The sequence below is a fragment of the Pseudomonas sp. GW821-FHT05D12 genome (assembly GCF_059419825.1).
Map to the genome: position 1 here is coordinate 98633 of NZ_JBWKSN010000008.1, position 56512 is coordinate 155144.

The 56512-nt window shown below is 62.2% G+C and carries 48 protein-coding genes, 1 pseudogene and 2 riboswitches (1 of these 51 only partly in view); of the genes and pseudogenes, 29 read left to right on the top strand and 20 right to left on the bottom strand.

Translation table 11 applies throughout. The features are described from left to right. Positions 1 to 325 precede the first annotated feature (325 nt). Both AC07SI_RS16680 and gloB read right to left on the bottom strand, forming a co-directional pair. Positions 326 to 1738, bottom strand: a complete 1413-nt coding sequence (locus tag AC07SI_RS16680; protein ID WP_065906399.1) for a lytic transglycosylase domain-containing protein — start codon at positions 1736 to 1738, stop codon at positions 326 to 328. A 98-nt stretch (positions 1739 to 1836) separates the two neighbouring features. Next, the gene (gene gloB / locus AC07SI_RS16685) at positions 1837 to 2604 is read right to left on the bottom strand and encodes a hydroxyacylglutathione hydrolase (protein ID WP_065906401.1); all 768 of its coding nucleotides are present in this window, start codon (positions 2602 to 2604) and stop codon (positions 1837 to 1839) included. Between the two features lie 65 nt (positions 2605 to 2669). Between gloB and AC07SI_RS16690 the strand changes: the two genes are divergently transcribed. The 5 genes from AC07SI_RS16690 (at position 2670) to AC07SI_RS16710 (ending at position 7741) form a co-directional block, all read left to right on the top strand. Further along, the gene (locus tag AC07SI_RS16690) at positions 2670 to 3428 is read left to right on the top strand and encodes a class I SAM-dependent methyltransferase (protein ID WP_201144156.1); all 759 of its coding nucleotides are present in this window, start codon (positions 2670 to 2672) and stop codon (positions 3426 to 3428) included. Positions 3429 to 3457: 29 nt separating this feature from the next. Continuing rightward, on the top strand, positions 3458 to 3910 hold the full coding sequence (gene rnhA / locus AC07SI_RS16695; protein ID WP_003173571.1) for a ribonuclease HI: 453 nt from the start codon (positions 3458 to 3460) through the stop codon (positions 3908 to 3910). A 70-nt stretch (positions 3911 to 3980) separates the two neighbouring features. Further along, on the top strand, positions 3981 to 4721 hold the full coding sequence (gene dnaQ / locus AC07SI_RS16700; protein ID WP_162946153.1) for a DNA polymerase III subunit epsilon: 741 nt from the start codon (positions 3981 to 3983) through the stop codon (positions 4719 to 4721). Positions 4722 to 4910: 189 nt separating this feature from the next. After that, positions 4911 to 7166, top strand: coding sequence for an Orn/Lys/Arg family decarboxylase (locus AC07SI_RS16705; protein ID WP_315420272.1), 2256 nt, complete (start codon positions 4911 to 4913; stop codon positions 7164 to 7166). Positions 7167 to 7174: 8 nt separating this feature from the next. Beyond that, positions 7175 to 7741, top strand: coding sequence for a GNAT family N-acetyltransferase (locus AC07SI_RS16710; RefSeq protein ID WP_083221450.1), 567 nt, complete (start codon positions 7175 to 7177; stop codon positions 7739 to 7741). On the opposite strand, the gene AC07SI_RS16715 is transcribed toward AC07SI_RS16710, so the two are convergent. Beyond that, the gene (locus tag AC07SI_RS16715) at positions 7731 to 8651 is read right to left on the bottom strand and encodes a LysR substrate-binding domain-containing protein (RefSeq protein WP_120448362.1); all 921 of its coding nucleotides are present in this window, start codon (positions 8649 to 8651) and stop codon (positions 7731 to 7733) included. The two genes, AC07SI_RS16710 and AC07SI_RS16715, sit on opposite strands and share 11 nt — an antisense overlap. 155 nt (positions 8652 to 8806) lie before the next feature. Between AC07SI_RS16715 and gspG the strand changes: the two genes are divergently transcribed. Further along, entirely contained in the window at positions 8807 to 9253 is a 447-nt protein-coding gene (gene gspG, locus AC07SI_RS16720) for a type II secretion system major pseudopilin GspG (RefSeq protein WP_495006114.1), read from the top strand. Between the two features lie 102 nt (positions 9254 to 9355). Continuing rightward, positions 9356 to 9700, top strand: a complete 345-nt coding sequence (locus tag AC07SI_RS16725; RefSeq protein WP_106804185.1) for a hypothetical protein — start codon at positions 9356 to 9358, stop codon at positions 9698 to 9700. 63 nt (positions 9701 to 9763) lie between these two features. Here AC07SI_RS16725 and AC07SI_RS16730 read toward each other — a convergent pair whose 3' ends face one another. Further along, positions 9764 to 10000: a hypothetical protein gene (locus AC07SI_RS16730; RefSeq protein WP_027606489.1), complete on the bottom strand. Its 237-nt coding sequence runs from the start codon at positions 9998 to 10000 to the stop codon at positions 9764 to 9766. A gap of 227 nt (positions 10001 to 10227) precedes the next feature. On the opposite strand from AC07SI_RS16730, the gene AC07SI_RS16735 reads away from it, so the two are divergent. Then, complete coding sequence (locus AC07SI_RS16735; RefSeq protein WP_106804184.1) at positions 10228 to 10785, top strand: NADPH-dependent FMN reductase; 558 nt, start codon at positions 10228 to 10230, stop codon at positions 10783 to 10785. 57 nt (positions 10786 to 10842) lie between these two features. Here the strand turns inward: AC07SI_RS16735 and poxB are convergent, their stop codons facing one another. Together poxB and AC07SI_RS16745 are read right to left on the bottom strand one after the other, a co-directional pair. Next, positions 10843 to 12567, bottom strand: coding sequence for a ubiquinone-dependent pyruvate dehydrogenase (gene poxB, locus AC07SI_RS16740; RefSeq protein WP_495006115.1), 1725 nt, complete (start codon positions 12565 to 12567; stop codon positions 10843 to 10845). 77 nt (positions 12568 to 12644) lie between these two features. Next, positions 12645 to 13877: an NADH:flavin oxidoreductase/NADH oxidase family protein gene (locus AC07SI_RS16745; protein WP_495006116.1), complete on the bottom strand. Its 1233-nt coding sequence runs from the start codon at positions 13875 to 13877 to the stop codon at positions 12645 to 12647. 72 nt (positions 13878 to 13949) lie between these two features. On the opposite strand from AC07SI_RS16745, the gene AC07SI_RS16750 reads away from it, so the two are divergent. After that, entirely contained in the window at positions 13950 to 14354 is a 405-nt protein-coding gene (locus AC07SI_RS16750; RefSeq protein ID WP_065906419.1) for a MerR family transcriptional regulator, read from the top strand. A gap of 40 nt (positions 14355 to 14394) precedes the next feature. Here the strand turns inward: AC07SI_RS16750 and AC07SI_RS16755 are convergent, their stop codons facing one another. From AC07SI_RS16755 to metH, 4 genes are all read right to left on the bottom strand, one after another. Next, positions 14395 to 14889 carry a DUF934 domain-containing protein gene (locus AC07SI_RS16755; protein WP_065906424.1) on the bottom strand — a complete coding sequence of 165 codons (495 nt, stop codon included), beginning with the start codon at positions 14887 to 14889 and terminating at the stop codon, positions 14395 to 14397. After that, positions 14873 to 16531, bottom strand: coding sequence for a nitrite/sulfite reductase (locus tag AC07SI_RS16760; protein ID WP_106804181.1), 1659 nt, complete (start codon positions 16529 to 16531; stop codon positions 14873 to 14875). The genes AC07SI_RS16755 and AC07SI_RS16760 overlap by 17 nt, the downstream gene beginning before the upstream one ends. Positions 16532 to 16935: 404 nt before the next feature. Next, on the bottom strand, positions 16936 to 17154 hold the full coding sequence (locus AC07SI_RS16765) for a DUF2970 domain-containing protein (RefSeq protein WP_065906428.1): 219 nt from the start codon (positions 17152 to 17154) through the stop codon (positions 16936 to 16938). Between the two features lie 52 nt (positions 17155 to 17206). Then, the gene (gene metH / locus AC07SI_RS16770; protein ID WP_495006117.1) at positions 17207 to 20917 is read right to left on the bottom strand and encodes a methionine synthase; all 3711 of its coding nucleotides are present in this window, start codon (positions 20915 to 20917) and stop codon (positions 17207 to 17209) included. 167 nt (positions 20918 to 21084) lie between these two features. On the opposite strand from metH, the gene AC07SI_RS16775 reads away from it, so the two are divergent. From AC07SI_RS16775 to nfuA, 3 genes are all read left to right on the top strand, one after another. Further along, on the top strand, positions 21085 to 23376 hold the full coding sequence (locus tag AC07SI_RS16775) for a fatty acid cis/trans isomerase (protein WP_495006118.1): 2292 nt from the start codon (positions 21085 to 21087) through the stop codon (positions 23374 to 23376). Between the two features lie 64 nt (positions 23377 to 23440). Beyond that, on the top strand, positions 23441 to 24463 hold the full coding sequence (locus AC07SI_RS16780) for an acyltransferase family protein (protein ID WP_120448369.1): 1023 nt from the start codon (positions 23441 to 23443) through the stop codon (positions 24461 to 24463). Positions 24464 to 24522: 59 nt separating this feature from the next. After that, a complete protein-coding gene (gene nfuA / locus AC07SI_RS16785) occupies positions 24523 to 25107 on the top strand; it encodes a Fe-S biogenesis protein NfuA (RefSeq protein ID WP_003173594.1) in 585 nt (194 codons plus the stop codon). A 255-nt stretch (positions 25108 to 25362) separates the two neighbouring features. Here the strand turns inward: nfuA and cobM are convergent, their stop codons facing one another. The 4 genes from cobM to AC07SI_RS16805 all read right to left on the bottom strand — a co-directional run bounded on the left by cobM (position 25363) and on the right by AC07SI_RS16805 (position 27472). Further along, complete coding sequence (cobM, locus tag AC07SI_RS16790; RefSeq protein ID WP_495006119.1) at positions 25363 to 26109, bottom strand: precorrin-4 C(11)-methyltransferase; 747 nt, start codon at positions 26107 to 26109, stop codon at positions 25363 to 25365. A gap of 69 nt (positions 26110 to 26178) precedes the next feature. Continuing rightward, positions 26179 to 26571: a cobalamin biosynthesis protein gene (locus AC07SI_RS16795; RefSeq protein WP_106804176.1), complete on the bottom strand. Its 393-nt coding sequence runs from the start codon at positions 26569 to 26571 to the stop codon at positions 26179 to 26181. Next, positions 26568 to 27272 carry a CbtA family protein gene (locus tag AC07SI_RS16800; protein WP_495006120.1) on the bottom strand — a complete coding sequence of 235 codons (705 nt, stop codon included), beginning with the start codon at positions 27270 to 27272 and terminating at the stop codon, positions 26568 to 26570. Before AC07SI_RS16800 ends, AC07SI_RS16795 begins: the two co-directional genes overlap by 4 nt. Before the next feature lie 11 nt (positions 27273 to 27283). Continuing rightward, a complete protein-coding gene (locus tag AC07SI_RS16805) occupies positions 27284 to 27472 on the bottom strand; it encodes a CbtB domain-containing protein (RefSeq protein ID WP_027606475.1) in 189 nt (62 codons plus the stop codon). Positions 27473 to 27569: 97 nt separating this feature from the next. Beyond that, positions 27570 to 27775, bottom strand: a riboswitch (cobalamin riboswitch). 847 nt (positions 27776 to 28622) lie between these two features. Continuing rightward, positions 28623 to 28821: riboswitch (cobalamin riboswitch) on the top strand. Positions 28822 to 28914: 93 nt separating this feature from the next. Here AC07SI_RS16805 and cobW point away from each other — a divergent pair. The 4 genes from cobW to AC07SI_RS16825 all read left to right on the top strand — a co-directional run bounded on the left by cobW (position 28915) and on the right by AC07SI_RS16825 (position 36000). Then, entirely contained in the window at positions 28915 to 29976 is a 1062-nt protein-coding gene (gene cobW / locus AC07SI_RS16810) for a cobalamin biosynthesis protein CobW (protein WP_065906450.1), read from the top strand. Positions 29977 to 29979: 3 nt separating this feature from the next. Next, positions 29980 to 33741 (top strand): cobaltochelatase subunit CobN, encoded by a 3762-nt coding sequence (gene cobN / locus AC07SI_RS16815; protein WP_495006121.1) that lies wholly within the window; start codon positions 29980 to 29982, stop codon positions 33739 to 33741. Between the two features lie 604 nt (positions 33742 to 34345). Beyond that, positions 34346 to 35344 carry a magnesium chelatase ATPase subunit I gene (locus tag AC07SI_RS16820; RefSeq protein WP_495006122.1) on the top strand — a complete coding sequence of 333 codons (999 nt, stop codon included), beginning with the start codon at positions 34346 to 34348 and terminating at the stop codon, positions 35342 to 35344. A 53-nt stretch (positions 35345 to 35397) separates the two neighbouring features. After that, positions 35398 to 36000, top strand: coding sequence for a vWA domain-containing protein (locus tag AC07SI_RS16825; protein WP_106805683.1), 603 nt, complete (start codon positions 35398 to 35400; stop codon positions 35998 to 36000). A gap of 305 nt (positions 36001 to 36305) precedes the next feature. Here AC07SI_RS16825 and AC07SI_RS16830 read toward each other — a convergent pair whose 3' ends face one another. After that, entirely contained in the window at positions 36306 to 37253 is a 948-nt protein-coding gene (locus AC07SI_RS16830; RefSeq protein ID WP_282397426.1) for a DUF1853 family protein, read from the bottom strand. A gap of 147 nt (positions 37254 to 37400) precedes the next feature. On the opposite strand from AC07SI_RS16830, the gene AC07SI_RS16835 reads away from it, so the two are divergent. Genes AC07SI_RS16835 through pepN form a run of 6 tightly spaced genes read left to right on the top strand, consistent with a single transcriptional unit; the run spans position 37401 to position 43901 of the window. Then, positions 37401 to 38291, top strand: coding sequence for an NAD(+) kinase (locus AC07SI_RS16835; RefSeq protein WP_003217892.1), 891 nt, complete (start codon positions 37401 to 37403; stop codon positions 38289 to 38291). Then, on the top strand, positions 38288 to 39262 hold the full coding sequence (locus AC07SI_RS16840; protein WP_371920703.1) for a metallophosphoesterase: 975 nt from the start codon (positions 38288 to 38290) through the stop codon (positions 39260 to 39262). Before AC07SI_RS16835 ends, AC07SI_RS16840 begins: the two co-directional genes overlap by 4 nt. Next, entirely contained in the window at positions 39259 to 40128 is an 870-nt protein-coding gene (locus tag AC07SI_RS16845; protein WP_106804171.1) for a rhomboid family intramembrane serine protease, read from the top strand. Before AC07SI_RS16840 ends, AC07SI_RS16845 begins: the two co-directional genes overlap by 4 nt. A 14-nt stretch (positions 40129 to 40142) precedes the next feature. Then, complete coding sequence (locus AC07SI_RS16850; RefSeq protein WP_016972751.1) at positions 40143 to 40403, top strand: YeaC family protein; 261 nt, start codon at positions 40143 to 40145, stop codon at positions 40401 to 40403. After that, a complete protein-coding gene (locus AC07SI_RS16855) occupies positions 40400 to 41230 on the top strand; it encodes a DUF2797 domain-containing protein (RefSeq protein WP_065906465.1) in 831 nt (276 codons plus the stop codon). The genes AC07SI_RS16850 and AC07SI_RS16855 overlap by 4 nt, the downstream gene beginning before the upstream one ends. Before the next feature lie 13 nt (positions 41231 to 41243). Then, a complete protein-coding gene (pepN, locus tag AC07SI_RS16860) occupies positions 41244 to 43901 on the top strand; it encodes an aminopeptidase N (RefSeq protein ID WP_495006123.1) in 2658 nt (885 codons plus the stop codon). Positions 43902 to 43947: 46 nt separating this feature from the next. On the opposite strand, the gene AC07SI_RS16865 is transcribed toward pepN, so the two are convergent. Continuing rightward, on the bottom strand, positions 43948 to 44994 hold the full coding sequence (locus AC07SI_RS16865; protein WP_106804168.1) for an aldo/keto reductase: 1047 nt from the start codon (positions 44992 to 44994) through the stop codon (positions 43948 to 43950). Between the two features lie 159 nt (positions 44995 to 45153). On the opposite strand from AC07SI_RS16865, the gene AC07SI_RS16870 reads away from it, so the two are divergent. The 4 genes from AC07SI_RS16870 (at position 45154) to AC07SI_RS16885 (ending at position 48041) form a co-directional block, all read left to right on the top strand. Continuing rightward, on the top strand, positions 45154 to 45870 hold the full coding sequence (locus AC07SI_RS16870) for a helix-turn-helix transcriptional regulator (RefSeq protein ID WP_065906736.1): 717 nt from the start codon (positions 45154 to 45156) through the stop codon (positions 45868 to 45870). A 51-nt stretch (positions 45871 to 45921) separates the two neighbouring features. Continuing rightward, on the top strand, positions 45922 to 46257 hold the full coding sequence (locus AC07SI_RS16875) for a nuclear transport factor 2 family protein (RefSeq protein ID WP_065906474.1): 336 nt from the start codon (positions 45922 to 45924) through the stop codon (positions 46255 to 46257). A 15-nt stretch (positions 46258 to 46272) separates the two neighbouring features. Then, the gene (zapE, locus tag AC07SI_RS16880; protein ID WP_495006124.1) at positions 46273 to 47376 is read left to right on the top strand and encodes a cell division protein ZapE; all 1104 of its coding nucleotides are present in this window, start codon (positions 46273 to 46275) and stop codon (positions 47374 to 47376) included. 173 nt (positions 47377 to 47549) lie between these two features. Continuing rightward, on the top strand, positions 47550 to 48041 hold the full coding sequence (locus AC07SI_RS16885) for a GNAT family N-acetyltransferase (RefSeq protein ID WP_065906481.1): 492 nt from the start codon (positions 47550 to 47552) through the stop codon (positions 48039 to 48041). Positions 48042 to 48130: 89 nt separating this feature from the next. Here AC07SI_RS16885 and AC07SI_RS16890 read toward each other — a convergent pair whose 3' ends face one another. The 4 genes and pseudogenes from AC07SI_RS16890 to AC07SI_RS16905 form a co-directional block, all read right to left on the bottom strand. After that, positions 48131 to 48352 carry a hypothetical protein gene (locus AC07SI_RS16890; RefSeq protein WP_065906738.1) on the bottom strand — a complete coding sequence of 74 codons (222 nt, stop codon included), beginning with the start codon at positions 48350 to 48352 and terminating at the stop codon, positions 48131 to 48133. Between the two features lie 142 nt (positions 48353 to 48494). Beyond that, positions 48495 to 50729 (bottom strand): annotated as a pseudogene (locus AC07SI_RS16895) (TonB-dependent siderophore receptor). 114 nt (positions 50730 to 50843) lie between these two features. Further along, on the bottom strand, positions 50844 to 52601 hold the full coding sequence (locus AC07SI_RS16900) for a phosphoethanolamine transferase CptA (RefSeq protein ID WP_495006125.1): 1758 nt from the start codon (positions 52599 to 52601) through the stop codon (positions 50844 to 50846). Positions 52602 to 52761: 160 nt separating this feature from the next. Further along, a complete protein-coding gene (locus tag AC07SI_RS16905; protein WP_256595109.1) occupies positions 52762 to 52941 on the bottom strand; it encodes a DUF6026 family protein in 180 nt (59 codons plus the stop codon). A 270-nt stretch (positions 52942 to 53211) separates the two neighbouring features. On the opposite strand from AC07SI_RS16905, the gene gnd reads away from it, so the two are divergent. The 3 genes in view from gnd to AC07SI_RS16920 are tightly spaced (each overlapping or abutting the next) and all read left to right on the top strand, a layout consistent with a single transcriptional unit that may run on beyond the window. Further along, positions 53212 to 54195 (top strand): phosphogluconate dehydrogenase (NAD(+)-dependent, decarboxylating), encoded by a 984-nt coding sequence (gene gnd / locus AC07SI_RS16910; protein WP_065906492.1) that lies wholly within the window; start codon positions 53212 to 53214, stop codon positions 54193 to 54195. Then, positions 54192 to 55715, top strand: a complete 1524-nt coding sequence (gene zwf, locus AC07SI_RS16915; RefSeq protein ID WP_065906496.1) for a glucose-6-phosphate dehydrogenase — start codon at positions 54192 to 54194, stop codon at positions 55713 to 55715. The genes gnd and zwf overlap by 4 nt, the downstream gene beginning before the upstream one ends. Continuing rightward, positions 55712 to 56512: the 5' portion of a Cof-type HAD-IIB family hydrolase gene (locus AC07SI_RS16920; RefSeq protein ID WP_065906497.1), read on the top strand. Its footprint extends 24 nt past the window's final position; 801 of the gene's 825 nt are visible here — the first part of the coding sequence; the start codon lies at positions 55712 to 55714; its stop codon lies beyond the right edge, outside the window. The genes zwf and AC07SI_RS16920 overlap by 4 nt, the downstream gene beginning before the upstream one ends.

Here is a 56512-nt window from a genome sequence, read left to right on the forward strand (position 1 = left end):
AACGGCGACACCGCAATCCCCTGTGGGAGTTGTCGAGCTTCAGCGAGGCTGCGAAAGCGCTGTCTCAGGCGAAGAAAATTCCAGCAATGCCGCCGCCTTCGCAGTCTCGCCAGGGCAAGCCAGCTCCCACACTTGGGCTGCGTCGCTTCGGATATTGCGATCCCACAGGGGATTGAAATAACGGCGACACCGCAAACCCCTGTGGGAGTTGTCGAGCTTCAGCGAGGCTGCGAAAGCGGTATCTCAGGCGAAGAGGATGCCAGTAATGCCGCCGCCTTCGCAGCCTCGGCAAGCCAGCTCCCACCTGCGCCCGCTTGCGAGCCGGTTACCGGGGGCCGGAAACCACCAGCATCTGCCCCGGCTTCAACGCCTGGCCAGTGCGCGGGTTCCAGCGCTTGAGATGTTGCATCTCGACGTTGAAACGTTTGGCGACGATATACAGCGAATCGCCTTTCTTGACCTTGTATTGCACCGGCTTCTTGCTGTCAGCCTTGGCCACCAGCTTGCGCGTGTCCTGCATCACCAGGGTCTGGCCGACCTTGAGCGCCTGGCCGTTGAGCTTGTTCCAGCGCTGCAGGTCATGCACATCGACCTTGTTCGCCTTGGCGATCAGCGTGAGGTTGTCGCCACTGCGCACCTTGTAGCTGCGGGTACGCCCGGCCACCCGTGCCGTTTCAACTTCGTCGAACACCGGCTTCTTCGGACGCAACGCCAGCAATTCCTCGGGCTTCATCGCCGAAAGGCTGCTGGTGAGCAGTTGCGCCTTGGAACTTGGCACCAACAGATGCTGCGGGCCGTCCAGGGTGGTGCGCTGCTTGAGTGCCGGGTTGAGCTGGAACAGTTCGTCTTCGTCGATCTCGGCCAGCGCGGCGACCCGGGACAGGTCCATGCTCTGCTTGACTTCCACCACTTCGAAGTACGGCGTGTTGGCGATCGGGTTCAGGTTGACGCCGTAGGCCTCCGGGGCCAATACCACCTGGGACAGCGCCAGGAACTTGGGCACGTAGTCCTTGGTTTCCTGGGGCAGGGGCAGGTTCCAGTAGTCGGTGGGCAGGCCGAGCTTCTCGTTGCGCTCGATGGCCCGGCTGACCGTGCCTTCGCCGGCGTTATAGGCGGCCAGCGCCAGCAGCCAGTCACCGTTGAACATATCGTGCAGACGGGTCAGATAGTCCAGGGCGGCGGTGGTGGAGGCGGTGATATCGCGGCGGCCATCATAGGCGCGGGTCTGGCGCAGGTTGAAGTAGCGACCGGTGGAGGGGATGAACTGCCACAAGCCGACCGCATCGCTGCGCGAATAGGCCATTGGATTGTAGGCACTTTCGATCACTGGCAGCAGCGCCAGCTCCAGGGGCATGTTGCGCTCTTCAAGGCGTTCGACGATGTAATGAATGTAGAGACTGCCGCGTTCACCGGCGTTCTCCAGGAAGGACGGGTTGCTGGCGAACCACAGGCGCTGTTGCTCGATGCGTGGGTTGACGCCCAGGCCGTCCTGCAATTGAAAGCCCCGGCGCATGCGTTCCCAGACATCCTGGGGCACTTCGGGGCTGGGCTTCTCTGAAAGCCAAATAGGTTTTTGCTTGATCTTGGCGGCAAGATTGGGTTTGGGTTGCACGGTGGATTGTGCAGCGAAATTTGTCGATTGGCAGCCCGCCAGAGTCGCGGACACGGCCACCGCCACGGCTTGAGCCAGGCGGGTCAATGCGTCTGAATGGTTGGATTTACGAATAGATGACGACATTGGCTGGAAGTAAGTTCCGGGCAAAAATGTCGGGCGATTCTAGAAAGCACTTTGGTTCCGGTCAACCATTCAGAAATTGCGTATCAGATTGCATCCCGTTAGAACTTATCTTTCCAAGCCCTCAAGCTAGCAAACACCTCGGCCCCAGTGCGGTTGTCGCGGCCATTCCGTTCGTCCGCTTTTTGTTTAACGGATGTTTCAGCGGTACGCAAAAAGGGGTTGGTGAGTTTCTCCAGGGCCAGGTTGGACGGCAGCGTCATCTCGCCGCGGTCACGCAGTTGGCGGACGTTTTCCACGCGTTTGGCGATATCGGCGTTGTCCGGTTCCACCGCCTGGGCGAACTTGAGGTTGCTTTGTGTGTATTCGTGGGTGCAATACACCCGCGTGTCGGCGGGCAGGGCGGCCAGGCGTTGCAGCGAAGTGTGCATCTGCTCCGGCGTGCCTTCGAACAGGCGCCCGCAACCGGCGGCGAACAGGGTGTCGCCACACAGCAGCACGCCCTGGTGATAAAAGGCGATATGGCCCAGGGTGTGGCCGGGCACGGCGTACACGTCGAAATCCCAGCCGAGCACGCTGATACGGTCGTTATCCTGCAGGGCGACATCCCGCGCCGGGATGTTTTCGTTCGCCGGGCCGTAGACCTTGGCACCCGTCGCGGTTTTGAGTTGCTCGACACCGCCGACATGATCATGGTGATGGTGGGTGACCAGGATGTCGCTGAGGGTCCAGTCCGGGTTCTGCTTGAGCCAGGCCAGCACGGGCGCGGCATCGCCGGGGTCGACCACGGCGCAGCGGTTGGTTTCGGGGTCTTGTAACACCCAGATGTAGTTATCGGTGAAGGCGGGCAGGGCACTGATCTGTATCATTCTTCGATTCGCCAAGCTGAACACATTGGTGCATCTTAGAACGTCTAGGCGAGTTGGAGAATGCAATGACTGATAAAGCGTTCGCCCAGGCCGATCCTGAGTGGCTGGCACTGATCAGCGCCGCCCGCGAATGGCTGTCCGGGCCGATCGGGCAATTTCTGCTGGATGAAGAGCGGCGCATGCTCGAAGACGAGTTGGGCCGGTTCTTTGGCGGCTACCTGGTGCACTACGGCCCGTCGGCCCAGACACCGCCTGCCGCGCCGCAGGTGCAACGCAACGTGCGCCTGGGGGCGCCGTTGCCGGGGGTGGAGATTGTCTGCGAAGAGCAGGCCTGGCCGTTGAGCGAGCACGCCGCCGATGTGGTGGTGTTGCAGCACGGCCTGGATTTCTGCCTGTCGCCCCACGGTTTGTTGCGCGAAGCGGCGAGCAGTGTGCGCCCAGGTGGCCATTTGCTGATTGTCGGCATCAACCCCTGGAGCAGTTGGGGCCTGCGCCATGTGTTCGCCCATGACGGCTTGCGCCAGGCACGCTGCATCTCGCCGTCACGGGTTGGCGACTGGCTGAACCTGCTGGGCTTCGCGCTGGAGAAACGCCGCTTCGGGTGCTATCGTCCGCCGCTTGCGTCCGCCAAGTGGCAAGGCCGCCTGGCCGGCTGGGAACGCCGCGCGGGTGCCTGGCAGTTGTCTGGCGGCGGCTTCTATTTATTGGTGGCACGCAAGATCGTGGTCGGGCTGCGTCCCGTGCGCCAGGTACCACGCCAGTCCATGGGCAAGCTGGTGCCGATGCCGATGGCCAAGGTCAACCGCAAGCAAAGCGAACCGTAAAACTTTTTTGATTTCAGACCGAGCAACCGATGACCGATAGCGTAGAACTCTTCACTGATGGTGCCTGCAAGGGCAACCCCGGCCCTGGCGGCTGGGGCGCGTTGCTGGTGTGCAAGGGCGTGGAGAAGGAGTTGTGGGGCGGCGAAGCCAACACCACCAACAACCGCATGGAACTGATGGGCGCGATTCGCGGCCTCGAAGAACTCAAGCGCCGCTGCAACGTGCTGCTGGTGACCGACTCGCAATACGTGATGAAGGGCATCAACGAGTGGATGGTCAACTGGAAGAAGCGTGGCTGGAAAACCGCGGCCAAGGAACCGGTGAAGAATGCCGACCTGTGGCAATTGCTCGATGAACAATGCAACCGCCATGACATCACCTGGAAATGGGTGCGCGGTCACATCGGCCATCCGGGCAACGAGCGCGCCGACCAACTGGCCAACCGGGGCGTGGATGAAGTGCGCGGCTACAAGCAGAGTTGAAGCCGGCTGACGTGTTAACATCGCGCCCTTTGATCCACACCACACCGTTGAGAGCTGAACCCTGATGGCCATCCGATCTGTTGTACTCGATACCGAAACCACCGGCATGCCGGTGACCGACGGCCACCGGATCATTGAAATCGGCTGTGTCGAACTGATGGGTCGCCGCCTTACCGGTCGCCACTTCCACGTCTACCTGCAACCGGATCGCGACAGTGACGAAGGCGCGATCGGCGTCCACGGCATCACCGACGAGTTCCTCAAGGGCAAGCCGCGATTCGCCGAAGTGGCGGACGAGTTCTTCGAATTCATCAACGGCGCCCAGCTGATCATCCATAACGCGGCGTTCGACGTCGGCTTCATCAATAACGAATTTGCCCTGATGGGGCAGACGGATCGCGCGGACATCTCCCAGCACTGCTCGATCCTCGACACCTTGATGATGGCCCGCGAGCGTCACCCCGGCCAGCGCAACAGCCTCGATGCGTTGTGCAAGCGGTATGGCGTCGACAACTCCGGCCGTGAACTCCACGGCGCCTTGCTCGACTCCGAGATTCTCGCCGACGTCTACCTGACCATGACGGGTGGGCAAACCAGCCTGTCCCTGGCAGGCAACGCGTCCGACGGCAGCGGTTCGGCGGAAGGCTCGGGCAACCGGCCTTCGGAGATCCGTCGCCTGCCGGCGGACCGCAAGCCCACCACGATCATCCGCGCCAGCGAGCAAGACCTGGCCGAGCATGCCGCGCGCCTGGAGGCGATTGCCAAGTCGGCGGGCGCGCCGGCGTTGTGGACCCAACTGACCCAGCAATAACCGGTCCCTCTACGGGAGCCGGCTTGCCGGCGATAGCGATGTATCAGCCATGGATAATGCGGCTGGCTCGACGCTATCGGCGGCCAGCCGGCGCCTGCAGGTGATGTGCATCGCTTTCAAAATCTTCATTCGCGCCATTGCCCGCAAGCTTCTACCCTGAGTGCATAGCCCTCAGGACTGCCCGCACCCATGTACAAAGACCTGAAGTTCCCAGTGCTGATCGTGCACCGTGACATCAAGGCCGACACCGTTGCCGGTGATCGGGTTCGAGGCATCGCCGGGGAGTTGGAGCAAGAGGGCTTCAGTATCTTTTCCGCGGTGGACTACGCCGAAGGCCGGCTGGTGGCCTCTACCCATCATGGCCTGGCGTGCATGCTGATTGCCGCTGAAGGCGCCGGCGAAAACACCCATCTGCTGCAGAATATGGTCGAGCTGATCCGCCTCGCGCGGGTGCGGGCGCCGAACCTGCCGATCTTTGCCCTGGGCGAGCAAGTCACCCTGGAGAACGCCCCGGCCGATGCCATGAGCGAACTCAACCAACTGCGTGGCATTCTTTACCTGTTCGAAGACACCGTGCCGTTTCTCGCCCGCCAAGTGGCGCGTGCGGCGCGCACTTACCTGGACGGCCTGTTGCCGCCGTTTTTCAAGGCGCTGGTGCAGCACACCGCCGACTCCAATTATTCCTGGCACACCCCCGGCCATGGCGGCGGCGTGGCTTATCGCAAGAGTCCGGTGGGGCAGGCGTTTCATCAGTTCTTTGGCGAGAACACCCTGCGCTCGGACTTGTCGGTCTCGGTGCCCGAACTAGGCTCGCTGCTCGATCACACCGGACCGCTGGCCGAAGCCGAAGCCCGCGCCGCGCGCAACTTTGGCGCCGATCACACGTTCTTCGTGATCAACGGCACGTCGACCGCCAACAAGATCGTCTGGCACTCCATGGTCGGGCGCGACGACCTGGTGCTGGTGGACCGCAATTGCCACAAGTCGGTGTTGCATTCGATCATCATGACCGGTGCCATCCCGCTGTACCTGTGCCCGGAACGCAACGAACTGGGGATCATCGGCCCGATCCCCCTGAGTGAATTCAGCCCGGAATCGATCCGTGCCAAGATCGAGGCCAGCCCGCTGGCCCGTGGTCGACCGGCGAAGGTCAAGCTGGCGGTGGTGACCAACTCTACCTATGACGGGCTGTGCTACAACGCCGAGCTGATCAAGCAGCAATTGGGCAACAGTGTCGAGGTGCTGCACTTTGACGAGGCCTGGTACGCCTACGCCGCCTTCCACGAGTTCTTCGCCGGCCGTTATGGCATGGGCACCTCGCGGACCCCGGACAGCCCGCTGGTGTTCACCACCCACTCAACGCACAAGCTGTTGGCCGCGTTCAGCCAGGCCTCGATGATCCATGTGCAGGACGGCGGCGCCCGCCAGCTGGACCGTGATCGGTTCAACGAAGCGTTCATGATGCATATTTCCACCTCGCCGCAGTACAGCATCATCGCCTCGCTGGACGTGGCCTCGGCGATGATGGAAGGCCCCGCCGGGCGTTCGCTGCTGCAGGAAATGTTCGACGAAGCCCTGAGCTTTCGTCGCGCGCTGGCCAATCTGCGCCAGCACATTGCCGCTGAGGACTGGTGGTTTTCCATCTGGCAACCGCCCTCGGTGGCCGGTATCGACCGCGTGGCGACGGCGGATTGGCTGTTGCAGCCGCAGGATGATTGGCACGGCTTCGGCGATGTGGCTGAGGACTATGTGCTGCTGGACCCGATCAAAGTCACCCTGGTGATGCCGGGACTCAACGCCGGCGGCGCCCTGAGCGACTGCGGCATTCCTGCGGCGGTGGTCAGTAAATTCCTCTGGGAACGTGGGCTGGTGGTGGAAAAGACCGGGTTGTATTCCTTCCTGGTGCTGTTTTCGATGGGCATCACCAAGGGTAAATGGAGTACCTTGCTCACCGAGTTGCTGGAGTTCAAGCGCAACTACGACGCCAATGCCAGCCTGGCCAGTTGTTTGCCATCGGTGTTCGCACAGGGCCCGTTGCGCTATCAGGGCCTCGGCCTGCGCGACCTGTGCGATCAGTTGCATAGCTGTTACCGTAGCAACGCGACCGCCAAGCACCTCAAACGGATGTACACGGTTTTACCGGAAATCGCGATGAAACCGGCGCACGCCTACGACCAACTGGTCAGGGGCGAGGTGGAAGCGGTGTCTATCGATGCGTTGCCAGGGCGCATAGCCGCGGTGATGCTGGTGCCTTATCCGCCCGGCATCCCGCTGATCATGCCGGGCGAGCGCTTTACCGAGTCGACGCGATCGATCATTGACTACCTGGCCTTTGCCCGGACGTTCGATAGCAGTTTTCCCGGTTTTGTCGCCGATGTTCATGGATTGCAACACGAAGACGACGGCAGTGGTCGTTGTTACACCGTCGATTGCATCAAGGGTTAAGAATGTTTATGCAAGCTGTAATGAACCCGAAGTATCCGGGGCTCAGTGTGCGGGTCGCCGACGAAGGCTTCGATGCCTACGTGTGGGGCAATGACTTCAGCTTCGAGGTCGTTGCCTACGGTGAGCCGCAGATGGGCAAGCGGGTCGATCAATGGCCCGTGGAGCGCATCGTGCCGTACCGCAAGTGCTATGGCATCGACCCGGAGGAATTCGCCAGTTTTCGCGATGCGCCGGACAGTGCGATCTTCATGGCGTACCTGGATGATCGGGCGGTCGGGCATATCGTGATCAGTACCAACTGGAACGGCTTTGCCCACGTGGACGAGTTGGCGGTGGCGTTGCCCGCGCGACGCCATGGGGTGGCCAAGGCGTTGCTGGATGTGGCGCAGTTCTGGAGCCGCAAGAAAAACCTGCCGGGCATGATGCTCGAAACCCAGAACAACAACCTGGGGGCCTGCCGTTTGTATGAGCGTTGCGGCTATGTGATGGGCGGGATCGACCACCTGCGCTATCGCGGCATTGATCCGCAGACCCGCGAAGTGGCGATTTTCTGGTATCGGTTGTTCAAGGTGTAGGGGCGAGGGGTTTGGTGTCGCTGGCGAGCAGGCCCTCGGCCTTTTGCGTGACGATCTCCAGCAACGCATTCAGGGCCGGTGAGGCCACGCCCTCCTTGAGGGTCAGCGCATACAGGCTGACCATGATCGGCGGCGACACCGGGCAGGCATCCAGCCCGGCCTCGCGCGCACCGAACGCGGTGAAGGGGTCGACAATCGCCAGGCCTTCGCCGGCCTCCACCATGCTGCGCATCATCTGGTAAGTCTGTACCCGTGTCTGCACCACCGGCAGCGGGCGCAAGGCTTGCAGCTTGGCGTCCAGCAGACGGCTGAGCGGGTCTTGTCCTTCCAGGCCGATCATCGATTGGCCGGCCAGGTCCTGCAGCGCAATGTACTTTTGCTTGGGCTTGAGCCACCCATGGGGTGCCAGCAGTTGCAGCTTGCCTTGGGCCAGCACGCTGCAGTGGATTTGCGGGTGCTGCGGGTCATGCAGGCTCAAGCCGACGTCGGCTTCATGCAGCAGCAGGCTCCGGACGATATCCCGCGTCGGCTGGCTGGAGAGGTTGCATGGTGTGTCCTGGAAGCGTCGGCGCAGCACTGCAATACTGTGTGGCAGCAATTGGTTGGCCAGCGGCGGGGTGCAGAGGGCGCGCAAGGTCGGAGCGTGATGGTGTTTCAAACGGCTGGCCAGGCGTTGCACCGGTTCCAGTGCTTCCTGCAGGTGGGCCATTTCGACCTGCAGCTCCAGGGTCTCGCGGGTCGCCTGCAAGCGCCCGCGCACGCTGGCGAACAACATGAAACCCACTTGCTGCTCGGCATCCTTGAGCGTCGCCTCTACATCGCCCACAGGCAGTTGCAACCATTCGGCGGCCGTGCCGAGGTGTCCGGTCTGCAAGATGGCCTGAATCACTTCGATATGACGTAAACGCATGGCCGGAGTCTAGGGTCAGGAGGACGGGGATTCAATGGGTGGGCAAAAAAGAGCTGGGGCGTTGATTGGCGTCGACTACCGTTAATCATGCACGCAACTGCAACCAGCAGGCTGTATAAAGAGTGTTCAATCGCGCGATGACGGAGAGCCTTACCATGCCGGGAAGTACCAGGGTCAACATCCTCCAGCGCCAACACGGCTTTACCCGGTGGGCGGTGTTGGTGGCACTCGTCATCATTGGCTTGCTCGCACTTGCCGTGGGCCCACGATTGTTTGGCGATGTGGCGCTGACGGAAATTTCCACGGCCAAGACCCAGGTGGCCACGCTCGGTGCAGCCGTCGAGCGGTTTCACCAGGACACCGGCCGCTACCCGACTGACAGCGAGGGCCTTGAGGCCCTGGCCACGCAGCCGGCGGGCGAGACGAAATGGAAGGGGCCTTATGTCGACGAAGACCTGCTGAGCGATCCCTGGGGCGTTGCCTATCAGTACCACTTCCCGCCTACCCAAACGCGAACGCCGTTCGATCTGTTTTCGTTCGGCAAGGACCGCACACTGGGGGGCGTGGGTGAGAACAAGGATATTACCTACGGCGACCAGTAAATCATCTGGCATTACCCATCGACCTGATTAGAATGGCTCGTCTGATCGACAACGACCAAAGCCGGTGACCGGCACACACAACAAAAACAGGTCTGGTCTCATATGCGTTTGCCCTCGATATTCCTCGGGGTAACGGCCAAGCCACTGCTGGTCCTGGTGACCGTAGGGTGCGTGGCCGCTTATCTCTTCAGCAATCATGACGAAATCACCCCGCAAAACCTTGCCCTGGAGGCGTTTATCCGTGCCGAGGAACAGGTGGGCGCGCAGGTGGGTACGGTGCTGGACATGACGCTGGTCAGGCAGGTGGTGGCGTATCCCGCGTACAACTCGCCGGGCTACACGCGCCTGATGTATGCGGTGGAGGGCGAGCGGGGGAGGTTGATGGTGACACTCAAGCAAGTCGACGGGGAGCCGGGGCTGGAAATCACCGAGATCCGCCGGCCGTGATCGCCCGGCCCAGTCAATGCCGTCAATGGCCGGGACTGAGCGGGTACGTTCGGGGGATCAGGCTTATGAAGCGAGGGTGGTCTGCGATTCGCGCACGATGATGGTCCCCGACTGGATCAGCTTGAACTCATCGCCTTCCAGTTTTTCTACACGGTCGCCAATGGCCAGCTTGTAGGTGGTGGTGGGTGCCGAGCCAGCCAGGTCGCCTTGCGCCGGGTTGGATTCCTGGAACTCATGCACCGAGTACACACGTCCTTCTGCGTCTCTGGCATGAAACTGTCCGACTAGTACTGCTGCCATCTGTTTAGAACCTCTGGAGATAAACACTCGATTTGCGGTGGTGTAGACCGTCATAGAGCGGGGTAGTTTACCTATGGAAAAAAAATACTATTCGCTGACCTTTTCAGACACTTCCTACGCATTGGGCTGCGAGAAAAACGCCTGGAGGATTATCAAAACCTTCTGGTGAACGCGCCGCGAAGACTCTATAACTACAAGCTCCTTTAGTCAGACGTCGGGAAACCCCAATGAGCAAGGTCTACACGATTGCCGTCCTGGTTGGCAGCTTGAGAAAAGACTCGATCAACCGCAAGGTCGCCCTGGCATTGGCCGAACTGGCCCCTGCCAACCTGAAGTTGAACATTGTGGAAATTGGCGATTTGCCGCTCTACAACGAAGACATCGACGGTGCTGCGCCGCCGGCAGCGTACAGTACTTTCCGTCAGCAAGTACGCTCATCCGACGCGGTGCTGTTTGTGACACCGGAGTACAACCGCTCCGTGCCCGCCCCGTTGAAGAATGCGATTGACGTGGGTTCGCGCCCATACGGCCAAAGTGCCTGGAGCGGCAAGCCGGGCGCCATCATCAGCGTGTCGCCGGGTGCGATTGGTGGGTTTGGCGCCAACCACCACCTGCGTCAATCGCTGGTGTTCCTCAATGTGCCGTGCATGCAGCAACCCGAGGCCTACCTGGGTGGCGCGGGCAGCGTGTTCGATGAGTCCGGCAAGGTCTCGGACAAGACCAAACCGTTCCTGCAGGCCTTTATTGATGCCTACGGCCAGTGGGTAGAAAAACAGACAGCCTGAGCCGATAACCCGAGCCAAACGGGGGAGTGGGCACGCCCGCTCCCCGCCCAGGCGGCTTTATCGCAGCCAGTTGGTGCGCGCCAGTTCGATCACTTCATCGCCGCGCCCGCTCATCACCGCCTTGAGCATATACAGGCTGAAGCCCTTGGCCTGCTCCAGCTTGATGGTTGGCGGCATCACCAGTTCCTGGGTCGCGGTGACCACGTCCACCAGCACCGGGCCATCATGGGCCAGGGCGCGACGCAGGGCCGGCTCCAGGTCTTCGGATTGCTCCACGCGAATGCCGAGGATGCCCATGGCGTTGGACATCGCCGCGAAGTCCGGGTTTTTCAACTCGGTGCCGGCATCCAGGTAGCCTGCGGCCTTCATTTCCATGGCGACAAAGCCCAGGGATGAGTTATCGAACACGATGACTTTGACCGGCAACTGCAGCTGTGCCAACGAGATGAAATCCCCCATCAACATGGCGAAGCCACCGTCACCCGACATCGAAATCACTTGCCGCCCGGGGAATGCCGCCTGGGCACCGATGGCCTGGGGCATGGCATTGGCCATGGAACCATGGTTGAACGAGCCGATCAGCCGGCGCCGGCCATTCATCTTCAAGTAGCGCGCGGCCCACACGGTCGGCGAGCCGACGTCGGCGGTGAAGATGGCATCGTCATCGGCCAGTTCACCGAGCAGGCGCGCGACGTACTGCGGGTGAATCGGTCGATTGGCCTTCGACGGTTGCGCGAGGTCATCCAGCCCCTGGCGTGCTTTCTCGTAGTGCTTCAGGGAAGTCTCGAGGAAGCTGCGATCGGTCTTGCGGGTCAGGCGTTGCAGCAACGCGTCGAGGGTCTCGCTGACGTCGGCGGCGATGCCCAGGTCCAGCGTGGTACGACGGCCCAGCGCCTGCGGGTTGCGGTCGACCTGGATGATCTTCGCGTCAGTCGGGTAGAACTGGCGATACGGGAAGTCGGTGCCGAGCATGATCAGCGTGTCGCAGTCGAGCATGGCGTGGTAACCGGAGCTGAAGCCGATCAGGCCGGTCATGCCCACGTCGAACGGGTTGTCCCATTCCACGTGCTCCTTGCCGCGCAGGGCGTGCACCACTGGGGCACCCAGGGCGTCGGCCAGGGCGACCACCTGATCGTGGGCACCGGCGCAGCCACTGCCGCACAGCAGGGTGACTTTCTCGCTGCTCTCGAGGATTTCGGTCAGGCGCTGCAGGTCCTGTTCCGCCGGCAGGGTGCGCGGTGCGTGCAGGGCCGGCCAGGGCTTGAGTTTGTCTTCGACCTCCAGCAGCGACACATCCCCCGGAATCACCACCACCGCCACGCCGCGATTGAGGATCGCCGAGCGCATGGCGCGGTGCAGCACGTGCGGCATCTGCTCGGGGTTGGTGACCAGCTCGATGAAGTGGCTGCACTCCTTGAACAACTCCTGGGGATGGGTTTCCTGGAAGTAGTTCAGGCCGATCTCGGACGAAGGGATCTGCGCCGCAATCGCCAGTACCGGCACATGGTTGCGATGGCAGTCGAACAGGCCATTGATCAAGTGCAGGTTGCCCGGCCCACAGCTGCCGGCGCACACGGTCAGTTCACCGGTGGCGGCGGCCTCGGCACCGGCGGCGAAGGCGGCCACTTCTTCGTGGCGCACGTGCATCCACTCGATGCTGTCCATGGTGCGCAGGGCGTCGGTGAGGCCATTGAGGCTGTCGCCGGTCAGGCCCCAGATGCGCTTGATGCCCGCCTGTTCAAGGGTGGTCGCCAATTGCTGGGCCAGGTTGATTTTCGCCATGAAGAACTCCAATCGTCAGTGAGGTTAAAAATTGCTGATCAATAGGGGACAGTTCGATCACGGCGAATGCTCCGCGCTTAATGTGAAGATTGCGTCATGGCCGCACGGTATTGCCGGGTGCGCCGCGCGATAAACCACTGGTCGCGGACCAGCGCCGTCCATGCGATCACCTTGGGATTGGGCCGGTGCCCACGGCTCAGGCGGCGCATCTGGTAGCGCACCACGGCGAGGATGGCGAGGGCGGCCAGGGGTTTGCGCTTCCAGTCGATGGGTTGCAGTTGCGGGTTGAGGTCGCGGCCTTCGCGCCAGTGCTTGATCAGTTGCGGTTCCAGGGTCAGTGCGGTGGCGATGCCGGCCATGGCGATGCCGCTGTCGAGCACTTGTTGCACGATGGGCAGGCGGCGGATGCCACCGGTGACCATCACCGGCATCGTGGCGATGGCGGCCACTTCGCTGGCGAACGCCAGGAAGTAGGCTTCACGCGCCAGGGTGCGGCCGTCGCGTGCTTCGCCCTGCATGGCCGGTGCTTCATAGCTGCCGCCGGACAGCTCGAGCAGGTCGATGGGCAGCGGGTTGAGCATCTCGATCACGGCGCGTGCGTCGTCCTCGTCGAAGCCGCCGCGCTGGAAGTCCGCCGAATTGAGTTTGACTGCTACGCAAAATGACGCGCTGACGTTGGCGCGCACTGCGTGGATCACCTCCAGCAACAGGCGCGCACGGTTCTCCAGCGAACCGCCCCAACGGTCGGTGCGCCGATTGCTCAGCGGCGACAGAAACTGGCTGATCAGGTAGCCATGCGCGCCGTGAATCTGTACCCCGGTAAAGCCGGCTTTTTCTGCCAGGCGGGCGCTGGTGGCGAAGCGCTTGATCACGTCCTGGATATCCTCCTCCGTCATGGCCCTGGGCTTGGCGAACATCTTGGAAAAGCCGCCCAGGTCAAGGGCGACGGCGGAAGGCGCTATTGCCTGCTGGCCCAGGTTGGCCATGGTCTGGCGGCCCGGATGGCTGAGCTGCACCCAGAAATGCACGCCCTTGGCGCGGGCCACATCGGCCCATTCGCGAAAGCTGTCCAGGTGCTGTTCGTCTTCGAGGGCCACGCCGCCGGGGCCGGTCATGGCGTGGCGGTCGATCATCACGTTGCCGGTCAGCAGCAGGCCCGGTTCGCCGTCTGCCCAGGTCTTGTACAACTGCTTCAATTCGCGGGACGGGGCCTGTTGGGCATCCGCCATATTCTCTTCCATCGCGGCCTTGGCGATACGGTTGGCGATGACTTGGCCATTGGGCAGTTGCAAGGGTTCAAAGGGTGACATGGGTTGACTCCTGAGCAGGGGAGGCCTCAGGCTAAGCTTAAAGTTAACTTTAATGTCAAGCAGGCAGTGTCGATGAATATTGGTGAGTTGGCCAAACAGAGTGGGCTGGCGGCGTCGCGTATCCGTTTCTATGAAGCCGAGGGGCTGATCAGCCAGGTGGGGCGCCAGGCCAATGGCTATCGCCGCTATGCACCGGAGGCCTTGCAGACGCTGCGCTTGATCCAGAGCGCGCAGCAGGCCGGTTTCACCTTGCAGGAACTCAAGGCGCTGATGCCCGCCCCCGGCGAGCACAAGCGCGACGAGCTGATCGAGGCGCTCGAACGCAAGGTCGAGCAGATTGAAGCGATGCAGGCACAACTGGCGCACAGCAAGGCGCAGTTACTCGGGGTGATCGACGCAGTACGCGCGCAACCGGAAGGTGTGCCGTGTTCGATGGGGCAGAAGCAGGTGCTGGCGTCGATCAAACTCAACTCATAAAAAAGCCCTGGCATGCCAGGGCTTTTTCATTTGTGCAGACTCAGCGGCGACGGAACAGCGGCAGCGGTTCATCCGTTGCAGCCTGGTACGTCACCGAGAAATCCTTGAGGCTTTCCAGTGCTTCGTACGGGTCTTTGTCGGCGCGCAAGGCGAAGGCATCGAAGCCGCAGCGGTGCAGGTAGAACAGCTGGTCGCGCAGCACGTCGCCAATCGCCCGCAGCTCGCCCTTGTAACCGTAGCGGTCACGCAACAGGCGGGCATTGGAGTAGTTGCGGCCATCGGTGAAGGCCGGGAAGTTCAGGGCGATAACCTGGAAGTGCGCCACGTCTTCGCCGATTTCCTCGGCCTCTTCATCGGCGTCCAGCCACACACCCAGGCCGCCGTCGCGGGCCTTGAGGGCGTGACCGTGTTCGCGCCACAGGGCCAGCGGTACGATCAGGTCGTCGCAGTTGGAAATGCCATCGAAGCTCGCGTCCTTGGGCAGCAGGTGCCAGGTTTCGTCGACGACTTCGTTGTTCTTAATGATTCGCTGCATAGACGCGCTCCTTGAACAGGTCAATGCCGATGCGCTGGTAGGTGTCGATGAAACGCTCATCTTCGGTGCGCTGTTCGATGTACACGTCGATCAGCTTGCCGATCACCTCGGGCATGGCTTCCTGGGCGAAGGACGGGCCGAGGATCTTGCCCAGGCTCGCATCGCGGCTGGCGCTGCCACCCAGGGACACTTGGTAGAATTCTTCGCCTTTCTTGTCCACGCCCAGGATGCCGATGTGGCCGACGTGGTGGTGACCACAGGCGTTCATGCAACCGGAGATGTTCAAGTCCAGCTCGCCGATGTCGAACAGGTAGTCCAGGTCGTCGAAGCGGCGCTGGATCGATTCGGCGATCGGGATCGACTTGGCGTTGGCCAGGGAGCAGAAGTCGCCGCCCGGGCAGCAGATGATGTCGGTCAACAGGCCGATGTTCGGCGTGGCGAAACCGCCTTCGCGCAGCTCGCCCCACAGGGTGAACAGTTGGCTCTGTTCAACGTCCGCGAGAATGATGTTCTGCTCGTGGGAAGTACGCAGTTGACCGAAGCTGTAGCGGTCGGCCAGGTCGGCGACGGCGTCCAGCTGTTTGTCGGTGATATCGCCCGGCGCAACGCCGGTCGGTTTCAGCGACAGGGTCACGGCCACATAGCCAGGACGCTTGTGCGCCAGGGTGTTGCGGGTGCGCCAGCGGGCAAAGCCTGGGTGCTGCTGGTCGAGCGCGGCGAGCTCGGCGTCCTGATTGCTCAGGGCCTTGTACTCGGGGTCGACGAAGTGCTTGGCCACACGGTGTACTTCGGCTTCGGTCAGGGTGGTCTGGCCGCCGCGCAGGTGTTCCATCTCGGCGTCGACTTTCTGGGCGAATACCTCAGGGGTCAGCGCCTTGACCAGGATCTTGATCCGGGCCTTGTACTTGTTGTCACGACGGCCATAGCGGTTGTAGACCCGCAGGATCGCGTCGAGGTAGCTCAACAGGTCCTGCCACGGCAGGAATTCGTTGATGAACGCACCGACCACCGGGGTCCGGCCGAGGCCACCGCCCACCAGCACGCGGAAGCCCAGCTCGCCGGCGGCGTTGTACACCGGCTCCAGGCCGATGTCGTGGACTTCGATGGCCGCACGGTCCGAAGTCGAGCCATTGATGGCGATCTTGAACTTGCGCGGCAGGTAGGCGAATTCTGGGTGGAATGTGGTCCATTGGCGGACGATTTCACACCAGGGGCGTGGGTCGATCAGCTCGTCGGCGGCAACGCCGGCAAACTGGTCGGTGGTCACGTTGCGCAGGCAGTTACCGCTGGTCTGAATGGCGTGCATCTGCACGGTCGCCAGTTCAGCCAGGATGTCCGGCACATCTTCCAGCGCCGGCCAGTTGAACTGCACGTTCTGGCGGGTACTGATGTGGGCATAGCCTTTGTCGAAGTCGCGGGCAATCTTGGCCATCATGCGCATCTGGCGCGAGGTCAACTGGCCGTAGGGCACGGCAACTCGCAACATCGGCGCAAAGCGCTGAACATAAAGGCCATTTTGCAGGCGCAGAGGGCGGAACTCTTCTTCGCTCAGTTCACCTGCTAGGTAGCGTCGGGTCTGATCACGGAACTGCTTGACGCGGTCCTCGATGATGCGCTGATCGTATTCGTCGTATACGTACATATAGGTCCTGTTCTCGGCAAATCTGCGCGCACGGCCGCGCACTCCCAACGGAGCCGGCGCACGATACCAGTTTGCGTTTATGCGCAAAAGTGATGTTTGAGTATATGCAAATAACCAAAATGACTAATGAGAACGGTTATCGCGATACCCACATTTGTCATGCGGGCAATCGTCGACTTTACTGTGATCGTGTCTGAACGTGATCACCTATAAAACCGACAAGAGGCGATGCGATGAGCAATTCGACAAAAGCCCGTAAACCCGACAGTACCGTGGACGCCTGGGCCATTCTGTTCTTGATAATCCTGGTGGTTGGAACTGCCGTGTTCTGGGTCAGCCACCAGTAGTTATAGATACGGACCCCTGTAAGAGCTGGCTTGCCAGCTCTGACAGACAGGTTGGGTTTATACGCCAGCCACGTGCAGCACCAGTTGCACGATGCCAAACAGCGTCAGCGCAAACACCGCCGTGAACAGAATGCCCAGGATCACAAAGTGGCTGGGCTTGCCGTGGGTGAAGTCGCGGGCGCGGTTCTTGCCGCTCTGCACGCCAAAGGCGGCCGCCATCACGCTGTGGAGCATCTGCCAGAAGGTTGGCGGCTTGTTGTTGGCTGGATCGTCCATACATCCCTCGACACAAGGTGTGTGAGGGACAGCATAGACAATCCCCCAGGCGTCAGTTGTCGTAGCCCAGGTTGGGGGCCAACCAGCGCTCGGTCACGGCCAGGTCCTGGCCTTTGCGCGCGGTGTAGCTGCTGACCTGGTCCTTGTCGATCTTGCCCACGGCAAAATACTGCGCCTGCGGGTGGGCGAAGTACCAACCGCTGACCGCCGCCGCCGGGAACATCGCGTAGTGCTCGGTGAGGAACACACCGCTGCGCCCGGCGTGCATTTCGCGGGCCTCGGGGTCGAGCAGTTGGAACAGCTGGGCTTTCTCGGTGTGATCCGGGCAGGCCGGGTAGCCGGGGGCAGGGCGGATGCCGCTGTACTGCTCCTTGATCAGCGCCTCGTTATCCAGTTGCTCGTCCTTGGCATACCCCCAGTGCTCTTTACGCACCTGCTGGTGCAGCCACTCGGCGCAGGCTTCGGCGAGGCGGTCGGCGAGGGCCTTGACCATGATCGAGTTGTAGTCGTCCCCCGCGTCCTGGTAGGCCTTGGCCACTTCTTCGGCGCCGATGCCAGCGGTGGTGATAAAGCCACCGATGTAGTCGGTCACGCCGCTGTCCTTGGGTGCGACGAAGTCGGCCAGGGAGAAGTTCGGCTTGCCGTCGGTCTTGATGATCTGCTGGCGCAGGTGGTGCAGCCGGGCGATCGGCTGGCCGTCATCACCGTAGACTTCCAGGTCATCGTCCTGCACCTGGTTGGTCGGCCAGAAGCCGAACACCGCACGTGCGCTGATGAGCTTTTCGTTGATCAGTTTCTTGAGCATTTCCTGGGCATCGGCATACAGCGCGGTGGCGGCTTCGCCGACCACTTCATCGTCGAGGATGCGCGGGAACTTGCCAGCCAGGTCCCAGGAGATAAAGAAAGGGGTCCAGTCGATGTACTCGGCCAGCACCTTGAGGTCGATATTGTCCAGCACCCTGGAGCCGGTAAAGGTCGGCTTCACCGGCGTGTAGGTTGCCCAGTCGAACTGCGGCTTCTTGGCGATGGCCGCCGGGTAGCTCAGGCGTTCGGTGCGCGCGCTGCGGTTGGAGGTGCGCTCACGCACGTCGATGTATTCCAGGCGGGTCTTCTCGACGAAGCCGGCCTTCAGCTCCTTGGACAGCAGCTGCGTGGCCACGCCCACCGCGCGCGAGGCGTCGGTCACGTAGATCACTGCGTCGTTGCTGTACTTGGGTTCGATCTTCACCGCCGTGTGCGCCTTGGAAGTGGTCGCGCCGCCGATCATCAGCGGCAGGTAGAAGTCCTGGCGCTGCATCTCGCGGGCTACGTGGACCATCTCGTCCAGGGACGGGGTGATCAGGCCAGAGAGCCCGATGATGTCGCACTTCTGCTCCTTGGCCACCTGCAGGATCTTCTCCGCCGGCACCATCACGCCCAGGTCGACAATGTCATAGCCGTTGCAACCGAGCACCACGCCGACGATGTTCTTGCCGATGTCGTGCACGTCGCCCTTCACCGTCGCCATCAGGATCTTGCCCTTGGCTTCCGGCTTGTCGCCTTTTTCCAGCTCGATGAACGGGATCAGGTGGGCCACGGCCTGCTTCATCACGCGTGCGGACTTGACCACCTGGGGCAGGAACATTTTGCCGGCACCGAACAGGTCGCCGACGATGTTCATGCCGGACATCAACGGGCCTTCGATCACCTCGATGGGGCGCGCGAACGACTGGCGGGATTCCTCGGTGTCTTCGACGATGTGGGTGGTGATGCCCTTGACCAGTGCGTGTTCCAGGCGCTTGTTGACGTCCCAGCCACGCCATTCCTCGGTCTCGGCTTCCTTGACGCTGCCGTCACCCTTGTACTTGTCGGCAATGGCGAGGAGGGCATCGGTGCCTTCCGGGGTGCGATTGAGCACCACGTCTTCCACGGCGTCGCGCAGCTCGGTCGGGATCTGGTCGTAGATCTCCAGCTGGCCGGCGTTGACGATCCCCATGGTCAGGCCGTTGCGGATCGCATACAGCAGGAACACCGAGTGGATCGCCTCGCGCACCGGGTTGTTGCCGCGGAACGAGAACGACACGTTGGACACGCCGCCGGAGGTCAGCGCGTACGGCAGCTCGTCACGGATATAGGCACAGGCGTTGATGAAGTCGACGGCGTAGTTGTTGTGCTCCTCGATACCGGTGGCGACCGCGAAGATGTTCGGGTCGAAGATGATGTCTTCCGGCGGGAAGCCAACTTCATTCACCAGGATGTCGTAGGAGCGTTTGCAGATTTCTTTCTTGCGCGCCTCGGTGTCGGCCTGGCCGGCTTCGTCGAACGCCATCACCACCACTGCCGCGCCGTAGCGCTTGCACAGCTTGGCATGGTGAATGAACTGCTCGACGCCTTCCTTCATGCTGATCGAGTTGACGATGCCCTTGCCCTGGATGCACTTGAGGCCAGCCTCGATGACTTCCCACTTCGAGGAGTCGATCATGATCGGTACGCGGGAAATGTCCGGTTCGCCGGCAATCAGATTGAGGAAGGTCACCATGGCCTTCTTCGAATCCAGCATGCCTTCGTCCATGTTGATGTCGATCACCTGGGCGCCGGCTTCGACCTGCTGCAGGGCGACTTCCAGGGCCTCGGTGTAGTTGTCTTCACGGATCAGGCGGGCAAAGCGCGCGGAACCGGTGATGTTGGTCCGCTCGCCGACGTTGACGAACAGCGAGCTGCGATCAATCGTGAACGGCTCCAGGCCCGACAGGCGGCAGGCCTTGGGAATGTCCGGGATCACGCGCGGCGCATACCCGGCCACGGCCTTGGCGATGGCTTCGATATGGCCCGGCGTGGTGCCGCAGCAGCCGCCGACGATATTCAGGAAGCCGCTCTGGGCGAATTCCTCGATGACTTTGGCGGTTTGCGACGGCAGTTCGTCGTACTCGCCGAATTCGTTGGGCAGGCCGGCGTTGGGGTGCGCGGACACATGGGTGTTGGCCTTGTTCGACAGCTCCTCCAGGTACGGGCGCAGCTCGCTGGCACCCAGGGCGCAGTTGAGGCCGACGGACAGCGGCTTGGCATGGGCCACGGAGTTCCAGAACGCTTCGGTGGTCTGGCCCGACAGGGTACGGCCGGAGGCGTCGGTGATGGTGCCGGAGATCATGATCGGCAGCTCGACATTCAACTCCTCGAACACGCCTTGCACGGCGAAGATCGCGGCCTTGGCGTTGAGGGTGTCGAAGATGGTCTCGATCAGGATCAGGTCGGCGCCGCCTTCGATCAGGCCCTTGGTGGCCTCGGTGTAGTTCTCCACCAGTTCATCGAAGGTCACGTTGCGGTAGCCGGGGTTGTTCACGTCCGGCGACAGCGAGCAGGTGCGGCTGGTAGGGCCGAGCACGCCGGCGACGAAACGCGGCTTGGCCGGGTTTTCCAGGGTCTTGGCGTCGGCAATCTTGCGCGCCAGGCGTGCGCCTTCCACATTCAATTCGTAGGCCAGTTCTTCCATGCCGTAGTCGGCCATGGAAATGCGCGTGGCGTTGAAGGTGTTGGTTTCGAGGATGTCGGCACCCGCATCCAGGTAGGCTTTTTCGATGCCGCCGATCACGTCCGGACGGGTGATCACCAGCAGGTCGTTGTTGCCCTTGACGTCGCTTGGCCAATCGGCGAAGCGCTTGCCACGGTAGTCCTGCTCTTCGAGCTTATAGCTCTGGATCATCGTGCCCATGCCGCCGTCGAGGATCAGGATGCGTTCCTTGAGGGCTTGGTGAAGGGCGTGCAGGCGAGCGCTACGATCGGGCATGGGACTACTCTAGTTCAGGCATTACGGAGGGCGTGGATCATAGCAAACCTGTGCGCTTTTAGAGCATGCAAGGTTTTTGCATGAATATCGCTCACGTTGATGGCGCGTCGACATCGGTAGACTTGTCGGCAATTTTTCAGCGCACGCATTGAATCGGGACCGGATACATGTCACTTCGTCTTATCGTCAGCGCCGTCCTGGCCTTGATAGCCAGTACTGCCACGGCAGAAGGTCCCGCTCCGGCGATCTCTTATACCCGCGACATCCAACCGATCTTCACCGAGAAATGCGTGGCCTGCCATGCCTGCTACGACTCCGCCTGCCAGTTGAACCTGGGCAGCGCCGAGGGCGCGGCGCGCGGGGCTACCAAAGTGCCGGTGTATGACGGCGAACGCAGCCGGGCCACGCCGACGACCCGATTGTTCTACGACGCCTTCGGCAAGCAGGCCTGGCAGCAGAAGGGCTTCTATTCGGTACTCGATGCCCAGGGCAGCCAGGCCGCGCTGATGGCGCGCATGCTGGAGCTGGGGCATAACGCGCCGCTGCAGCCGAATGCCAAGTTGCCCGAAGAGATCGTGCTGGGCCTCAGCCGCGAGAACATGTGCGCAATGCCCGGCGAATTCAACGCCTATGCCGGCGCCCATCCCAAGGAAGGCATGCCGCTGGCCGTCACCGGCCTGACCGACCAGCAATACCAGACCCTGCAACGCTGGCTGGCCTCCGGCGCGCCGATTGACGAGCAGGGCCTGGCGCCCAGCGCCAGGGAAGCGCTGCAGGTGCAGCAGTGGGAAAACCTCTTCAACCAACCGGGCGCCCGCGAAAGCCTGGTGGCGCGCTGGTTGTTCGAACATCTGTTCCTCGCGCACATCTATTTCGAGAACGGCGAGCCGGGGCATTTCTTCCAATGGGTGCGTTCACGCACGCCAAGCGGCCAGCCCATCGACCTGATCGCCACGCGCCGCCCGAATGACGACCCCGGCACCCAGGTGTACTACCGGTTGTGGCCAGTGCAGGGCGTGATCGTGCATAAAACCCACATCACGTACCCGTTCAGCGCGGCGAAGATGGCGCACATCAAGGAGTTGTTCTACGCCGGCAACTGGCAGGTCGACGCCTTGCCGGGTTACGGGCCGGGCCGTCGTGCCAACCCGTTCGAAACCTTCGAGGCGATCCCGGCCAAGGCGCGCTACCAGTTCATGCTCGATAACGCCGAGTATTTCGTGCGCACCTTCATTCGCGGGCCGGTGTGCCGTGGGCAGATCGCCACGGACGTGATCCGCGACAACTTCTGGGCCCTGTTCCAGGACCCCGAGCACGACCTGTACATCACCGATGCGCGTTATCGCGGCCAGGCCACGCCGCTGCTGGCGATGCCGGGGCAGAACGATGACGTCGGCAGCGTGCTGAGCCTGTGGCTGGCCTACCGCGACAAACGCAATGAATACGAGGCCTTGCGCCGCGACAGTTACGCCGATCTGCCGCCGCCGAGTTGGTCGAGCCTGTGGGCCGGCAATGACAATGCCTTGCTGAGTATTTTCCGCCACTTCGACAGCGCCTCGGTGACCAAGGGCCTGATCGGTGAGGTGCCACAGACGATGTGGCTGTTTGACTACCCGCTGCTGGAACGCACCTATTACCAATTGGCGGTGAACTTCGATGTGTTCGGCAATGTGTCGCACCAGGCCCAGACCCGCCTGTATTTCGACTTGATCCGCAACGGTGCCGAGCAGAACTTCCTGCGCCTGATGCCGGCCGACAGTCGCGAGGATTTCCTCGACGACTGGTACCAGAACAGCGGCAAGCTCAAGTTGTGGCTGGACTACGAGGCGATCGACGACGACACGCCCACCGGCCTGCACCTGGATGCCAAGGACCCCAAGCGTGACTTTGCCAACCAGTTGCTCGCGCGATATGGCGACCTGAATGCCAGTCCGGACCCGATCAACCGTTGTGACGGCGCCTTTTGCTCGCGTGACGGGATCGACCCGGCATTGCAGGATGCCGAGCAGGCCCTGAGTCGCCTGACGGCGCGCCCGGCAGCCGGGCTCAAGGTCATCGACCAGTTGCCTGAGGCGACGATGCTGCGGATCGAGACCACCCGCGGCAAGCGCGTGGTCTACAGCATGTTGCGCAATCGCGCGCACAGTAACGTGGCGTTCCTGCTGGGTGAGGCCTACCGCTATCAGCCGGGCCTGGACACCGTGACCATCTACCCCGGCGTGCTCATCAGCTACCCGAACTTCATGTTTAACATTCCTGCGCAGGAAGTCCCCGAGTTCGTCGCCGAAATGGAGCGGGCCAAGGACGCCAACCGCTTTGAGAAGATTGTCGACCGCTGGGGCGTGCGCCGCAGCCATCCGTTGTTCTGGCAGTACTTCCATGACCTGTCGCGCTACATCCACGAAACCACGCCGATGGAAGAGGGTGTGCTGGATATGAATCGCTACGAGAATCTTTGATCGACCTTTGTCCGCCCGCCATGGTCCCAACTTCAGGCATCGGTGTTGGGAAGGGTGGCGGACAATGTTGATCTCGGTACAGGCGCTGCGCGCTCTGGCGGCCTGGACAGTGGTGGGGCACCACTTCATGCAGATTTTCTTCGGCTTCAAGGCGGACACCGCCCTGGGCCGGCTGTTTGTGGAAAAGGGCGCGGCGGGCGTGGACGTGTTTTTCGTGATCAGCGGCCTGGTGATCTTCCTGTCCACCCAGGACAAGGACCTGCCGCCCTGGCGATTCCTGCTCTACCGCCTGTTGCGCATCGTGCCGGCCTATTGGTTCTACACCTTGCTGATGGCCTTGCTGGTGGTGGTTGCCCGGCCAATGCTGCCGGATCAGAGCGTCGATGCGGCCCATGTGCTGATGTCGTTGTTCTTTATCCCTTCCGAGAACCCCGGCGGCTATGGGGTGTACCCGACGCTCAATGTGGGCTGGACGCTGAACTACGAAATGCTCTTCTACCTGCTGTTCGCCTGGGCGCTGCTGTTCCGTCGGCAGTGGCGATTGCTGGTGGTCGCGGCGCTGTTGTTCGCGGTGTGCGAGGCCTGGACGTCATTCGGCTGGATCAGCGAGTTCTACCGCTCGGATATCGTGGTCGAGTTCCTGATGGGCATCGGCATTGGCATGCTCTACCGCAAGGGCTGGATTCGTCCCGGCGTGTGGCTGCCGTTGCTGGGCGTCGCCGCCGCGCTGCTGGCGATCTACCATTGGCCGGCTTCGCCACGGGCGCTGACCTGGGGCCTGCCCAGCGCGGTGCTGGTGGTGGCGTGCATGGCGCTGGAGCGCTTCTTCGCGGACAATCGATTGCTTAAAGTGCTGGGGGACTGTTCCTATTCGGTGTATCTGCTGCACGTGCTGGTGTTGTCCGCCGGTGGTTACGCCGCCCAGCGCTACGGCCTGAACCCGTATGCCGTGCTGGCGGTGTGCGTGGTGATCATCGGCCTGGGTGCCCTGGGCAGCTACCGCTGGCTGGAAAAGGGCAGTTATCGCCTGCTCAAGGGCTGGTTCGATGGCGACCAACGGTCAAATTTATCCCGACAAAAATACTAGGACTTTGTACCTCTGTAATGATTTGGCGTAAACTGCCCGCAAGCCTGTGAGGAGTTTCCATGACTGCCATAACCATTACCGACGCCGCCCACGATTACCTGGCCGACCTGCTGTCCAAGCAGAACACCCCGGGTATCGGTATCCGCGTCTTTATTACCCAGCCCGGCACCCAATACGCCGAGACTTGCATTGCCTACTGCAAGCCTGGGGAAGAGAAACCTGAAGACACCGCGCTGGGGCTGAAAAGCTTCACCGCGTACATCGACGCCTTCAGCGAAGCCTTCCTCGACGACGCCGTGGTCGACTACGCCACCGACCGTATGGGCGGCCAGTTGACCATCAAGGCGCCGAACGCCAAGGTGCCGAACGTGAATGCTGACAGCCCGGTCAACGAGCGCATCAACTACTACCTGCAAACCGAGATCAACCCGGGGCTGGCCAGCCACGGCGGTCAGGTCAGCTTGATCGATGTAGTGGAAGACGGTATCGCCGTATTGAAATTCGGCGGCGGCTGCCAGGGCTGCGGCCAGGCGGACGTGACCCTGCGCGAAGGCATCGAGCGCACCCTGCTGGAACGTATTCCAGAGCTCAAGGGTGTACGCGACGTGACTGACCACACGCAGAAAGAAAACGCCTACTACTGAGTAAGGCGTTCACTGCGAACAAAAAAACGGCGCCCCGTGAGCGCCGTTTTTTTATGCTTTAAATTCAATGGTTTAAGCTATCTATCTGACAGATAAGATTAAGTGTGGGAGCGGGCTTGCTCGCGAATGCGGTGCCCCGGTCACTCAATCAGTTGACTGACACAGCGCATTCGCGAGCAAGCCCGCTCCCACATTTTTGATTTATATTTTATTCATTTAAATCAGTGTCTTATATTTGATTAATGAGGTTGAGCATTAAGGCCGATAAAGGTGTGCATGCCCAGCCCGATACAGCGACGACTCGCTGAAACTGTCACTCGCCAGCACTCGACCCACCACAATCAACGCGGTACGCCTGAAGCCCTTGGCGGCGACCTTTTCGGCAATGTCACTCAACGTTCCCAGCGCCCAATCCTGATCCGGCCAGGTCGCCCGGTGCACCACGGCAATCGGGCAATCGGCGCCATAGTGCGGCAGCAGTTGCGCGACGATCTTCTCCAGGTGATTGACCCCCAGGTGAATCGCCATGGTCGTGCCGTGTTGCGCCAAGCTTTCAAACGCTTCGCCGGCGGGCATGCTGGTTTTGTCGGCGTAGCGGGTCAGGATGACGCTCTGCGCAATGTCCGGCAGGGTCAATTCGGTCTCCAGCAGCGCTGCACACGCCGCCACCGCGGTCACGCCGGGGATGATCTGAAATGGAATGCCCAGCTCGTGCAAATAGCGGATCTGCTCGCCGATCGCGCCATACAGGCTTGGGTCACCGGAGTGCACCCGCGCCACATCCAGGCCATTGGCGTGGGCGGCCTTGATCAGGTCGATGATCTGTTCCAGGTGCAGTTCGGCGCTGTTGACCACCTGCTGCGCCTGATGGCCTTCCAATACCGCCGCCGGCACCAGCGAGCCGGCATAGATAATCACCGGGCAGCTGCGGATCAGCCGCTGGCCTTTGACGGTGATCAATTCCGGATCGCCAGGGCCTGCGCCGATAAAGTAGACGGTCATGGTATTTCCTGTTTAAAAGCGGGCGTGTATGAACATTGTTCATGTTCAGGGCAGGCAATTATCGGGGTTTTAGCCTGCGCAGGCCAATGCAAAAGTCGCCTGGGCGTTTTTTCGGCGGGTGATCAGCAGGCGGGCAGGGCCGCTGGCGAGATGTTCGGCGAGGGCCAGGGCGGCGCTTTCGGCGACGCCATGACAGCCTGTGTGGGCGAACGCGACGGCTGATTTGTGGCTCAGCCGGTTTTCATACACCGCCAGTTGGTCGGCGCTGAAGCACTGCAGCGGCAGCTCAAGCAGGCGGGACAGGGCGATCAGGCCCGGTTCATCCTGCCTGCGGTCGATGCTTGCCAGCGCAGTGATGCGCTGGCGCTCGATCCCCCCTTCGGCGAGGGCGCTGTCCAGCAGGTCCAGCAGGGTGTGAACATCACAGCCGCGCTGGCAGCCCAGGCCGACCACCAGGGTCATGCCGAGTATTGATTGTCGCGGTTGCGGCGGAACAGCCAGGCGCTGATCAGGCCCAGGGCCAGCCAGAACGCCACGTTGGTCAGCTGCGAAGCGATCTTGAACTGCGCTTCCAGGGCTTCCGGGGCCAGCATCGAATGCACTTCCGGCTGCGGTGCGCCGATCACGTGTGGCACCGCCAGGATCGCCACGCCGAGGATTTTCAGCAGCCAGTTGCGACCGAACACGATCAGCGCAATGCCGGCCGCCGTCGAGGCCGCGGTGCCGATCCACCAGATCTGCCGTTGTGCGAGATCGGCAGCGGCGGTGCCTGGCAGCTCAGGCGGCAGGCCCAGGGTCGGTGCCAGTACGAAGGTCGCATAACCGGCCAGGCCCCACAGCAGGCCTTGGGCGGTGCGAGTAGGCGCGCGCAAGGTGTAGAGGCCGGCGAGCATCAGGGCAAAACCCACGGCAACAACCAGGTTGCCGCCGGTGGTGGAGAGCACGCGTTGCCAGCCGTCTTCCGGCTCCCAGGCCTCGGCGTCGTGGCTGTGGGCGGCGGCGCCGTCGGCATGTTGATGTGCCACTTCAGTAGTGGCCGGGGCGTTTTCGAACGTTTCCGCCTGCAAAATCAACGGAGCTACCCAGAAACTTTGCAGCAGGGTCAGCAGCAGGGCGGCCAGGAGGCCGGTGAAACCTGCGGTTTGCGCAATACGCTTGATCATGTCGGCAGGTCTCAGTGGCACGGGAACGCGGCGCTGTGGCGGGTATCGTGGGCAGCGTTGTGCACTGCTTCGATGTGCGAGAAACCGGCGAAATACACCAGGCACGCACCGAGAATCGACGCGCCGATGGCGGCGGTCAGGCGTTGGCTCAGGGTGGCGGAGCTGCTGGCGGTGTGCGAGGTGCTGCTGATGATCGACATGGCGCGTCCCTTCTGGGTGTCAGGGTGAAACGAGCGCATGAAAACCCCGCGAGCCAGGCACGCAGGGTTCTGAACAGCGCCCGCCCACCGCGGGTTTGTTATCTGATTTTTTCGGGCCGGTCTCCGGGCTTGCGAGGGGGCTCCTGGGGGAGTCCTGAAAGCGTCGCCTTCCCATGCCCTTGGCACAGTGGATCTGACGCTTCGCTCGCTTACCGTTGCGGGGGCAGCACCGGACTCGTCATGTGATGACTCACCGGTTTCCCGTTTCACCCTGTGAAGGGCACCCGAAACAAGGTGTGTAGGAGAGCATGGGGGTGGGAGGGGAGTCAAATCGGTTGTGGGGGGTATATCCGATATTGGGGTGATGGCTGGAATTGGTTCCGCCCTTACGGCGGGTCACTTTTGGAAAAGAGCCCCAAAAGTAACCAAAAGGGCTCTTGCCCCAACACTCGGCACCTCGCCTAGGCTCGGTGTGCCCTCACTCCGGCTTGAATCCGTGGGCCGCCGCAATGGGCCATCCTTGGCCCAGTGCGGCTAACCCGGCGTCCTGCCGGGTTACCCACGGATTCAAGCCTGCGTTCGGCCAGCGTGTTTAATGGGGCGCCTAGATCAAGATCAAGGTCAAAAGCGGCTCGCTTCGCATCGTTGGTACGCTTTTTGATCTCTTTAGGAGCCGGCTGCCGGCGAAAAAAACGTGAGGACGCCGCGTTGGTTCTGGTGCTTCGCATCATCGTTAACGACCATCGCAGGCAAGCCAGCTCCCACAGGTTGACCGAGTTCGAGATAAGAATCCGGTCGGCTTTAAGGCCGCCGCGCTTTTGCTTTTGATCTTGATCTTGATCTAGGCGCCCCATCAAACACGCTGGCCGGAATTCGATATTGATTTGGGGGGTAAACCGGCAGGGATGCCGGTTTAGCCGCCCCGCGCCATGGATGGCGCGTGGCGGCGGCCCCCCAAATCAATGTCGGATTACGGGCACACCGAGCGTGAGCGAGGTGCCGAGTGTTGGGGCAAGAGCCCTTTTGGTTACTTTTGGGGCTCTTTTCCAAAAGTGACCCGCTGTAAGAGCGGAACCATAGGCCGCCATTACCGCAGAAACGGATATGTACACCAACCCAACCCCATCATTGACCATCCCCCCACCACTGCGTAGCCTTGCACCCTCGAGGTTCTTCAGCCCAGGCCGAAGCTAAGAAGGGAACGCGGTCCAATCCGCGGCTGCCCCCGCAACTGTAAAGGGTTTATCCGACTGCCACGCCACTGCCACCAGGCGGGAAGGCGCAGCCGGCGCCGGTCGCACGACCCGCAAGCCCCAAGCCAGGAGACCTGCCTCGCAACCGATTTTCCACTTCAACCGGGCGGGGTGATCCGGTGACGAAATCTGCCGCTGCGCGCCGCCGCAGGGCCTATCGTCCCGTATGCCCGCCCCAAAGGGCATCCGATGAAAACACTGGCCAAACTCCCCGTCACCATCGTTACCGGCTTTCTCGGTTCGGGCAAAACCACGCTGCTGCGCCATATGCTCGACAACGCCCAGGGCCGTCGCATTGCCGTGATCGTCAACGAATTCGGCGAGCTGGGCATCGACGGTGAAATCCTCAAGCAGTGCTCCATCGGGTGCACCGAGGAAGAAGCCAATGGCCGCGTGTATGAGTTGGCCAACGGCTGCCTGTGCTGCACCGTGCAGGAAGAGTTCTTCCCAGTGATGCGCGAACTGGTCGCCCGTCGCGGTGACCTCGACCATATCCTCATCGAAACATCGGGCCTGGCCCTGCCAAAGCCGCTGGTGCAGGCCTTCCAGTGGCCGGAAATCCGCAGTGCCTGCACCGTCGACGCGGTGATTACCGTGGTCGACAGCCCGGCCGTGGCCGCCGGCACTTTCGCCGCCTTCCCGGATCAAGTCGACGCGCAGCGTAAACTCGACCCGAACCTGGACCACGAATCGCCATTGCACGAGCTGTTCGCCGACCAACTGGCCAGCGCCGACCTGGTGATCCTCAACAAATCCGACCTGATCAGCGCGGAAGACCTGGCCCGTGTGCGCCTGGAAGTCGCCGAAGAACTGCCGCCGGCGGTGAAGATCATCGAAGCCAGCAGCGGGCGCCTGCCGCTCGACGTGCTGATCGGCCTGGGCGCCGGCTCCGAAGAGCACATCGACGGTCGCCACAGCCACCACGATCATCACCATGAAGGTGAAGACGATCACGACCACGATGCGTTCGACTCGATCTCCATCGACCTGCCGCAAGCCGACGAAGCGCTGCTGCTCGACGCCCTGACCCAACTCGTGGTGCAACACGGCATCCTGCGCGTCAAAGGCTTCGCGGCGATCCCGAACAAGCCGATGCGCCTGCTGATCCAGGGCGTGGGCACGCGGTTCGACAAGCACTTCGACCGCGCCTGGGCGGCCGATGAAGCGCGCATCACGCGCCTGGTACTGATCGGCCAGGAGCTGGATGCGGCTGGCCTCGAAGCGCAATTGCGCGCTGCCCTCAGCGTTTAACCCATGCACCTGCTCAGGACCCAGCCCGGTGGTTTCGTCTCGGACGACAATATTGCCGACCTTGGACAAACGCCCGCCGAACTGGTGATCCTGTGCAGCGGCGACTCCAGCCTGGCGCTGCTCGCCGAAGCCGCCCAGCAGTTGCCCGAGGATTACCCCAGCTTTCGCCTCGCCAACCCGATGCAGGTGCAGAACCATGCCTCGGTCGACCTGTACGTCGACGAGGTGCTGCGCCATGCCAAGGTCATCCTGATTTCGCTGCACGGCGGCATCGGCTATTGGCGCTACGGTATCGAGCGCCTGGTGGAGTTGGCCGAGCGCGGCGTGCAACTGATCCTGGTGCCGGGGGATGATCGCCCCGACCCGGAACTCAGCGGGCTGAGTACCGTTGGGGCGGCGGAACGCGACCGCCTGTGGCACTTCCTGCGCCAGGGCGGCCTGGGCAACGCGCTGGATTTCTACGGTTGCCTGGCGAGCAGTTACCTGGGCCGCAGCTACGCCTGGAACGAGCCGCAAACCCTGCCGCGCACGGCGATTTATCACCCGCACACAGCCAACCCGCGCCTGAATGACTGGCAGGCGGATTGGCGCGCGGAGTGGCCGGTGGCGGCGGTGCTGTTCTACCGCTCGCACCTGCAGGCGGCCAATACCGGTTTTATCGATGTGTTCTGCCAGCGCTTGCAGGCGGCGGGTCTCAACCCGTTGCCGATGGCGGTGGCCAGTTTGAAAGAGCCCGGCTGCCTGACGGTGGTCGAGGACCTGCTGGACGAGGTCGGCGCGGCGGTGATCCTGAACACCACCGGCTTCGCCCAATCCAGCCCGGAAGCCCCGCACCTGCGGCCGTTTCGCCGCAATATCCCGGTGATCCAGGCGATCTGCGCCCAAGACAACCAGCCCGGCTGGGAAGCCAGCGAACAAGGCCTGGGCCCGCGCGACCTGGCCATGCACATTGCCTTGCCGGAGCTGGACGGGCGCATCATCAGCCGGCCGATCAGCTTCAAGGACCTGGCCTGGCGCAGTGAGCGCAGCCAGTCGGACGTGGTGTGCTACCGCGCCGCGCCCGAGCGCATGGATTTTGTCGCCGAACTGGCCCGACGCTGGGTCGAACTGGCGCGGGTGCCGAATGCACAAAAACGCATCGCGCTGATCCTCGCCAACTACCCGACCCGCGACGGCCGTATCGGCAACGGCGTGGGCCTGGATACGCCTGCTGCTGCGCTGAATATCCTGCGTGCTCTGCACGCCGAGGGTTATCCGCTGCCCGCTGAGTTGCCGGAGAGCGGCACTGCGTTGATCCATGAACTACTGGGCGGTGTCACCAACGACCTCGACAGCCTCGACCTGCGCCCCTGCCATCAAAGCCTCGGCCTGGATGATTACGAGGCGATGTTCAACCGCCTGCCCGAGGCCAATCGCCGGGCCGTGCTGGAGCGCTGGGGTACCCCGGACCACGATCCGATGTGCCGCGACGGGCGCATGATGATCGCAGGCCTGCGCCTGGGCCTGACCTTTGTCGGCATCCAGCCGGCGCGCGGTTACCAGGTGGACGCCAGCGCGGTGTACCACGACCCGGACCTGGTGCCGCCTCACGGCTACCTGGCGTTCTATTTCTGGCTGCGCCATACCTACGGCGCCCATGGCGTGATTCATGTGGGTAAGCACGGCAACCTCGAATGGCTGCCGGGCAAGGGCGTGGGCCTGTCGGAAAACTGCTGGCCGGACGCGTTGCTGGGGCCGTTGCCGAATATCTACCCGTTTATAGTCAATGACCCGGGCGAGGGCGCCCAGGCCAAGCGCCGCACCCAGGCGGTGATCATCGATCACTTGATGCCGCCGCTGACCCGCGCCGAGACCTATGGGCCGTTGCGTGACCTGGAATTGCTGGCGGACGAGTACTACGAGGCCCAACTGCTCGACCCGCGTCGGGCGGTTGAGCTGCAAAAGGACATCCTCAAGTTGGTGCGCGAAACCCGCATCGACCAGGAACTTGAGCTCGACAACGACGCCGACGCAGCGGTGTGGCTGCCGCGCCTGGATACTTACCTGTGTGACCTGAAGGAGTCGCAGATCCGCGACGGCCTGCATATCTTTGGTGAGTCGCCTGAAGGCCGCCTGCGCATCGATACCTTGCTCGCATTGCTGCGCATTCCGCGCGGCGATGGGCGTGGTCCGCAATCGAGCCTGTTGCGGGTGTTGGCCAAGGCCTTCGACCTGGGCTTCGACCCGCTCGATTGCGCCCTCGCCGAACCCTGGACCGGCCGCCGCCCCATGGTCTTGCAGAAGATCGACGCGCAGTTGTGGCGCACCGCCGGTGACACCCGCGAGCGCCTGGAGCTGTATGCGGCGCGCTTGATCGAGCAGGCGCTGGAAGGGCCGTTGGAGCAGTTGGAGGAGCCCGGTTGGGAGGATGTGAAGGCCGTTATCGAAAGCCTGCGCATTGTCGTCGCACCGCGCCTGGATGCCTGTGGTCCAGCGGAAATGCGCGGCTTGCTCGACGCCCTGGGCGGCCGTTTCGTGCCGGCCGGGCCGAGTGGGGCGCCGAGTCGCGGGCGCCTGGATGTACTGCCGACGGGACGCAATTTTTTCACCGTGGACGTGCGTAACCTGCCGACCACCACCGCCTGGCGCATTGGCTTTCAGTCGGCGAACCTGATTCTTGAGCGACACCTGCAAGATCATGGCGACCACCTGCGCCAACTCGGCCTGTCGGTGTGGGGCACCGCGACCATGCGCACCGGCGGCGACGATATCGCCCAGGCCATGGCGCTGATGGGCGTGCGCCCGGTATGGGCCACGGGCAGCCAGCGCGTGGATGACTTTGAGATCCTGCCGATCAGCCTGCTGGACCGCCCGCGCGTGGACGTGACGCTGCGCGTTTCGGGGTTCTTCCGCGATGCCTTCGCCAACCTGATCCGCCTGTTCGACGCAGCCGTGCAGGCGGTAGCGGCGCTGGATGAGCCGGATGATATGAACCCGCTGGCCGCCAAGGTGCGCAGTGAGCGCGCGGCGCTGCTCGAGTCCGGCCTGGATGAAGCCGCCGCCGCGAAGCAGGCGGGCTGGCGTATCTTCGGCGCCAAGCCCGGTGCCTATGGTGCAGGCGTGCAGGGCGCGATTGACGGGCGCCTATGGCAAAGCCGCGAGGACTTGGCCGAGGTCTACCTCAATTGGGGCGGTTATGCCTACGGCGGCTCGGATGAAGGCACCGCCGCCCGCGAGCAATTTGCCCAGCGCCTGAGCCAGGTGCAGGCGGTGTTGCAGAACCAGGACAACCGCGAGCACGACTTGCTCGATTCCAATGACTACTACCAATTCCAGGGCGGCATGCTCGCTGCCGTGGAAACCCTGAGTGGCGACACGGCTGCCAGTTATCATGGCGACCACAGCCAGCCGGACTTGCCGAGGATCCGTACCTTGAAGGAAGAGCTGAACCGCGTGATCCGCTCACGGGCCGCCAACCCGAAGTGGATCGACGGCGTGAAGCGCCACGGCTACAAAGGTGCGTTCGAGATGGCCGCGACCGTGGATAACCTGTTCGCGTTCGACGCCACCACCGCGCTGATCGACGATCATCAATACGCCTTGCTCGCCGACGCCTACCTGCTCGACCCCGACACCCGCGCGTTTGTGCAGCAGCACAACCCTGCGGCGCTGCGCGACATGACCGAACGCATGCTCGAAGCCCAGCAGCGCGGCCAGTGGCAGGAGCCGGGGGCGTATAAGGAAGCGTTGGAAAATCTGTTGCTGGATATAGAAGAAGACGGCTGAGGCTGTCTGTGGCAAGTGGGCTTGCTGAGGATGAGTAGGTTTGTTGTGGCAAGTGGCCTTACTGAGGGTGAGCAGGCTTATTGTGGCAAGTAGTCTTATTGAGGGTGAGTAGGCTTGTTGTGGCAAGTGGCCTTACTGAGGGTGTGTAGGCTTTTTGTGGCAAGTGGCCTTACTGAGGGTGTGTAGGTTTGTTGTGGCAAGTGTCCTTACTGAGGATGAGTAGGCTTTTTGTGGCAAGTCGCCTTACTGAGGGTGTGCAGGCTTTTTGTGGTGAGCGGGCTTGCCCCGCGTTGGGCTGCGAAGCAGCCCCAAAACCGCACGCTGCGGTTTGTCAGAAACAAATGCGTTGGCTTTAATGGGGCTGCTGCGCAGCCCAACGCGGGGCAAGCCCGCTCGCCACAAAAAAGCCCACTGGCTGACAGAGGCTGCTAGTTACAACAAGCTCACTGGCTGACAGGGGCCTGCTAGTTACAACAAGTTCACTGGCTGACAGGGGGCCTGCTGGTCACAACAAGCCTACTGGCTGACAAGAGGCCTACTGGTCACAACACGCTCGACCACCACAGGAAACCGCCTGTGCCGCAGTATTTAACGAGAAATAGGCATGACTGATATTCCCCATTTTCCGCTGTCCGCCGTGGTCGGCGCCGATGACTTGAAGCTGGCGCTGTGCCTGACTGCCATCGACCCGAAGATTGGCGGTGTGCTGATCGAAGGCCCGCGCGGCATGGCCAAGTCGACCCTGGCGCGCGGCCTGGCCGATTTACTGGCCAGCGGGCAGTTTGTCACCTTGCCGTTGGGCGCCACCGAAGAACGTCTGGTTGGCACTTTGGACCTGAACGCTGCGCTGGGTGAAGGCCGCGCGCAGTTTTCCCCCGGCGTGCTGGCCAAGGCCGACGGGGGCGTGCTGTATGTCGATGAAGTCAACTTGCTGCCCGATCACCTGGTCGACCTGTTGCTGGACGTCGCCGCCAGCGGCACCAACCTGATCGAACGCGACGGTATTTCCCACCGGCACTCGGCGCGCTTTGTGCTGATCGGCACGATGAACCCGGAGGAGGGCGAGCTGCGGCCGCAGTTGCTGGATCGCTTCGGTTTCAATGTGGCGTTGAGCGGGCAGACGTTGCCGGCCGAGCGTGGGCAAATCATCCGCCGTCGTCTGGATTTCGACAGTGACCCGGCGGCGTTTTGCACGCAGTGGGCCGAGCAGCAGGCCGCGTTGCGTGAGCGCTGCACCCAGGCGCGGGCGCGGCTGGAGAGCATCGCGCTGGATGATCAGGCCTTGGCGCAGATCACCGAGCGCTGCTTTGCCGCGGGTGTCGATGGCTTGCGCGCTGATCTGGTCTGGCTGCGCGGCGCCAGGGCCCACGCGGCGTGGCGCGGGGCGACCGCGATTGCCGAGGAAGATATAGACGCGGTGGCGGAATTTGCCTTGCGCCATCGTCGCCAAGCGCAATCCCCAGCGGCCAGCCCGCCGCCTGAAGGCCAGGCGCCCAAGCCATCGGATACCTCGCCTGGTCAAGGCCAATGGGGCGATATGCCCGCACCGGCCCTGCCCACGGGCGCCCGCCGAGACGTGCCCAGCTGGCCAAAAAAGCCCTAGGCATCCGCCCCCGACCTGACGCGGGGGCGGATGCCCGTCCCACCGCGGGGCGACTGGACAGAGGCAGGCAGGGCAAGGCGCGCAGCGCGAAGCAGGGCGCGGTCAACTGGCCGGGCACTTTGCTCGGTGGCCGACCGCAATCGCGTGAAGACTTGCGCTATCACCTGCGCAGCCGTTCGGCGCACGAATTGTGGCTGGTGATCGTCGATGCTTCGGCGTCTACCCGTCGGCACCGTGCATTGACCGACGCCAAAGGCTTATTGGCGCAATTGTTTGATGACGCTTATCGCCAGCGGGCACGCATGGCGTTGCTGACGGCCAGCGGACAATCGCCCGCATGGCAGGTGCAGGGGCTCAAGGCGGCGAAAAGCCTGGCGGGCTGGCTCGAACAGCTGGGCGCGGGTGGCGGCACGCCGTTGCTGGCGGCGTTGACCGAGGCGGGGCATTGGTTGGCGGCACGGCGCAAGCGTTACCCGACCGAGCAGCAGCGCTTGCTGGTGATCACCGATGGGCGGCTCAAGACGATTACCGGGCTGCCTTTGCTGGAGTGTCCGGGGCTGTTGGTGGATATCGAGCGAGGGCCGATCCGATTGGGGCGCGCGCAGGAACTGGCGGCCGAGTTGCAGCTGGAATATCGGCATATCGATAGGCTGTAGTGCCTGGACTATTGCTTTCGCAGGCAAGCCAGCTCCCACATTAATATGCGGCGCGCTTGAAATGTCGGTCTGGCTTGCCCACGATGGGCCCCTCAAGCCTGCCCGAAACCCCCGCAGCCAACCCAATAACCAGCCTGAAATACGCTCCAAATGTGGGAGCTGGCTTGCCTGCGATGAGTCCCTTGAAGCCGCCCCAAAACCCTCACCCAGACCCCACAGCCAACCCAATAACCAGCCTGGAATACGCTCCAAATGTGGGAGCGGGCTTGCTCGCGAAGAGGCCATCAGCCACCCCGCAAAAATAATCAGGTGCTGCCCGGCACGTTCGGCCACAAATCAGCCACCAGGAACAATCGCTCGGCTTCCTCCCAGTCCTCACCGACTTGCACCATGCGCACCAGTAGCTGCGCCGGCGCCATCGGCTCCAACTCCGCGAGCCAGCCCTGCATTTGTTCCGCGCTCCACACCTCATCCGCGCGGTAATGCGCGGGTGCCAGCCATGCGTGCCGGGGCAGGGGCTGCCAGCGCCCAGGCGGGGTGGTGCGGACAAACTCCTGCCAGTCACGCTGATGCAACCAGCGCCCGCGCAAATGCTGCGGATGGGCTCCTCGGGGCGGCTCCGCCTGGCCCGGCCAGGGATAGAGCAAATACCCCCCAAGCCACAAATGCGCGTCGAACTGCTGGATATCCAAGGCGCCCAGCGCCTCACGGCTTTCCGGCCGCGCCGAAATCGGCAGTTGATGCTGGGCCAGGTGCGCCAGCTTGCGATCCAACCGGTCATGGCAGCCCGGGCCGAGCCACTGCGCAGTGTCCTCGCCGTTGCCGTGCTGGGGGCCGAGATAGAGCTTGATCGCCAGTTCCAGGTGGTGCACGCCCTCACGGTCGCGCAGCAGCATGTCGAGCTCGCCCAGGGTGTGCCCGGCGCGGCGGATCGGCAGGTTGGCGGCCAGCAGCTCGACGCCCGGCGCATGCTGCACGGCGAACTGCCACAGGCGTTCGTAGTAGAGGCCCAGGCGGCGCGTGCGCGACAGGCTCAGCCAGTGCTGCAAGGCGCTGCTGTCGCGGTCGAGTGTGCGTAGCCAGTGTTCAAGCCGCTCGGGCGCTTGCACCCAGTCGCTGCCGGCCAGCGGGTGGCGCTGCGGCCACGGCGTCTGCGCCAGCATCGGCGGGGCGAGCATCACCCACGCCAGGTCGCGCACCTCGGGGTGGCGCAGTTGGCGGGGCAGGTTGTGCAAATCCGGGAACACAGTCATGAGTCCGAGCATAGCCTTTTAACCGCCGCGCAGGTGGCTGAGAACCGTTGTCATCAAGGCTTCACGGCGACAAAGGATTTTGCCTCAGGCGGCCTTTCGCCCATAATCGTTTCTTTTTTGCCACACCCCAAATCCCGCAGGAGCCCCATGGAGCAATTTCGCAATATCGGCATTATCGGTCGCCTGGGCAGTACCCAGGTGTTGGACACCGTCCGCCGGCTGAAAAAATTCCTGCTGGAACGCCACCTGCATGTGATCCTCGAAGACACCATTGCCGAGATTCTCCCCGGCCACGGCCTGCAGACTTCCTCCCGCAAGATGCTCGGCGAAGTGTGCGACATGGTCATCGTGGTCGGCGGCGACGGCAGCCTGCTCGGCGCCGCCCGGGCCCTGGCGCGGCATAACGTGCCGGTGCTGGGGATCAACCGTGGCAGCCTGGGGTTCCTCACCGATATCCGTCCCGATGAGCTGGAAGTCGAAGTGGCCAAGGTCCTCGACGGCCATTACCTGGTGGAAAACCGCTTCCTGCTGCAAGCCGAGGTACGTCGCCACGGCGAGGCCATCGGCCAGGGCGATGCGCTCAATGATGTGGTGCTGCACCCCGGCAAATCCACGCGGATGATCGAGTTCGAGCTGTATATCGACGGCCAGTTCGTGTGCAGCCAGAAGGCCGATGGCCTGATCGTCGCCACGCCGACCGGGTCCACGGCCTACGCGCTGTCGGCCGGTGGCCCGATCATGCATCCCAAGCTGGATGCCATTGTGATCGTGCCGATGTACCCCCATATGTTGTCGAGCCGGCCAATCGTGGTCGATGGCAACAGTGAGCTGAAAATCGTGGTGTCCAAAGACATGCAGATCTACCCGCAAGTCTCCTGCGACGGGCAGAACCATTTCACCTGCGCCCCCGGTGACACCATCACCGTGAGCAAGAAGGCGCAGAAGTTGCGCTTGATCCATCCGCTGGATCACAACTACTACGAAGTGTGCCGCACCAAGTTGGGCTGGGGCAGCCGCTTGGGGGGTGGAGGCGACTGATGCTCGATCCCGCGCGCAGCTACGACCTGATTGGTGACGTGCACGGTTGCGCCCATACCCTTGAGCACCTGCTCGACCGGTTGGGCTACCACAAGCAAGGGGGGACCTGGCGCCACCCGTCGCGCATGGCGGTGTTCCTCGGCGATATCATCGACCGTGGCCCGCGCATTCGCGAGGCGCTGCATATCGTCCATGACATGACCGAGGCCGGTCAGGCGCTGTGCATCATGGGCAACCACGAGTTCAATGCCCTGGGCTGGACCACACCGGCGCCGCCGGGCAGTGGCAAGCAGTTCGTGCGCGAGCACAACCCACGGCATGCGAGGTTGATCCAGGAAACCCTGACCCAGTTCGAGCAGCACCCGGGTGACTGGCACGACTTCCTCGGCTGGTTCTACGACATGCCGCTGTTTGTCGATGCCGGGCGTTTTCGCGTGGTGCATGCGTGCTGGGATGACGGCTTTATCCAACCGCTGCGCGCGACCTTCGCGGACGGCTGCATCGACCCGCACTTCCTGCAGGCCGCCGCCGTGCCCGGCAGTTTTGCCTGCAATGCCTTCGACCGCTTGTTGCGCGGCACCGACATGCGCCTGCCCGATGGCCTCACGCTGACCGGCGGCGATGGGCTGACGCGTTCGTTCTTTCGCACCAAGTTCTGGGAAGACGACCCGAAAACCTACGGCGACATCGTGTTCCAGCCCGACGCCTTGCCGGAGCCGGTGGCGCGCACACCGTTGTCGTCCACGCAAAAAAATTCCCTGCTGCGCTATGGCGTCGACGAGCCCCTGCTGTTCGTCGGCCATTACTGGCGCAGCGGCAAACCGGCGCCGATCCGCCCGAACCTGGCCTGCCTGGACTACAGCGCCGTGCTGTACGGCAAGTTGGTGGCGTACCGCCTGGACCAGGAAACCCAACTGGATCCGCGTAAATTCGTCTGGGTCGACGTTGAGCGACCTGAGGTCATTAAATGAGTACCGTGGCTGTATTGCGCCTGCCCCTGAGCGTCGACCTGGGTGGTTTCGTCAAATTGCTGCAACGCATGCAAGTGCCCCATCGCGTCAGCGAAGAGGCGGGTGAGCAAGTGTTGTGGGTTCCGGAAACCATCAGTGAAGACGTGCGTGTGTTGTACCAACGCTTTCCCGCCGGCGATCCCGACCAGCAACTGGATATTCCCGAGCAGGCGCCGGTTTCGCGCCCCGGTTTTATCCAGCAAGTGCGCCACAGCCCGGTAACGGCGCTGGTGCTGTTGGCGAGCATCATCGTGGGCGCGGTGACCTTGCTGGGTGAGAACCTGCAAGCCATGAGCTGGCTGACGTTCCTGCCGTTTCGGGTGATGGGCGAGTACATCCAGTTCACCCCGTTCGCCGACATGTTGGCTTCAGGGCAGTGGTGGCGGTTGGTCACGCCGATGCTGATCCACTTCGGCATCCTGCACCTGGCCATGAATGGCATGTGGTACTGGGAGCTGGGCCGGCGCATCGAAGTGCGCCAGGGCAGCATCAACCTGCTCGGCTTGACCCTGTTGTTCAGCCTGGTCTCCAACTACGCTCAATACGCCTACGGTGGCCCCGGCCTGTTTGGTGGGTTGTCCGGCGTGTTGTATGGCTTGCTCGGGCATTGCTGGATCTTTCAATTATTGTCGCCCAACCCGGCCTATCGCTTGCCCCGTGGGGTGCTGGTGATGATGCTGGTGTGGCTGGTGCTGTGCCTGTCGGGGCTGGTCTCGATGATCGGCTTCGGCGAAATCGCCAACGCTGCCCATGTCGGCGGCCTGGTCATCGGTTGCCTTACCGGTTTGCTCGGCGGGTTGTACAACCGTCGCAAATCCTCTCTTTGATAAGGAAGAGCCTTATGTCCTCTTTTGCTGAAATGATCGAAAACATCACCCCCGATATCTACGAGAGCCTCAAGCTCGCGGTGGAAATCGGCAAGTGGTCCGATGGCCGCAAGCTCACCGCCGAGCAGCGCGAGCTGTCCCTGCAGGCGGTGATCGCCTGGGAAATCCAGAACCTGCCGGAAGACCAGCGCACCGGCTACATGGGCCCGCAGGAGTGCGCGTCCAAGTCGGCACCGGTGCCGAACATCCTGTTCAAGTCGGATGCGATCCATTGATTGAAATTGGTCGCGGTGCAGTCAGCAAGATGTCGGCGCAACTCGGTGAGCCGACCGTTCAATACGCGTTTCGCCTGGGCGATGTCGAGGTGCCGGTCAACCCGCTGATCGGTACTCACGTGCGCCTGGAATACCTCGGTGCCATCCATTGCAGCCATTGCGGCCGCAAGACCAAGACCAGCTTCAGCCAGGGGTATTGCTACCCGTGCATGACCAAGCTGGCCCAGTGTGACCTGTGCATCATGAGCCCCGAGCGTTGCCATTACGACGCTGGCACCTGCCGCGATCCGGGCTGGGGCGAGCAGTTCTGCATGACCGACCACGTGGTGTACCTGGCCAACTCGTCGGGGATCAAGGTCGGCATCACTCGCGCGACCCAATTGCCCACCCGCTGGCTGGACCAGGGCGCGAGCCAGGCGCTGCCGATCATGCGCGTTGCCACTCGCCAGCAGTCCGGCTTTGTCGAGGACCTGTTCCGCAGCCAAGTGGCCGACAAAACCAACTGGCGAGCGCTGCTCAAAGGCGATGCGCAATCGGTGGACCTCAAGCACGTGCGTGATGAGCTGTTCGCGGCCTGCGCCGAAGGCCTGGTGACGTTGCAGGAACGCTTTGGCCTACAGGCCATCCAAACGATTGCCGACATCGAGCCGATCGAAATCCGCTACCCGGTCGAGCAGTATCCGACCAAGATCGTCAGCTTCAACCTGGACAAGAACCCGATTGCCGAAGGCACGCTGCTGGGGATCAAGGGCCAATACCTGATCTTCGACACCGGCGTTATCAATATTCGTAAGTACACGGCCTACCAGCTCGCCGTGCATCAGTAGAAGGATGCCATCCATGCGCACCGAACAACCGAAGATGATTTACCTGAAGGACTATCAGGCGCCGGACTACCTGATCGAAGAGACGCACCTGACCTTCGAGTTGTTCGAGGACCACAGCCTGGTCCACGCGCAGCTGGTGATGCGCCGCAACCCTGCGCGTGGCGCCGGCTTGCCGCCGCTGGTACTCGATGGCCAGCAACTGGAGCTGCTGACCGTCAACCTCGGTGACCAGGAACTGACGGCCGCTGATTACCAACTGACCGACAGCCACCTCACGCTGCACCCGACCCGCGAAACCTTCACGGTCGACACCAGCGTGCGCATCCACCCGGAGACCAACACCGCGCTGGAAGGCCTGTACAAATCCGGCAGCATGTTCTGCACCCAGTGTGAGGCCGAAGGCTTCCGCAAGATTACCTACTACCTCGACCGCCCGGACGTGATGAGCACCTTCACCACCACGGTGATCGCCGAGCAACATCGCTATCCGATCCTGCTGTCCAACGGCAACCCGATCGCCAGCGGCCCCGGTGAGGATGGCCGTCACTGGGCGACCTGGGAGGACCCGTTCAAGAAGCCGGCGTACCTGTTCGCCCTGGTGGCCGGCGACCTGTGGTGCGTCGAAGACAGCTTCACCACCATGACCCAGCGTGAAGTGGCGCTGCGCATTTATGTCGAGCCGGAAAATATCGACAAGTGCCAGCACGCCATGACCAGCCTGAAAAAATCCATGCGCTGGGACGAAGAAACCTACGGCCGTGAGTACGACCTCGATATCTTCATGATCGTCGCCGTGAACGATTTCAACATGGGGGCCATGGAGAACAAGGGCCTCAACATCTTCAACTCCAGTGCCGTGCTGGCCCGCGCCGAAACCGCCACCGACGCCGCGCACCAGCGGGTCGAGGCGATCGTCGCCCACGAATACTTCCACAACTGGTCGGGCAACCGCGTGACCTGCCGCGACTGGTTCCAGCTGTCGCTCAAGGAAGGCTTCACCGTGTTCCGTGACTCGGGTTTCTCGGCCGACATGAACTCGGCCACGGTCAAGCGCATCCAGGACGTGGCGTACCTGCGGACCCACCAGTTCGCCGAAGACGCCGGCCCCATGGCCCACGCGGTACGTCCGGACAGCTTTATCGAGATCTCCAACTTCTACACCCTGACAGTGTACGAAAAGGGCTCGGAAGTGGTCGGCATGATCCACACCTTGCTCGGCGCCGAAGGCTTCCGCAAAGGCAGCGACCTCTATTTCGAACGCCATGACGGCCAGGCCGTGACCTGCGACGACTTCATCAAGGCCATGGAAGACGCCAACGGCGCCGACCTCAACCAGTTCAAGCGCTGGTACAGCCAGGCAGGCACGCCACGCCTGGCGGTGAGCGAGTCCTACGACGCCGCGGCCAAGACCTACAGCCTGACGTTCCGCCAGAGCTGCCCGCAAACCCCGGACAAGGTCGAGAAGCTGCCGTTTGTGATTCCGGTGGAGCTGGGCCTGCTGGACGCCAAGGGCGCCGGTATCGCCTTGCGCCTGGCCGGTGAAGCGACGGCTGGCGCCACCTCCCGCGTGATCTCGGTGACCGAAGCCGAGCAGACGTTCACCTTCGTCGATATCGCCGAACAGCCGTTGCCCTCGCTGTTGCGTGGCTTCTCGGCCCCGGTGAAGCTGAGCTTCCCGTACAACCGCGACCAGCTGATGTTCCTGATGCAGCACGACAGCGACGGCTTCAACCGCTGGGATGCCGGCCAGCAACTGTCGGTGCAGGTGCTGCAGGAACTGATCGGCCAGCATCAGGCGGGCCAGCCGCTGAAGCTGGACCAACGCCTGATCGACGCGCTGCGCACCGTCTTGAGCGATGAATCCCTGGACCAGGCCATGGTCGCCGAGATGCTCTCGCTGCCGAGCGAAGCCTACCTGACGGAAATCAGCGAGGTGGCGGATGTCGATGCGATCCACGCCGCGCGCGAATTTGCCCGCAAGCAACTGGCCGACCATCTGTTCGAAGGGTTGTGGCTGCGTTACCAGGCCAATCGCGAGCTGTCCAAGCAGACGCCGTATGTCGCGGCCGCCGAGCACTTCGCCCGTCGTGCCCTGCAGAACATCGCGTTGTCGTACCTGATGCTCAGCGGCAAGCCAGAAGTCCTGGCGGCGACGCTAGATCAGTTCGACACCAGCGACAACATGACCGAACGCCTCACCGCACTGGCAGTGCTGGTGAATTCGCCGTTCGAAGCGGAAAAAGCCCAGGCGCTGGCGGTGTTCGCGGAGAACTTCAAGGACAACCCATTGGTCATGGACCAGTGGTTCAGCGTACAGGCCGGCAGCACGTTGCCGGGCGGGCTGGCACGGGTCAAGGCGTTGATGGAGCACCCGGCGTTCAATTTCAAGAACCCGAACAAGGTGCGCGCGCTGATCGGCGCTTTTGCCGGGCAGAACCTGATCAACTTCCACGCGGCGGACGGTTCGGGTTATCGCTTCCTGGCGGACCTGGTTATCCAGCTGAACGGCTTCAACCCACAAATCGCTTCGCGCCAGCTGGCGCCACTGACGCGCTGGCGTAAATACGACAGCGCGCGCCAGGCGCTGATGAAGGCGGAGCTGGAGCGCATTCGTGGCTCGGGTGAGTTGTCGAGTGATGTGTTCGAGGTGGTCAGCAAGAGCCTTGCCTGAATCGCCTGAATAAAAAAACGGCCTGTATAGGCCGTTTTTTTTTGCTTCAAATTACCGGTGGTCGAGGTGTATCCGCGCCGATATCGACAGGAAAACGCTCGGCAATGATGCCGTGCGGCACGCCCAGCGGGATGGCGCTGGCGGTGTCCAGGCGGGTGACCTGTTCGGCCGACAGGTGCACGCTCAATGCGCCCAGGGTGGCGTCCAGTTGTGCGCGCGTGCGCGAGCCGAGGATCGGGATCAACGCCGTGGTCGAGCGTCGCGCCTTTTCGCGCAGCCAGGCGATGGCGACGTGGGTCGGGGTGGCGTCGAGTTCAGCGGCGACGGCCAGCAGGGTGTCGAGCACGGCGGTTTCGCGCGCGCTTTTTTCCGCGTGGACCAGAATCCCCATTTTGCTCGCGCGGGTGTCGCCTTGGCTTTCTCGGTACTTGCCGGTCAGGAAGCCGCCGCCCAACGGCGACCACAATGTGGCACCCAGGCCCAGCGCCTCGGCCATTGGCAGCAGCTCGCGGTCAGCGGTGCGCTCGACCAGGCTGTATTCCACCTGGATGCCGATGATCGGCGCAAAGTTGCGCACTTCAGCCAGCAGGTCGGCGCGCGCAATGCGCCAGGCCGGGAAGTTGGACAGGCCGGCATAGTGGATCTTGCCGGCGCGCACCAGGTCGTCGAAGCCGCGCAGGATCTCTTCCATGGGCGTGACGTTGTCGCTCATGTGCGCCCAGAGCAGGTCGATGTGGTCGGTGTTCAAGCGCTTGAGGCTTTCTTCGACCGCGCGCACCAGGTTCTTGCGGTTGTTGCCGAGCCTGATCGTGCCCTCATCGGACGGTTGGGTGCGCAGGGTGTACTTGGTGGCCACCACCAAGTTGTCGCGCTCGCTGGCGATGAATTCCCCCAGCAGCTTTTCGGCCTGGCCGAACTGGTAGCCGTTGGCGGTATCGAGGAAGTTGCCACCGGCTTCAAGGTAGCCATCGAAGATCGCCTTGGCTTCATCGCGCTCGGCGCCATGGCCCCAGCCCGTACCGAAATTACCGGTGCCAAGGGCCAGCTCAGATACCTGCAGACCGCTACGGCGGCCAAAGACTTTATTGCGCATACAAGGACTCCAGAGGCAGTGATGTGTCTTACATGTTTGGAAACATGTATTTAATATGATCGCGATAATTTATACGGTCAAGAGGCTTTTTACTGCTGACATTTACTGACAGGGGGCTCTGGTAAGCTGCGGCACTTTTGTTTGTTCGGTGGGATCAACGTGTCGCGCACTACTCGTCTACTGACCTTGTTGCAGGCCCTGCGGGGCAAGAAGCGCCCGGTAACTGCTGCTGTGCTGGCGGCGCAGTTGGAGGTGTCCGAGCGCACGCTGTATCGCGATATAGCCGAATTGACCGCGCTGGGCGCGCCGATTTTCGGCGAGGCGGGGGTCGGCTACGTGCTGCGCAGTGGGTTGTTCCTGCCACCGTTGATGCTCAACGCCGAGGAAACCGAGGCCATCGTGCTGGGCCTGCGGTATGTGGACCAGCGTGGCGACGATGTGCTCAGCCGCGCCGCCGCCAATGCCTTGGCGAAAATCGCCGACGTGCTCGACCCGGCCGCCCAGGAGGCGCTGCGCAACCCCACTTTACTGCCGGGGCCACCCGGGTTCGGTTACCCGGAGAACCGCGTGCCGCTGGATGTGTTTCGCGAGGCCATCAGGCACCAGGCCAAGCTGCAGATCGATTACGCCGATGCCAGCCAGACCCACAGCGAGCGCCTGATCTGGCCGCTGGCCCTGGGCTTTCTCAATGAGGTACGGGTGATCGTCGCCTGGTGTGAATTGCGTGGTGCCTATCGGACCTTTCGCACCGACCGCGTGGCCAGCGCTCGCGAGAGCGGCGGGCGCTATCCGGGGCGACGCAGTGACTGGCTGCGGGCCTGGCGCAAGCTGATGGAGCCGCATGAAAAAGGTCCGTTCACTCCTGACAAAAACTGACACAACCCTGGCTTAGCATGGCCCTACAACCACTCAAAAAGGAGCTTTGCCATGTCCATGCCTGAATTGGCCCCGGCCATCGCGGCCTATATCGCGGCGACCAATTCCCGCGACACCGCAGCCATCACCCAGTGTTTTGCCGACGACGCGAATGTCTTCGACGAAGGCCAGCACCAAGTCGGCAGCGCTGCCATTGCACGCTGGATGGAGGACACCGGGCGGCGCTACCAGCCACGGGTCGAAGTGCTCAAGGTGCAGCATCGCACCGGTAAAGTGCTGGTCAGCAATGTGGTCTCGGGCAATTTCCCCGGCAGCCCGCTGGAACTGCGCTACACCTTTCGCCTGAATGAGCAGGGCAAGATTTCGCGGCTGGATATCTCGCTGTAAGTCATACTGGCGGGCATGACTTTCGACTCGCCGCTGACTGCCTACCAACACGCCATCACCCAGCAGGGTTTCGTCGTCGACGCTGCCCAGCGCCGCGCGGTGGACGCCCTGCAAGCCTGCCATACGGCGTTGCATCAAGGCCGCGCGCCGATCCAGGGGATTTACCTGTGGGGGCCGGTGGGCCGTGGCAAGACCTGGTTGATGGACCAGTTCTACCAAACCTTGCAGGTGCCGGCGCGGCGTCAGCACTTTCATCATTTCATGGGCTGGGTGCACCAGCGCCTGTTCCAGCTCACCGGCACCCACGATCCGCTGCAGGCGCTGGCACGCGAACTGAGCCGGGACGTGCGGGTGTTGTGCTTCGACGAGTTGTTCGTCAATGACATCGGTGATGCCATCATCCTTGGCCGCCTGTTCCAGGTGATGTTCGAGGAGGGCGTGGTGATGGTCTGCACCTCCAACCAGCCGCCCGACCAGTTGTACGTCGACGGCTTCAACCGGGACCGATTCCTGCCGGGTATCGCGGCACTCAAGCAGTACCTGCAGGTGGTCGCGGTGGCGGGCGCCGAGGATCATCGCCTGCACCCAGGGGTTGGCCTGCAGCGCTACTGGGTGAATCAGCCCGATGCACTGGCCGGCGTATTCAACCAACTGGCCGCAGGGCAGGCGGTGCACAGCGGGCCAGTGTCTGTCGGCCACCGCAGCATCGCCACGGTGCAGTTCAGTGACCGTGTGCTCTGGTGTCGCTATGCCGACCTGTGCGAGCAACCCCTGGCGGCGATGGACTTCATGCTGCTCTGCGATCGCTTCAAAGTGATTTTGCTGGGCGAGGTGCCCAACTTGAGCGCACAGACGCGTCCGGGGCGCATTGCCCGTGGCACCGAAGATGGCGCCGAGCGCGTGGTCGCCGGTGATCGTGAGTTGCCGCAGTTGTCGGTGCACGATGACAGCGTGCGCCGCTTCATCGCCTTGGTCGACGAGTGTTACGACCGCAAGGTGCCGTTGTTCATTGAGGCCCGAGTGCCGCTGGAAAGCCTGTACACCGAAGGCTACCTGGCGTTTCCCTTCCGCCGTACCCTGAGCCGGTTGCAGGAAATGCAGCTGCAGCGCTTTGGCTAACGCCTGTACGAAAATCTCGCGCAACTGACGGATTGGGCTTTTTTAATCGCAGACTCTTCGCACTTTCAGGCGCAGATTTGTAGTTAATCTCCTTCATCTGGAGCCGACGCCACGCTTACAATCGTGACCTCCAAAGGGAGACGATTCCCTTGTAGTCGCGATCGAGGAAGGCAATGGAAACCCCGGATATCCTGGTGCTGCAAGCCAGCTACACCAACCCCGTGCACGCCGACGCCATTGGCCGTGTGCTCAACCATTACGCCGAAGACCCGATGGGCGGCGGCCATAGCCTGTCCGCCGACCTGTTGGAACAGCTGCCGGCTGAACTGGCCAAGCGTCCCCATGCGTTCAGTGTGCTGGCGTTTGTCGGCGGTGAGCCCGCGGGCCTGGTGAATTGCTTTGAAGGGTTTTCCACGTTCGCCTGCCGCCCGCTGGTCAACGTCCACGATGTGGCGGTGATGAGCGCGTTTCGTGGCCTGGGGCTGAGTCAGAAAATGCTGCAGAAGGTCGAGGAAATTGCCCGCCAGCGGGGCTGCTGCAAGATCACCCTGGAGGTGCTTGAGGGCAATGCGGTGGCTCAGTCGGCGTACCGCAAGTTTGGCTTTGATGATTCGAAGTTTGATCCGGCGTATGGCCGCATGTTGTTCTGGAGCAAGGCGCTGTAATAACCAACAGGCAAAAAAAAGGCGCCATTAAATGGCGCCAAGTTAGCCTTGGTCACAGGAGCGGAATGACAAAGGAGAGTGCGGTTGAATCAGCTGTTCGGTTGTTTCTCGTCGGTGGATTGTTCTGCCGTTACTTTCTTGAAGTCCTTGCCGTCGGCAGAGGCGGTTTGTTCGGTGGTGCCGTGGGTCTTTTGCTGCATGAAGGTGAAGTTGTTGTAAAACTCCTTCGAGCGCTCCGAGCCGCCTTCGGCAAAGGCGGCGGCGGAGGTCAGGGTCATCAGGCTGGCAAGCATCAGGGTGGAGAGTTTCATGGCAGTGTTCCCGTTAAGAGTGATCGGCATCCGGTCGCTCCTTGATCAGATTCATGGAGCGACTATGCAGCGATCTTATTAAGTGGGAGTTAACGTGACGCTGATGCAAAGTTAACGATTTCGTTAATGTTGGATTCCACGGTTAAAGCCGCCAGTCCAGCGCAAGGGTGACGGCGCGCGGGTCGCCCCAGTAAACGCCATTATAAAAGCCGACTCTTTCGTAATATTTTTTATCAAATACGTTGTTGATATTAAGCGACGCCGAAACATGGTCGTCGAATTGATAGCGCGACATCAGGTTGACCACGGTGTAGGCCTGTTGCGTGATTTTCGCCCGGGTGGTGATCAAGTTACCTCGGCCATCGCGCTCGCCCGTTGGCCGGTTGCTGAAATCATAAATCTCACTCTGCCAGTTCACACCGCCGCCCACCGTCAGCTTGCGCCACGCGCCCGGTAGCCGGTAGGCGCTGGACACCTTCAGCAGGTTCAAGGGCTGGCCGGTGTTGTTGCGCTTGTCCGTGCCGTTGACCGAGTGGGTATAGGTGTAGCCTGCCGTCAGGTTTCAATCGGGCATGACTTCGCCGGCGACCTCCAGCTCAAAGCCGTTGACCTTGTTGCCTTTGCCGCCCGACTTGTAGAACTCCTCGCCGGTGACCGGGTTCGGCGCGACGGAGTAGTCCCGCTCGGCGACGTTGTCCTGGGTGCTCCAGAAATAGGCCGCCGCCACGTTCAGGCGCTCTTGCAGCAGGCTGCCCTTGAGGCCGACCTCATAGTTGCTGCCCACCACCGGTTCCAGGTACTTCTTGTTGGCATCGCGCAGGCCTTGCGGCTTGAAGATATCGGTGTAGCTGGCGTACACGGTGTACACCGGCGTTACGTCGTAGAGCAGCCCGGCGTAGGGCGTCCACATATCATTGTGGGTCTGGGAGGTCTTGCCGGCTACGGTCAGCTGGTCATTGGCGTCGTACTCGGGCGTGGCGCTTTTCTGCTGCCAGCTGCCATAGCGACTGCCCAGTACTGCATGCAGGCGGTCGGTCAGGCTCAGGCGCGTGGCCAGGTAGCCGGCTTTCTGTTCCTTGCTGCCGTGTTCGCCCTTGAGGTCGGTGACGGTGTCGGGGAACTTGCCGATCCCGCCCATGTATTTCCAGTCATCAATCGTGTTGTAGCCGTCAGGCGTGGTACCCCTGCGCATGAAGGGCGAGGCATCGCGCTGCGCCGCCTCGCCATAGCCCATCATCAACGCGTGTTCGCGGCCGAGCAGCGCATAGCTGCCGGCCAGGTTGAGGTCGATCGCCTCCATCTTCGAGGTGCCGCGCATGTGGCTGGCCCACGCCTGCATCCCGCTGCGATCGTCGTTGGGGAAGCCCGCGCCACCGTAGTACACCTTGCCGTCCGTGTCGCTCTGGCGATGGGTGTAGGCGGCCTTCACGTGCCAGTCGCCGCCCAGGCGATGGTCGAGCGTGGCGAAGGCGGTCTTGTCGGTCAGCGGCCAGGAGCTCCAGTGCGCCGCCATGTTGGTCGAGCGCGGCAGCTTGGCCTTGCCGCCCTGGCTGTTCCAGTACGGCACGGTGCCCCATGAGGTGCCTTGGACTTCCTTGTCCTGGTAGTCGAAGCCTACGGCGAGCACGGTATCGTCCGACAGGTCGCCTTCGAGAATCCCGTAACCGACCGCGCGTTGCAGCGCGTAATGGTCACGGAATGATTGACTGTCGCGATAGGCCAGCACGCTACGCCCGCGCAGCTTGCCGTCGAATGCCAGCGGGCCGCCCACATCCACGTAGCTGTAGTAGTTGTCATGGCTGCCGCCGCTGATCCCGGTTTTCGCCTGCCAGTGGGCGGTAGGGCGTTTGCGCACCATATTGACGGTGGCGGAAGGGTCGCCGGCGCCGGTGGTCAAGCCTGTGGCGCCGCGCACCACTTCAATGTGGTCGTAGATGATGGTGTCGCCGTCGGTCTTCATGTAGCCGAACGTATTGAGCATCCCGTCGATCTGGAAATTGGTGATGCTATAGCCGCGGGAGGTATACGACACCCGGTCGGAGTCATTGTGCTGCACATTGACCCCGGTGGTCTGGCGCAGTACTTCGGTCAAGGTGTTGAGGTTGAAGTCATCCATCTGCTGGCGGGTGATCACCGAGATCGACTGCGGGGTTTCCTTGACGGAGAGGTTCAGGCGGGTGGCGGTGCTCATCGAGCCGGTGGTGTAGGCGCCGGTGTGCTCGGTGGTGGCGCCCAGGCCTTCAGCGGTGATGCTGGTGGCGCCCAGTTCGAGGGTCTTGTTTGGCTCGGGGTCGGTTTCAGCCCAGAGGTCCGGGCTCATAGCCACGCTGAACAGGCCGAGCGTGAAGGTCATGGAACGGGTAAAAGGCGCGATCATCGCGGCAGACTCCTTGTCGTCTTTGCGGCCACCCCGGAAAGGGAAGGCCTTGGCTCAAAGACGAAAGGAGGCGGTGAACTTTAGGCTTAAACGAGAATGATTGTTATCTTTCTGTTACAAGCCTGAGGATTCCTGCAGGACCACATCCGTAGGATTGACCTTTTTCGGCTTGATCAGGCTGAAGTCGATCAGCGGCTTTTGCGGGCGCAGGTACGGGTTGCCGATCATCAACGGGCGTGGCTTGAAGCTGTCGCTGACCAGGCTTTTGCTGCGGTCCAGTTCCTTGGCGCTCAGACCGGCCAGGTCGGCCCAGGTGTGGATCAACTGCGAGCTGCTGTAAGGGCGCTGCAAGTCGCCGGCGAAGCTCCAGTCGTGGCTTTCACGCCATTTTGGCGAGGCGTAGGCCATGAACGGAATGGTGTACATCGGCGCCGTCGGCTTGCCTTCGTTACGCCCCAGGGTGTCGTGGCCAGCCGAATCGAAGACATCTTCGCCGTGGTCCGACAGGTACAGCAAAAAGCCATTGGGATCGGTCTTGGCGTAGTCCTTGATCAGGCTCGACACCACGAAGTCGTTGTACAGCACCGCGTTGTCGTAGCTGTTGTAGGTCGGCAGTTGATCGTCGCTGATGCCGGCCGGTACGCCCTGGCGATCGGTGAATTTGTCGAACGTCGGCGGGTAGCGGTACTGGTAGCTCATGTGGGTGCCGAGCAAGTGCACCACGATGAACTTGCGTTCGGCCGGGTCGGCCAGCGCCTTGGAGAACGGCGCGAGCACGTCGCCGTCATATTGGCGGGCGTTCTGGTTGCGGTTGTTGTTCAGGTACACCTGCTCGTCGGCCTGTTCGGAAAAGGTCGTGAGCATGGTGTTGCGCTTGGTCATGGTCTGCTGGTTGGTGATCCAGTAAGTCTTGTAGCCGGCCTGTTTCATCACGCTGACGATCGACGGGGTCTTGAGGTACAGGTCCGGGTTTTCCTCGTCGGCAAATGTCAGCACCTGTTGCAGCGCCTCGATGGTGTAGGGGCGCGGGGTGATGACGTTGTTGAACACCGCCAGTTGATCGCGCAGCTTGTCCAGCTCCGGGGTGGTGTTGCGCGGGTAGCCGTAGAGGCTCATGCGCTGGCGGTTGGTGGACTCGCCGATCACCAGCACCAGGGTCGAGGGTTGGCCGGCCATGGTGTCCTTGAGGTTGGTCAGTGGCGGGATCTGGCTCGCGCTGTCGAGCATGCCCTGCATGTTGTCCAGTTGCTCGGTGTAGCGGCGGTAGGCCACGATCATCTGCCACGGCACGGCGGGTTCGATGCGCGATTCGAAGCGGTCGATGGCGTCGTCCAGGGTGTCGCTGCGGGCGATCTGCTTGACCAGCGGGTAACCGACGATGGCCACCAGGATCGCCGTCGCCGCGAGCAGCGCCTGGCCGCGCGGCAGGTACACCGGGCGCAGGCGGGTCCAGAGGAAAACCGCCACGGCGGTGTGGGCAATGAACGCCAGCACAATCCACCAGGCGAAATACTGGGTGGCGTACTCGCCGGCTTCAGAGATGTTCGACTCGAACATGATGAAGATGACGCTTTGGGAAAATTCCTGCTGGTAGATAAAGAAATAGCCCAGGCTGGCCATGGAGCAGGCCCACAGCACCACGCCTATGAGGGCAGCAAGCAAGCGAGTGCAGCGCGGGAAAATCAGCAGGGGGGCGAGCCAGATCGCGCTCATGAAGAAGGCTTGGCGAAAGCCGCTGAAGCCGGAGGTGCCGCTGAGTTGGATCAGCAGTTGGGTAATACCCGAGAAGTACCAGAAAAACACGAAAAGCCAGGCAAGGCCGGCCCAATCAAAGCCTTTCGCAGACTTAGTGCTGCGTTTGAACATAGCCATCCAGCGCTCCAACCCGATAATGCTGCAGTCGACGCGCAGGGCTGCGCGCAACAGAGGCCACCCTGGAATGGGGTGGCCGTTCGGGCGGGAGTATCGGGAGGGGCGTGTGAAAACTTTGTGAGATTTTTGTAGCGGTTATCTTACAAAGCGATGACCGGGCTTAGCAGAGCGCAGGCTGTGCGCCAGCAGGCTGATCCAGCTGAGCTTGAATGATGTGCGCACGCAGGCGCATGACTTCCTGCTGCAGCAGCTCGCGTTCGTCTTTCAACTGGCGCAGCTCGTCGCGACGGATAGAGACGTAGAGGGTCTGTGGAGGACGGGTCATCTGTGCAGTGCTCATTGCTTACCTCGCAAATAGCCGGTGTGTCGCGGTGTGCCAGAACGCTTGAGTCGAGGTTCTCGGCAGCAGTCGGGACAATTCTGAATTCTTTTTGCGGGCAATGGAACTTTTTTATTTTTGGCGGTCGTGTGACTTTTTGTGTCGTGATGCTGAAGTGATGGCAACTTTTTGTCATGAAACTACACGGATCCGCTCTGGACTAACCCTCATTAGCCTCATTGCGCTATAAACTATGTCACACATTTATTTAGCAGTTAGGAGCATCAGCACATGCAACTGGGGATTATCGGACTAGGCCGCATGGGCGGGAATATTGCACGGCGCCTGATGCTCAATGGGCATACCACCGTTGTTTACGACCGTAACGAAGCATTTGTCAAAGGGTTGAGCGAGGAGGGCGCCACCGGCGTTGCCGACTTGAAAGCCTTGGTCGCCGGGCTGCAGAAGCCGCGCGCGATCTGGGTGATGTTGCCGGCAGGCGACCCGACCGAAAACACCATCAATGAATTGAGCGAGCTGCTGGAAGACGGCGATGTGATCATCGACGGCGGCAACACCAACTACAAGGATGACGTGCGCCGTGCCAAGGCCTTGTCGGAAAAGGGCCTGCACTATGTCGACGTCGGCACCTCCGGTGGCGTCTGGGGCCTGGAACGTGGCTATTGCATGATGATCGGCGGCGACGCCGAGACCGTGCAGCGCCTCGACCCGATCTTCGCCAGCCTGGCGCCGGGCCTGGGCAACATCCCGCGGACCAAGGACCGTTCCGCCAGCGCCGACAGCCGCGCCGAGCACGGCTACATCCATGCCGGCCCTGCGGGTTCCGGGCATTTCGTCAAGATGATCCACAATGGCATCGAGTACGGGATGATGCAGGCGTTCGCCGAAGGTTTTGACATTCTCAAGACCAAGAACTCGGAAAACCTGCCGGAAGACCAGCGTTTCGACCTCAACGTCGCCGATATCGCCGAAGTCTGGCGCCGTGGCAGCGTGGTGTCGTCGTGGCTGCTGGACCTGACCGCCGATGCCCTGGCAACCGATCCGAAACTCGACGGCTACTCCGGCTCCGTGGCCGACAGTGGCGAAGGTCGCTGGACCATCGAAGCGGCCATGGAACAAGCGGTGCCGGTGCCGGTACTGTCCACCTCGCTGTTCGCCCGCTTTCGCTCGCGCCAGCAGAGCACGTACGGTGACAAGATGCTGTCTGCCATGCGCTTCGGCTTTGGTGGTCACGTGGAGACTTCCAAAAAATGACCGCCAACGGCAAAAAAACCAAGGCCGAACCCGCTCCACCCACCACCTTGTTTCTGTTTGGCGCCCATGGCGACCTGGTCAAGCGCCTGCTGATGCCGGCGCTGTACAACCTCAGTCGCGACGGGTTGCTGGGCGACGGCTTGCGCATCGTCGGCGTTGATCACAACGCCATCAGCGATGCCGACTTCGCCAAGAAGCTCGAGGATTTCATTCGCACCGAGGCCGCCAGCAAGGTCAAGGGCAATGGCGATAACGCCCTCGACCCACAACTGTGGGCGCAACTGGCCAAGGGCATCAGCTACGTCGAGGGGGATTTTCTCGACGACAGCACCTACGCCGACATCGGCAAGAAAATTGCCGACAGTGGCACCGGCAATGCGGTGTTCTACCTGGCCACCGCGCCGCGTTTCTTCAGTGACGTGGTGCAGCGCCTGGGCAGTGCCGGGCTGTTGACCGAAACTGAAGACAGCTTTCGCCGCGTCGTGATCGAAAAGCCCTTCGGCTCCGACCTCGCCACCGCCGAAGCGCTGAACGCCAGCCTGCTCAAGGTGATGAGCGAGAAGCAGATCTATCGCATCGACCATTACCTGGGCAAGGAGACGGTGCAGAACATCTTGATCAGCCGTTTCTCCAACGTGCTGTTCGAAGCGTTCTGGAACAACCATTACATCGACCACGTGCAGATCACCGCTGCCGAAACCGTCGGCGTCGAGACCCGCGGCAATTTCTTCGAAAAAACCGGGACCCTGCGCGACATGGTGCCCAATCACCTGTTCCAGCTGCTGGCAATGGTCGCCATGGAACCGCCGGCGGCGTTTGGCGCCGATGCGGTGCGCGGTGAGAAGGCCAAGGTGATCGGCGCGGTACGTCCCTGGTCGCTCGAGGAAGCCCGGGCCAACTCGGTGCGCGGCCAGTACACCGCCGGCGAGATCGGCGGCAAGTCGCTGCCCGGCTATCGCGAAGAGGCCAACGTTGCCCCTGACAGCAGCACCGAGACTTTCGTCGCCCTCAAGGTGATGATCGACAACTGGCGCTGGGTCGGCGTGCCGTTCTACCTGCGCACCGGCAAGCGCATGAGCGTGCGTGATACTGAAATCGTGATCTGCTTCAAGCCGGCGCCGTATGCGCAGTTCCGTGATACCGAGGTCGATGAGCTCAAGCCCACCTACCTGAAGATCCAGATCCAGCCCAATGAGGGCATGTGGTTCGACCTGTTGGCGAAAAAGCCTGGGCCGGCCCTGGACATGGCTAACATCCAGCTGGGTTTTGCCTACAAGGACTTCTTCGAGATGCAACCGTCGACAGGCTACGAAACCCTGATCTACGACTGCATGACCGGTGACCAGACCTTGTTCCAGCGTGCCGACAACATCGAGAACGGCTGGCGTGCGGTGCAGCCTTTCCTCGATGCCTGGAAGGAAGATGACGGGATCCAGACCTACAAGGCAGGCGAAGACGGCCCGGCAGCCGCCGATGCGTTGCTGGCCCGTGATGGCCACGCCTGGCACAGCCTCGGATGAGTGATGCCGCGATTCATCCCATCCGTTTTATCCTCAGTGACGTCGACGGCACTTTGCTGCACCCCGACCACAGCCTGAGCCAGCGCACCGCCGATGCGGTGCGCGCGTTGCGGGACGCCGGCGTTCATTTCAGCCTGGCCAGCGGGCGACCGCCCAAGGCCATGCTGCAACTGATCGAGACCTTTGGCATCGATGTGCCGGTGGCGGGCTTCAATGGCGGTACGCTGATCAACCCGGATGGCAGCATCCTGGTGGCCCACCATCTGCCGGCGGAGGCGGCGCTGGTGACCCTGGCGCTGTTTTCGAGCGAGCCGGACGTGGAAGTCTGGGTGTTCGCCGACGGCGACTGGCTGCGCCGTGACTCGCCAGGGCCGATGGAGCAGCGCGAAGCTGACGGCCTGGGCTATGGACCCGTGGTGGTGGAGAGTTTTGAGCCGTACCTGGACCGGGTCGACAAGATTGTCGCTGCCAGTCACAACACGCAGTTGCTGGTTGAGCTGGAAGCGCAGTTGCAGCCCAAGGTGCAAGGGCTGGCCCATGTGTCACGGTCGCAGCCGGTGTACCTCGACGTGACGGCCATGCTGGCCAACAAGGGCGAGGCGCTCAAGACCCTGGCCGCGCACCTGGGCGTGCCCCTGGAGCAGACGGCGGCCATCGGCGATGGCGGCAATGATCCGGCCATGTTTCAAGTGGCCGGGTTGTCGATTGCCATGGGCCAGGCAGAAGAAGCCGTCAAGCGCCAAGCCAGCGTGGTCACTGGCAGCAATATTGACGACGGCGCGGCCGAAGCTATTGAA

What these genes read in the sequence shown, in the direction of transcription:
- AC07SI_RS16765 (WP_065906428.1), bottom strand. Translation starts at nt 17,154, where the DNA reads ATGGACGATCCAGCCAACAACAAGCCGCCAACCTTCTGGCAGATGCTC.
- AC07SI_RS16680 (WP_065906399.1), bottom strand. Translation starts at nt 1,738, where the DNA reads ATGTCGTCATCTATTCGTAAATCCAACCATTCAGACGCATTGACCCGC.
- cobN (WP_495006121.1), top strand. Translation starts at nt 29,980, where the DNA reads ATGCACCTGCTCAGGACCCAGCCCGGTGGTTTCGTCTCGGACGACAAT.
- AC07SI_RS16735 (WP_106804184.1), top strand. Translation starts at nt 10,228, where the DNA reads ATGAGCAAGGTCTACACGATTGCCGTCCTGGTTGGCAGCTTGAGAAAA.
- AC07SI_RS16865 (WP_106804168.1), bottom strand. Translation starts at nt 44,994, where the DNA reads ATGCGCAATAAAGTCTTTGGCCGCCGTAGCGGTCTGCAGGTATCTGAG.
- AC07SI_RS16845 (WP_106804171.1), top strand. Translation starts at nt 39,259, where the DNA reads ATGAGTACCGTGGCTGTATTGCGCCTGCCCCTGAGCGTCGACCTGGGT.
- zwf (WP_065906496.1), top strand. Translation starts at nt 54,192, where the DNA reads ATGACCGCCAACGGCAAAAAAACCAAGGCCGAACCCGCTCCACCCACC.
- AC07SI_RS16890 (WP_065906738.1), bottom strand. Translation starts at nt 48,352, where the DNA reads ATGAAACTCTCCACCCTGATGCTTGCCAGCCTGATGACCCTGACCTCC.
- AC07SI_RS16730 (WP_027606489.1), bottom strand. Translation starts at nt 10,000, where the DNA reads ATGGCAGCAGTACTAGTCGGACAGTTTCATGCCAGAGACGCAGAAGGA.
- AC07SI_RS16805 (WP_027606475.1), bottom strand. Translation starts at nt 27,472, where the DNA reads ATGTCGATCATCAGCAGCACCTCGCACACCGCCAGCAGCTCCGCCACC.
- AC07SI_RS16850 (WP_016972751.1), top strand. Translation starts at nt 40,143, where the DNA reads ATGTCCTCTTTTGCTGAAATGATCGAAAACATCACCCCCGATATCTAC.
- AC07SI_RS16830 (WP_282397426.1), bottom strand. Translation starts at nt 37,253, where the DNA reads ATGACTGTGTTCCCGGATTTGCACAACCTGCCCCGCCAACTGCGCCAC.
- AC07SI_RS16835 (WP_003217892.1), top strand. Translation starts at nt 37,401, where the DNA reads ATGGAGCAATTTCGCAATATCGGCATTATCGGTCGCCTGGGCAGTACC.
- AC07SI_RS16780 (WP_120448369.1), top strand. Translation starts at nt 23,441, where the DNA reads ATGTTGATCTCGGTACAGGCGCTGCGCGCTCTGGCGGCCTGGACAGTG.
- nfuA (WP_003173594.1), top strand. Translation starts at nt 24,523, where the DNA reads ATGACTGCCATAACCATTACCGACGCCGCCCACGATTACCTGGCCGAC.
- AC07SI_RS16875 (WP_065906474.1), top strand. Translation starts at nt 45,922, where the DNA reads ATGTCCATGCCTGAATTGGCCCCGGCCATCGCGGCCTATATCGCGGCG.
- AC07SI_RS16775 (WP_495006118.1), top strand. Translation starts at nt 21,085, where the DNA reads ATGTCACTTCGTCTTATCGTCAGCGCCGTCCTGGCCTTGATAGCCAGT.
- AC07SI_RS16800 (WP_495006120.1), bottom strand. Translation starts at nt 27,272, where the DNA reads ATGATCAAGCGTATTGCGCAAACCGCAGGTTTCACCGGCCTCCTGGCC.
- AC07SI_RS16885 (WP_065906481.1), top strand. Translation starts at nt 47,550, where the DNA reads ATGGAAACCCCGGATATCCTGGTGCTGCAAGCCAGCTACACCAACCCC.
- AC07SI_RS16760 (WP_106804181.1), bottom strand. Translation starts at nt 16,531, where the DNA reads ATGTACGTATACGACGAATACGATCAGCGCATCATCGAGGACCGCGTC.
- rnhA (WP_003173571.1), top strand. Translation starts at nt 3,458, where the DNA reads ATGACCGATAGCGTAGAACTCTTCACTGATGGTGCCTGCAAGGGCAAC.
- pepN (WP_495006123.1), top strand. Translation starts at nt 41,244, where the DNA reads ATGCGCACCGAACAACCGAAGATGATTTACCTGAAGGACTATCAGGCG.
- AC07SI_RS16725 (WP_106804185.1), top strand. Translation starts at nt 9,356, where the DNA reads ATGCGTTTGCCCTCGATATTCCTCGGGGTAACGGCCAAGCCACTGCTG.
- AC07SI_RS16795 (WP_106804176.1), bottom strand. Translation starts at nt 26,571, where the DNA reads ATGACCCTGGTGGTCGGCCTGGGCTGCCAGCGCGGCTGTGATGTTCAC.
- cobM (WP_495006119.1), bottom strand. Translation starts at nt 26,109, where the DNA reads ATGACCGTCTACTTTATCGGCGCAGGCCCTGGCGATCCGGAATTGATC.
- AC07SI_RS16715 (WP_120448362.1), bottom strand. Translation starts at nt 8,651, where the DNA reads ATGCGTTTACGTCATATCGAAGTGATTCAGGCCATCTTGCAGACCGGA.
- gspG (WP_495006114.1), top strand. Translation starts at nt 8,807, where the DNA reads ATGCCGGGAAGTACCAGGGTCAACATCCTCCAGCGCCAACACGGCTTT.
- gloB (WP_065906401.1), bottom strand. Translation starts at nt 2,604, where the DNA reads ATGATACAGATCAGTGCCCTGCCCGCCTTCACCGATAACTACATCTGG.
- AC07SI_RS16705 (WP_315420272.1), top strand. Translation starts at nt 4,911, where the DNA reads ATGTACAAAGACCTGAAGTTCCCAGTGCTGATCGTGCACCGTGACATC.
- AC07SI_RS16905 (WP_256595109.1), bottom strand. Translation starts at nt 52,941, where the DNA reads ATGAGCACTGCACAGATGACCCGTCCTCCACAGACCCTCTACGTCTCT.
- AC07SI_RS16900 (WP_495006125.1), bottom strand. Translation starts at nt 52,601, where the DNA reads ATGGCTATGTTCAAACGCAGCACTAAGTCTGCGAAAGGCTTTGATTGG.
- metH (WP_495006117.1), bottom strand. Translation starts at nt 20,917, where the DNA reads ATGCCCGATCGTAGCGCTCGCCTGCACGCCCTTCACCAAGCCCTCAAG.
- AC07SI_RS16820 (WP_495006122.1), top strand. Translation starts at nt 34,346, where the DNA reads ATGACTGATATTCCCCATTTTCCGCTGTCCGCCGTGGTCGGCGCCGAT.
- zapE (WP_495006124.1), top strand. Translation starts at nt 46,273, where the DNA reads ATGACTTTCGACTCGCCGCTGACTGCCTACCAACACGCCATCACCCAG.
- AC07SI_RS16755 (WP_065906424.1), bottom strand. Translation starts at nt 14,889, where the DNA reads ATGCAGCGAATCATTAAGAACAACGAAGTCGTCGACGAAACCTGGCAC.
- poxB (WP_495006115.1), bottom strand. Translation starts at nt 12,567, where the DNA reads ATGGCGAAAATCAACCTGGCCCAGCAATTGGCGACCACCCTTGAACAG.
- AC07SI_RS16745 (WP_495006116.1), bottom strand. Translation starts at nt 13,877, where the DNA reads ATGTCACCCTTTGAACCCTTGCAACTGCCCAATGGCCAAGTCATCGCC.
- AC07SI_RS16690 (WP_201144156.1), top strand. Translation starts at nt 2,670, where the DNA reads ATGACTGATAAAGCGTTCGCCCAGGCCGATCCTGAGTGGCTGGCACTG.
- AC07SI_RS16750 (WP_065906419.1), top strand. Translation starts at nt 13,950, where the DNA reads ATGAATATTGGTGAGTTGGCCAAACAGAGTGGGCTGGCGGCGTCGCGT.
- AC07SI_RS16710 (WP_083221450.1), top strand. Translation starts at nt 7,175, where the DNA reads ATGCAAGCTGTAATGAACCCGAAGTATCCGGGGCTCAGTGTGCGGGTC.
- gnd (WP_065906492.1), top strand. Translation starts at nt 53,212, where the DNA reads ATGCAACTGGGGATTATCGGACTAGGCCGCATGGGCGGGAATATTGCA.
- cobW (WP_065906450.1), top strand. Translation starts at nt 28,915, where the DNA reads ATGAAAACACTGGCCAAACTCCCCGTCACCATCGTTACCGGCTTTCTC.